The sequence below is a fragment of the Paracoccus sphaerophysae genome (genome assembly GCF_000763805.1).
GTDB classification, from domain to species: domain Bacteria; phylum Pseudomonadota; class Alphaproteobacteria; order Rhodobacterales; family Rhodobacteraceae; genus Paracoccus; species Paracoccus sphaerophysae.
Map to the genome: position 1 here is coordinate 1 of NZ_JRKS01000007.1, position 56,021 is coordinate 56,021.

Genomic DNA, 56,021 nt, shown 5'->3' on the forward strand with positions numbered 1-56,021 from the left:
GGCGGGGAGGCCGCGGGGCGTGACGGCGGCGCTGGCAGTGCAACCGGCCCGCATCAGACCGACGAAGCGTCCGGCGGGTATTCCCCGTCTGGCAGGGGTCGACCGCGTTCCTCTGCCAGAGCGGCCTTGGGCCACCCGGCTGGGTCGGCAGTCTCGCGTCCCGCCGCAAGCGCGAGGTCCATCGGATCCGCCCCGCCCGCTGCGAGCGGGCCGGAGGACGAGGCGCAACCCGGGCCCGCACCCGCCGGCCTCGCCCTGCCAGAGCGCCTCCTCCGCCTGATCGGTCCGTCGCCGACCGAGGAAGACAGCCTGATCCGCGATCTCGGCGTATCGCCCGCGCAACTCGCGCCCGTGATCCTCGACCTGGAACTCGCCGGGCGCATCCAGCGCCTGCCCGGAGGCCGCATCGCCCTGGCTGCGTAAGCAGGGCCAAGGGTTCGAGTTGTTTGGGCAGAGGGCGGCCCACGCCGTCCCGATATCGCGTCGACCAGGTTTCCGCTGCGGTGACCTCGACAGACGATTTATCGTAGCAGAGTGGGTCCCGATCGTTTCATTTCCGCAGCGCAACCGTGCGCGTGGTCAGCCGGGGCACAGCCTCTGGGTCGCCGCAGGCACCAAACCGTGCGGAACTGCTGTCTCCGTGCGTCGCGGAGGCGGATTCTCCGTCCCCTACCCGATGTTGATCTGCATCGGCGTCACCGCCTCGCCCTCCGCATCCTCCCAGGCCGACAGGTCGGTCGCGGGAAAGGCGAATTCCTGACCGTCATCCGCGAGGGGCTGGCTCGCGTCGCGGAAGGGGTCCGGCACGTTCAGATCGTCGATCGGTGGGTCGAACCCGGTGGCGGGCAGAGGGTCGAGCGCGGTCAGCGGGCCGGGGGCCTCGGACTCATCGGCCCCCCACGCGAGGGGTGCCATCCCTGCGAGATCGACCGCCGCGCCATCGATCCGTCCCGGACCGGCGTCGGACGCCGTCAGGTGTTCCGACACCGGCTCGGCCAGGTCGTGCATCCCTCGGGCCGACGCGGCCCGGTCGCGGAGCCCGCCGCCCTGCGATCCGGCGAGCCGCAGCGCATGGCGCCCGGCGACTTCGCCCAGCTTGCCGCGGAACAGGGGCTGGCCGGTCGCGGTCTCGAGCGTGGCCGAGGTGAGCGCGTCGGGCGGAAGGGTGATGGTGTCGCCAGCCGACAGCGCGCGCAGCTCGCCCAGGGAGATGCTGCGGCGGCACAGCACGCCGACCAGTTCGATCGGCAGCGTCCGGATCGCGTCCGCCAGCACCCCCTGATCCGGAGCCGCGGCGACCGCCGGGGTCTCGGACTCTGCCAGCGGCAGCGAGACACGGCGTGGCGCGGCGGCCGCGCCGGGCAGCAGGAGGACCAGCCGCCCGTCCCTCTGCCCGGCCGGCCCGGCGCGCAGAGACACGGCGATATGGCGATAGGTCACGTCCTCGAGCATCAGGTCCAGCAGCCGCGGATCCTCGACGAAGCTCGCATAGCGATAGCCGGCCATGCCCTCGAACCCCTCATGCGCGGCAAGGTCGGCGGCGATCTCGGCCAGGCAGCCATTGAGGAAATCGGCGCTGATGACGCCATCTGTCCGGGTCGGCCGGCGGGCGGGCGCGGGGCGCGCCGAGATCCGGCCCATCGCCTGCATCTCGATCAGCGAGGACAGCAGGCCCGGGCAGATCGCGGCCGTGCCCATCGCGCCCCCCGGCCCCTCGACGGCGAGGATCAGCGACTGTTCGGGCAGCAGTTCGGGCACCTCGGCCAGGACGGCGTGGCCGACGCTGACCCGGTCGAAGAAAAGCGGCATGCCATGCACCCGGTCCGCCGCACGGCCGATGGCGCTGGCGATGACCCGGTCAGGCCCGCGCGGCACCGGCACGGGCGGGACGACCGGATCGGGACGGCCGGCCGCGGCACGTTCGGCGGCGCGGCGGGCCGCCTGCGCCGTGATATGGCGCAGCAGCACCGATCCGCCAGCGCCCGTGTCGATGCTGTCGTCTGCCGCAGTCATGACCCGTCCGAATCGTTCGTTCCCTTGTCGGGACAGTCGCACGGAATTCTTGCCAACAGGTTAGCGGCCTCACAAAGCCAGCCCGTGCCGCCCCGCCAGATCGGTGAAGAACTGCCACGCCACGCGGCCCGAGCGGGCGCCGCGGGTGGCCTGCCACTCGATCGCCTCGGCGCGCAGCGTCTCGGGGTCGACCGACAGCCCGTAGGCCCCGCAATAGCCGTCGATCATCGCCAGGAACTCGTCCTGGCCGCAGGGGTGAAAGCCCAGCCACAGCCCGAACCGGTCGGACAGCGAGACCTTCTCCTCGACCGCCTCGCCGGGATGGATCGCCGAGGCGCGCTCGTTGTCGATCATGTCGCGCGGCATCAGGTGGCGGCGGTTCGAGGTCGCATACAGCACCACGTTCGGCGGCCGCCCGGCCAGCCCGCCATCCAGGACCGCCTTCAGCGACTTGTACTGCGCATCGTCATGCGAGAACGACAAATCGTCGGCGAAGAGCAGGAAACGCCGGTCCGACGCGCCCAGCAGCGCCAGCAGGCGGCCCACCGACTCAAGGTCGTCGCGGCTGATCTCGACCAGCACCAGGGGCAGGCCGCGTGCCACGGCCTCGGCGTGCACGGCCTTGACGAGGCTGGATTTTCCCATCCCCCGCGCGCCCCACAGGAGCGCATTGTTGGCAGCATGGCCGCGGGCGAATTGCAGCGTGTTGGCCAGCAGCGTGTCGCGTGAGCGGTCGATCCCGACCAGCTGGTCCAGCGGCACCCGGTTCACCCGCCGCACCGGGTCCAGCCGGTCGGGGGCGGTGTGCCAGACATAGGCCTCGGCCTCGGTGAAGCTGGGCGCCGGCGCGGGCGGCGGGGTCAGCCGGTCCAGCGCGTCGGCGATGCGCTCCAGCGGTTCAGTCGTCATCGACATCGACCCACAGGCCCTCGGCGCGCAGCTGGGCCTCGCGCTTGACCTCGATCCGCTTCACCAGCTGGATGGCGATTTCATAGAGGCCATAGATCACCGAGAACAGCACGATCTGGCTGATGATGTCGGGCGGCGTCACCATCGCCGACAGCACCAGGATCAGGACCACTGCATAGCGGCGCATCGACCCCAAACCCTTGGCCGACACCAGCCCCGCCTTGCCCATCAGCGTCAGCGCCACCGGCAACTGGAAGGACAGGCCGAAGGCGAGGATGAACTTGGTGGTCAGCGACAGATACTCGCTGATCGAGCCCTGGAACACGATCCCGGCCATCTTGGGGTCATTGGCGACCGGCGCCTTGGGGTCGTCGGGCAGCTGCAGCGGGCCGCTCTGGAAGCCGAGGAAGAAGTCGAAGGCCCAGGGCAGGATGACGAAATAGGCGAAGGCGGCGCCCAGCGCGAACATCACCGGCGAGGCGATCAGGAACGGCAGGAACGCCTGCTTTTCGGACCGATACAGCCCCGGCGCGATGAACCGCCACAGCTGATAGGCGATCACCGGGAACGCCAGGATGAAGCCGCCGAACATGGCGATCTGCATGGCCAGGAAGAAGCCTTCCTGCACCTTGAGCATGATCAGCCCGCATTCCTGCCCGCGCTTGGCCAGCGCGCCGCAGATCGGCTGGGTAAGGAAGTCGAAGACCGGCTGCCAGACGAAATAGCAGCAGATGGCGGCGATCACGAAGGCCAGCACCGACCAGATCAGGCGGTTGCGCAATTCGGCCAGGTGCTCGATCAGCGGGGCCGAGCTGTCGTCGATGTCGTCGGGGCGGTTGGGCAAGTCGTCAGCTCCGGTCGCTGCGCCGCACGGCGTGCAGCCGGCGGGCGCCGGGCTGGTGGACAGGGGGCTCGGGTTCCGCCACCGGGGTGCCGAGCCCGAGGCCGAGGCCGGTCGCCACGGCGCCGGGCTCGCGGACAGGGGCGGCAGCGGGGGCCGGGGCGGCGCCCGGCGTCGGAGGGGTCACGGCATCGGGCACCGTGGCGGCAGCCTGCGTTGCCGCCGCGGTGCCGGAGGACCGCATCGCCGGATCGCCCGAGGACACCACCGGCGTCGGCGCGGCGGGGTCCGGCACCGGGCCGGTCGCGTCGCGCACCGGCTCGAGCGGATCCCATTTCTCGAACTTGTCGGCGGCGCGGCTGAGCGCATCGAGCCCCAGCGAGCGGGCACTGGTCATCTTCTTCAGATCGGCCAGTTCCTTGGTCGCCTCGTGGACGCCGGACGCCTTGGCCGCATCTTCCATCGCCGAGGAAAACTCCCGCGCCATGCCGCGGGCACGGGCGGTGATCCGGCCCAGCGTGTGGAACATCACCGGCAGGTCCCTGGGACCGATCACGATCAGCGCCACGACGCCGATCAGCAGCAATTCCGTCCAGCCGACGTCGAACATGATCTGACCGCGGCCCCGAGGCGCTTACAGGCGGTCGGCGTCGCGCGGGGTCACGTCGCGCAGGCCGGCCTCGCGGCGGGCCCGGGCGGCATCGGCCTCGGCCTGGATGCGGTCGGCCTCGGCCCGCGCCTTGGCGGCGGCGGCCTCCAGGTCGTCGGCGCTGCGGTCGGCGCGGATCGCGGCCCGGTCGGTCGCGGTGTCTACGGTGCGCTCGACCTCGTCCGCGCCGTCCTTGACGCCGCGCTTGAAGGCGGTGATGCCCTTGCCGACCTCGCCCATCAGCGAGGAAACCTTGCCCCGGCCGAACAGGACCAGGACGACGATGGCGATCAGCAGAAGCGCCATTGGGGAAGGTGCGTGCATCGTCTCTCTCCGGTTGTCGGGCCGTCAGGGCCCGGCGGCAAGCAGCCGCCTCAACGCATATAGGACCATGGACGCGCATTCGAAAGCCCCTATCCGCCCGCACCCGGTCACCGGGCGCGAGCTGCGGCCATCGGGCGCAGCCGGATCGCTGCATTCGGCCGCAAGCGGTCGCCCCTGATGCCCCGGTATCGCGCCACGCCCACCGGTTCGATCGACGTCGATGACGATGGGGTGGCAGCCCGGATCTTTGGCCGCGGCACGGCGGACAACGACGTGCTGGACGGCGGCGCGGGCATCGACACGGCGATCTATTCCAGCGCCGTGCAGGTGGTCGTCACGCTGGGGTCGACGGCCCCGCAGGCGACGGGCCAGGGCGTGGACCGGCTGGTCGGGATCGAGAACCTGACCGGCAGCAGGGGCGCGGACGCCCTGACCGGCAACGCCGCCGTCAACGTGCTGAACGGCGGAGCGGGGGACGACGTGCTGAACGGCGCCGGCGGCAACGACATGCTGATCGGCAGCGCCGGCCGGGACCGGCTGATCGGCGGCGCCGACGTCTTCCTGTTCACCCAGCCGACCGATGCCGGCCTCGGCGCAGCGGCCGATATCGTGCGGGACTTCGCCCGCGGGCAGGACCGGCTATCGCTGGCGGGGCGGGACGCCGATCCCGGAACCGCAGGCGACAGGCCTTTGCCTAGGGCGGCACCGCCGCCCGCGCGCACGGCGCGTGGTTTTCCGTCGGCACGGCGGGGACCATGCTGTCGCTGGACCTTGGCGGCGATGCGAGGGCCGACCTGCAGGTCTATCTCGTCGGGCTGACCGGCCTGACCGCCGCGGACCTTTTCCTGTAACCTGCCCCGGCTCTGGCAAATCGCGCCCTCGTCCCTACATCTGGCGCGCCCCCCGGACCCGGGCCACGGAGACCCATGAGCAACGAATTCGCCCGCCTCGCCTATCTCCTGCTGCTGGCCATCGCGGTCGGCGGGTTCCTGGTGGTCGAGTTCCGCCGCGACGCCGGCCGCGCCTCGCGCGGGGTGCTTGCCTGGGTGCTGATCTTCATCGGGCTCGTCGCGGGCTTCGGCCTGTGGGAGGATGTTCGCCGCGACGTGCTGCCCCGGCAAGAGGTGCTGGGCGAGGGCCGCATCGAGGTCCCGATCGGCACCGACGGGCATTTCCACCTGACCGCCGAGATCAACGAGGTGCCGGTGCGCTTCGTGGTCGATACCGGCGCCTCGTCGCTGGCGCTGCGCCGGCGCGACGCGGAACGGGCGGGGATCGACCTCGATACGCTGGCCTATGCGGGACAGGCCCAGACCGCGAACGGGGTCGTGCCCACCGCCGCCGTGCGGCTGGACAGCGTGCAGATCGGCGACATCCGCGACGACGACGTCGCCGCCGTGGTCATCAACGGCGACATCGGCACCTCGCTGATGGGCATGGACTATCTGCGTCGCTTCGCTCGCGTTGGCTTCGAAGGCGACACGCTGGTCCTCGAACGCTGAGACCCCTCCACGGGCCAGGTATCTTCTGTCTGCAAATATCCCGCGGGGGTCCGGGGGCGCGAAGCCCCCGGTGCGGCCGGGCGCGCTAGCGCTTGCGTTCCCAGCGCCCGCCCTCTTCCGACCAGTATTCGGCCGCCACGCCCGCCCCCGTCAGGCTGCGCCACTGGCCCCGCGCCGTGTCCAGCGCGGTCGGGTCGTTGCCATCGAAGACGATGCAGACCCGCTGCGCCGGGGCACATTCGGCCGGATCGACCGCCGCGCCGTCCAGCGCGATCAGGCAGTCGGCGCCCGCGCCCTTCCCCGCGTCACCCGCACCGCCGACCGTCAGCAGCACCGGCTGCAGCGCGTCATGCGGCCCGCCGGCCAGCCCGTGCGGCAGGAAGCCGTCGCCCTGCCACAGCGCCTCGTCCAGCCGCGCCATGCGGGCGGCGTCGGTGCCGCGCAGCTCGACCCGCCAGCCGGCCTGGCGCGACTTGCCGATCAGCGTGGGCAGCAGCTGTTCGGCCGGGGATCGCGTCAGGTGATAGAACATCGCGTTGCCCACGCGACTACCTGTCCCCCGACGGCCGCGCCTCGAAGCGGTCCCGGATCAGCCGGTCCAGCGTCATCACCCCCCAGCCCGTCGCGCCTTTGGGCGCAAGCGTGGTTTCCCCCGGCGGCAGCGCCACCCCGGCGATGTCCAGATGCGCCCAGGGCGTGCCCTTGCGGATGAAGCGCTGCAGGAACTGCGCTGCGGTGATCGACCCCGCCGCGCGGCCGCCCGAGTTCTTCACGTCGGCCAGCCGCGACTTGATGATCTCGTCATAGGCCGGCGCCAGCGGCATCCGCCACAGCCCCTCGCCCTCGGCCGCGGCGGCCTTCAGCAGCCCCTCCGCCAGCGCGTCGTCGTTGGCAAACAGCCCGGCATTCTCGTGCCCCAGCGCCACGATGATGGCCCCGGTCAGCGTCGCCAGGTTCACCACCGCCGCGGGCTGGAAGCGGTCCTGCGCGTACCACAGCACGTCGGCCAGCACGAGCCGCCCTTCGGCGTCGGTGTTGATGACCTCGATCATGTCGCCCTTCATCGACCGCACGATGTCGCCCGGACGCTGGGCGCGGCCGTCGGGCATGTTCTCGACCAGCCCGACCAGCCCCACGACGTTGGCGCGCGCCCGGCGCAGCGCCAGCGTGCGCATGACGCCGGCGACGACGCCGGCGCCGCCCATGTCCATCGTCATCTCCTCCATCCCCTGCGCGGGCTTGATGGAAATGCCGCCGCTGTCGAAGACGACGCCCTTGCCGACCAGCGCCAGCGGCGGCTCGTCCCCGCCGCCGTTCCAGCGCATGACGACGACCTTGGAGGGGCTTTCCGACCCCTGCCCCACGGCCAGCAGCGCGCGCATGCCCAGCCGGGACAGCTCGTGCTCGTCCAGCACCTCGACCTCGAGCCCCAGCTCCTGCATCGCGAGCAGCCGGTCGGCGAAATCCGAGGTGGTCAGAACGTTGGCCGGTTCGTTGACCAGGTCGCGGGTGAAGAACACGCCCTCGGCCAGCGCCGCGCCGTCGCCGGCGGCGCGGGCCACGGCTTCGGGGTCGGGACACAGGATCGTGACGCTGGCCTTGTCGGGCTGCGGCGGTTCGGAGGGGGCGTCAGCGGCGGCTCTGTCGGGTTCGGGCACCGTCTCGGCGCCAGCGGAATCGACCAGCCGTGCGTCGGGCATGGCACCGCTGTGCGACACCGCCTGCGGGGCCGTCACCGGCAAGTCCTCGGCCGCCTCGCCTTCGGCGTGATCGCCGGGGCGGGACTTGTAGACCGAAAAGTCATACCCCTTCAGCGCGATGCCCAGCGCCACCTCGGCGATCCGGTCATGGGCGGGGGCCACCACGGTGACCTCGCCCTTGCCAATCCGCGCGCCGATCGCCGCCCCGGCCTTGCGGGCGGTGGCCGCGTCGGCCTTGCGCGGCAGGCGCACCAGCTGCACGGCGTCGGCGGCGATGCCCGCCGGGAAGGCCAGTTCCATCGCGGCGCCCGGCTTGACGTCGGCCCACGCCTTGGATTCCAGCGCCCGCGCCAGCCCGCGGCGCAGCGCCGGGGGAAGACCCCTGGGCGTCTGGCCCCGGTCCCCGATCAACAGCGCGAGGCGGCCCTTGCGCGCGGTGAGATCGGCGTCCGAGGCCGGCATGAAGCGGATTTCGACGGGGTGGGTCAGCGCGAGAAAAGCCCTGTGCTGATAACCGGGCGGAGCCTATCCCCGCCCCACCCGCTTGACCAGCCCGCCCCGCCGCCGGCGCCGGCCCTGGGCGGGCGACAGCCATGCGGGGCTTTCGCGACGGCGCCGGCGGGGCTAATCAGGGCGCGCCGGCGCCGGTTGCGCCAAGGAGGGGACATGCCCCGGATCGACCGCTACATGCTCACGCACTACCTGACGCAGTTCGGGTTCTTTGCGTTGGTGCTGGTGTCGGTCTACTGGATCAACCGCGCCGTCCAGCTGTTCGAGCAGCTGATCCAGGACGGCCAGACCGCGCTGGTGGTGCTGGAATTCACCGCGCTGACCCTGCCGCTGGTGATCTCGCTGGTGCTGCCGGTGGCGGCCTTCGCGGCGGCGGCCTACGGCACGTCGCGGCTGGCCTCGGAATCCGAGCAGACGGCGATGCAGGCGGCCGGGATGTCGCCCTGGCGGATGGCGCGGCCGGTGCTGGTCTTCGGCGTCATCGTCGGGGTGATGGTGGCGATCCTCGCGCACGGGCTGGTGCCGATGGCGCGCGCGCGGCTGGCCGACCGGCAGGCCGAGATCGCAGAAAACGTCACCGCCCAGTTCCTGCGCGCCGGGGTGTTCCAGTATCCCGCCGACGGCGTCACCCTGTTCATCGGCGAGATGGCCCCCGACGGCCGCCTGCGCGACCTGTTCCTGGAAGACGCCCGCAACCCCGCCGACCAGGCGATCCATACCGCCGAAGAGGCGCTGGTGCTGCGCACCGACGGCGGTCCGCGGCTGGTCATGCAGCGCGGCATGACCCAGAATCTGCGCGCCAAGGCCGGGGCCGAGCCGCGGCTGTCGGTCACCCGCTTCACCGACCTGACCTATGACATCGGCGGCATGTTCGCCGCGCAGGCGCGCAAGGACCGCGATCTGCGGACCTATTCGACGGCCCGCCTCCTCAGCCCCGATGCCGCGCTGCTCGAGGCCACCGGCGCCTCGCCCCCCCGCGCCCGGGCCGAGGCGCATGAGCGGATCGCCCAGCCCCTGATGGCGCCGATCGGCGCGCTGCTGGGTTTTGCGATGCTGCTGCTGGGCGGCTATTCGCGCTTTGGCGTCTGGCGGCAGGTGATCTGGGCGATCGTCGCGCTGGTCGTGGTGCACGGGCTGTCCACCGCCGCCGCCAGCCGCACCGCCCAGTCGCCCGAGGCGTGGCCGATCCTGTATCTGGCCCCGCTGATCGGCGCGCTGATCGCGGCCGCCGCGTTGTGGACGGCGGCGCGGCCGCGCCGGGTCCGGGCGCCCTCGGTGCCCGCGGAGGCGGCGGCATGATCCTGCAGCGCTATCTCGCCCGCCGCTTCCTGCGCCAGTTCCTGCTGGTCGCGGGGGCGTTCCTGGCCATCCTGTTCCTGATCGACCTCGTCGAACAGATCCGCCGCTTTGGCGGCGAGGGGGTGGGGCTGAGGCGCGTGGCGGGGCTGGCGGCGCTGAACATCGCCGGCAGCTTCTATGCGATCCTGCCGCTGATGACCCTGCTGGCCGCCATCGCGCTGTTCCTGGGGCTGTCGCGCAGTTCCGAGCTTGTGGCGATCCGCGCCGCCGGGCGGTCGGGCCTGCGCATCCTCGGCGCGCCGGCGTTCACCGCGGCGCTGATCGGGGCGCTGCTGGTCAGCGTGCTGAACCCCATCGTCGCGGGCACCTCGAAACGCTATGACGAGGCCGCTGCCCGGGTCGCCGGCCGCGCGCCGCAGGCGGTGTCGCTGGGCAAGGGCGCGGTCTGGCTGCGCCAGGGCGTGCCGGCGGCCACCGCGGGGACCGGGGCGGATGGCGGCCAGATCGTGATCCGCGCCACCCGCGCCAGCCCCGACGCCACGACGCTGTATGACGCGACCTTCCTGGTCTTCGACGCCACACGCGGCCCGGTGCGCCGCATCGCCGCCCAGTCGGCGCGGCTGAACGGATCGTCCTGGATGCTGAGCGGGGTCAAGGAATGGCCGCTGGCCGAGGCCAACCCCGAAGCCGGCGCCCTGACCCTACCGGGGCTGAGCCTGCCCACCGACCTGACCGCCGCGCGCATCCGCGACGGCTTCGGCGCCCCCGAGGCGGTGCCGGTCTGGCAGTTGCCGGCCTTCATCGCCGGGCTCGAACGGGCCGGGTTCTCGGCCCTGCGGCACCGGGTCTGGCTGGCGATGGAACTGGCCCGGCCGTTCCTGATGGCCGCGATGGTCATGGTCGCCGCGGTGTTCACCATGCGGCCGATGCGCGGGCGGCGGACGGGATTGCTGGTGCTCGCGGCCTTCGCCTCGGGCGTCGGGCTGTTCTTTCTGCGCAACCTGACGCAGGTTCTGGGCGAGGCCGGCGAGGTGCCCCCGGCCTTCGCCGCCTTCGCCCCGCCACTGGTGGCGGCGCTGCTGGCGATGGCGGCCCTGTTGAAACTGGAGGACGGATGACGCGCGGCACGGCACCAAGGGCGATCGGGCTTTTCGCGGCGCTGGCGGCCTGCGCCTGGGCGGGGCCGTCGCCCGCCCAGACCGACCTGCTGGTGCCCTCGATCGCCTCGTCGCGGGGCAAGGCGCCGGCGCTGGCCCCGACCTCGACCCCGGGGGACGAGGACACCCGCGCCGACGGCACCTCGGCCTCGGACGTGCCCACCGTGGTGATCGCCCCCACGCGGCCCGTCCCCTCTCGGATCGAGGCCGAGGCCGACGGCGCCGCGACGCTGCTGGCCGATCACGTGGACCTGACCGGCGACCGGGTGCTGACCGCCTCGGGCGGGGTGGTGATCTGGTTCGAGGGCGCGCGGCTGGTGGCCGAGCGGGTCATCTATGACGGCACTGCCGGCACGATGCGGATCGAGGGGCCGATCCACCTGACCGAGCCAGGCAAGGCCGGCACCGACGAGGAAACCGTGCTGATCGCCGATTCGGCGCAGCTGGACGAGGGCCTGCGCGACGGCATCCTGAAGGGCGCCCGGCTGGTCCTGGCGCGCGAGCTGCAATTCGCCGCGGCCCAGGTCCGGCGCACCGGCGGCGGGCGGATGACGACGCTGACCCACGTCGTCGCCTCGTCCTGCCATGTCTGCGCCAGCGACCCGACGCCGCTGTGGGAAATCCGCGCCCGCCGCATCACCCATGACGCCGCCACAAGGCGCATCCTGTTCGACCGGCCGCAGTTCCGCGCCTTCGGCCTGCCGGTGGCCACCCTGCCCGCGCTGTCGGCGCCGGATCCCACGGTCGACCGGATGACCGGCTTTCTGGCCCCGCGCTTCCGCACCACCTCGGGGCTGGGGGTGGGCGTCATGCTGCCCTATTTCATCACCCTCGGCGACAGCGCCGACCTGACCGTGACGCCCTATGTCTCGGCCAGCCGCACGGCGACGCTGGGGCTGCGCTATCGCCAGGCCTTCGCCAACGGCGCCACCGAATGGAACGGCGCGATCAGCCGCGACGACATCGAGGACGGCACCCGCGGCTATCTGTTCGGCGCCGCCAGGTTCCGCCTGCCCCGCGACTACCTGCTGGGGCTGCAGGTGCAGACCGCCTCGGACCGCGGCTATCTGCTGGATTACGACATCACCGACGCCGACCGGCTGTGGAGCGGGGTGACCCTGGACCGCGTCGCCCGCGATCGGCTGCTGACGGCGCGGATCGGCAACTACCAGACCTTTCGCGAAGGCGAGGACGCCGCCACCTCGCCGGGGCTGGTCGCCACCGCGCTGTGGGAACGCCGCTTTCATCCGCCAGCCCTGGGCGGCGAGGCCGGGCTGCAATTCTCGGTCAACGCGCATCGGCGCAGCTCGGGCGAGGACGTGCTGGGGCGCGACATGGCCCGGGCCTCGGCCCGGCTGGACTGGAACCGCAACTGGATCCTGCCGGGCGGGGTGGTCGCGGCGGCCAAGACCCAGCTCGACGCCGACCTTTATCGCATCCGCGACGACAGCCGCTTCGACAGCTCGGCCGCGCGTGCCGTTCCCACCGCGGCGGTCGAGTTCCGCTGGCCGCTGATCGCCCACGCGGGCGATGCGACGAACCTGCTGGAGCCCGTGGCGCAGATCGTCTGGTCGCCCGAGATCGACGACGAGGACACCGTCCCCAACGAGGATGCGCAGCTGGTCGAATTCGACGAGGGCAACCTGTTTGCGCTGACCCGGATGCCCGGCCGCGACGCGGTCGAGGGCGGCTTGCGCGCCAATCTGGGCGTGACGTGGACCCGCATCGACCCGACCGGCTGGTCGCTTGGGGTGACCGCCGGACGGGTCTTGCGCCGCGACCCCGACCCGGCCTTAGTCCGCTCGGGCGAGATCCTGTCGGGCAAGCGGTCGGACTGGCTGCTGGCCGCGACCTACAGCGGCACCCAGGGCCTCGCCATCGCCAACCGGGCGCTGTTCGACGACGATTTCGCCATCCACCGCAACGAGTTGCGGCTGGGCTGGCTGCGGCCGGGCTTTCAGCTGTCAGCGGGCTATCTGTGGATTGACGCCGAGACGCAGGAGGGCCAGCCGCGCGACGTCTCGGAGCTGACCGCCACCACCGGCTGGCAGATGGCCCCCGGCTGGTGGGCCAGCGCCGAGACCCGCTATGACTTCACCGCCAATCGGGCGCAAAAGGCAGAGCTGGGGCTTGTCTATCGCAACGAATGCGTGAACGTCGATCTTTCCGTCTCGCGCCGCTTCACGGCTTCGGACAATCTGCGGGCGAATACCGATGTGGGCCTGTCGGTGCGGCTGGGCGGATTTGGCCGGCAGCGCGACACCGGGCCGGGAACTGTGGCGCGGCGCAGCTGTCTGCGCTAGCGTGCCCGCGCGACCAGAACGAGGACGAAGATGCGGCGGATCATTCACGCGACCCTGATTGCGGCTTTCCTGGGCAGCGCGGCCTTGCCCGCTGCCGCCGGACCGTTCGCCCCGGTGGTGTATGTCAACAACAGCGCGGTCACGCAGTATGAACTGGACCAGCGGGTCCGCTTCATGCAGGTGCTGCGCGCCCCCGAACAGGGCCGCGAGACCGCGCTGAAGGCGCTGGTCGAGGATCGGCTCAAGCTGGAAGCCGCGCGCCAGATCGGCATCGCGGTCAGCGACCAGGGACTCGAGGAAGGGTTGGCCGAATTCGCCGGCCGCGCCAACATGGACGTGATGCAGTTCACCGAGGCGCTGGCCCGCGACGGTGTCGAACGCCAGGCCTATCGCGATTTCGTCAAGGCCGGCGTCGCCTGGCGCGAGGTCGTTCGCCAGCGCATCGTGCCGACCGTCAAGGTCAGCGACCGCGAGGTCGAACAGGCGATGAAGCGCGACATCGAGACCCCGATCACCACCGCCGTGCTGCTGTCCGAACTGGTGATGCCGGCCCCGCCCGGCCAGGAACAGGCGGTTCTGGCGCGCGGCCGGCAACTGGCCGAAACGGTGACATCCGAAGCCGCCTTCGCCGCCGCCGCGCGCCGCTATTCCGCCGTGCCGACCGCCGGCCGGGGCGGGCGGCTGGAGTGGGTCGAGATGGCGAACCTCGCCCCCGGACTGCGCGACATCGTCACCCAGATGCGCCCCGGCACGATCAGCCAGCCGCTGACCGTGCCCGGCGCCGTGGTGCTGTTCTTCCTGCGCGACACCCGCGGCAAGCTGCGCGCCGGGGCGACCGACCAGACCGTCGAATATGTCGAACTCGCGCTGCCCTCGGCGGCCGAGGGCGCCGGCATCCTGTCACGCGCCGACAGCTGCGACCAGGTATATGTCGAGGCCAACCGCTTCGCCGGCGACCCGATCCGGCGCGAGACCCTGCCCCTGTCCTCGGTGCCGCTGGACGTGGCGCAGCGGATCGCGTCGCTGGACGCGAACGAGGGCACGGTCATCGACTATGGCGCCGGCGCGCGGCTGATCATGCTGTGCCGCCGGGCGCCGGCGCTGATCGGCGATGCGGTCGGGGTCTCGACCTCGCTGCCCGGCCTGCCGCAGCCGATGCGGGCGCCAGAACCCGGGCGCAGCGCCGCCGGCCGGCCCGGCGCGGCGGGGGCCGCGGCCGCGGCCGGCACGCCCGAGGCCGCTGCGAACGCCGAGGAAGCCTCGACCCCCGCGGCGGCCGAGGCGCCCAATGCCGCCAACGCCGCCTCGGACGCGGCCGCGGCGGCCGGGATCGCGCTGCCCGACGAGCCGTTGCTGCGGACCCGCGACGAGGTGCGGGCCGAGATCTTCAACCGCAAGATCAACGCCGCCGCGGACGCTTATCTGGCCGAACTGCGCGCCGACGCCGTGATCCGCAAGCCGTGACCGGCGATCCGGCCCGGCCCCTGATCCTGACCTGCGGCGAACCGGCCGGCATCGGACCCGAGCTTGCGCCGCTGGCCCTTGCCGCGGGCGTGCCCTTCGTCTGGTTGGGCGACCCGCGCCACCTGCCCCCCGGCGCCCGGTGGGCGGAAATCCAGGCGGTGGGCGATCCGGTCGCGCCCGGCACCCTGCCGGTCCTGCGCCACGACTTTGCAGCCGCGGCGGTCCCGGGACGCCCCGATCCCGCCAACGCCCAAGGGGTGATCGACGTGATCGCCCGGGCGGTGGCGCTGGCGCTGGACGGCCGGGCGGCGGGCATCGTCACCCTGCCGATCAGCAAGCAGGCGCTGAAGGACGGTGCCGGCTTCGCCTTCCCGGGCCACACCGAATATCTCGCCCACCTGGCCGGGGGGGCCGAGGTGGCGATGATGCTCGCCTCGACCACCGTGGACCCGCCCTGCCGAGTGGTGCCCGCCACGATCCACATGGCGCTGGAGGACGTGCCCGCGGCGCTGACGCCCGACCTGCTCGACCGCACCATTCGCATCACCCGCGCCGGGCTGATCCGCGATTTCGGCATCGCCGATCCGCGCATCGCGGTGGCGGGGCTTAACCCCCATGCCGGCGAAGGCGGAGCAATGGGCCGGCAGGAGCTGGACTGGATCCGTCCGCTCTGCGACAGGCTGCGGGCCGAGGGGCTGGCGATCACCGGCCCCCACCCCGCCGACACCATGTTCCACGCCCCTGCCCGCGCCCGCTATGACGCGGCGGTGGCCTGCTATCACGACCAGGCGCTGATCCCGATCAAGACGCTGGACTTCGCCGGCGGGGTGAACGTGACGCTGGGCCTGCCGTTCATCCGCACCTCGCCCGATCACGGCACCGCCTTCGACATCGCCGGCCGTGGCATCGCCGACCCGGCCTCGACCCGCGCGGCGCTGCGGATGGCGTGGGACATGTCGCAGGCTCGGGCACGGGCGCAGGCAGGAGCTCGGGCCTGAATGCCTCTCCTGTCTGCAAATATCCCGCGGGGGTGTGGGGGCGCGAAGCCCCCACGGGCCGCATGAGCGCCATCGACGGCCTGCCCCCCCTGCGCGAGGTCATCGCGCGCCACGACCTGCGCGCCAAGAAGCAGCTGGGGCAGAATTTCCTGCTGGACCTGAACCTGACCGCCCGCATCGCCCGCGCCGCTGGCGACCTGACCGCCTGCGACGTGCTGGAAATCGGTCCCGGCCCCGGAGGCCTGACCCGCGGCCTGCTGGCCGAGGGCGCACGGCATGTGCTGGCGATCGAAAAGGACGCCCGCGCCATCCCCGCGCTGGACGAGATCGCGGCCCATTATCCCGGCCGGCTGACCGTGATCCACGGCGACGCGCTGACCGTCGATCCGCTGGCGCATCTGACCCCGCCGATCCGCATCGCCGCGAACCTGCCCTATAACATCGGGACCGAGTTGCTGGTCGGCTGGCTCACCCCGCCGGACTGGCCGCCGTTCTGGGACTCGCTCACCCTGATGTTCCAGCGCGAGGTCGCCCAGCGCATCGTGGCCCGGCCGGGCAGCAAGGATTACGGGCGGCTGGCGCTGCTGGCGCAGTGGCGCTGCGAAGCGAAGATCGTGCTGACCCTGCCGCCGCAGGCCTTCGTCCCGGCGCCCAAGGTCGAATCGGCGGTGGTCCACCTGACCGCCCTGCCCCGGCCGCGCTATCCGGCCGATCCGCAGGTGCTATCCGAGATCAGCTTTGCGGCCTTCAACCAGCGGCGAAAGATGCTGCGCGCGGCGCTGCGCGGGGTGCACCCGCAGATCGAGACGCTGCTGGCCGAGGTCGGGATCCCGCCCACCGCGCGGGCCGAGGAAATCGAGCTGGAGCGGTTCTGCGCGCTGGCGCGGGCGGTCCAGGCCGCCCGCGGCGCCTAGTTCACTCGTCCGAAGTCGCGTCGGCGGCGGACGCCTCGGCCTCGCCCTTGGACGTGCGCTTGCGCGCCGTCGTGCGGCGCGGCGTCGTGCTGCGGCGGCGAGGGGTGCGCGGGGTGTCGTCCCCGGCACCGGCGTCGGGCGCAGGCGCTTCGGTACGCGCCTCGGGCGTGTCGACCGGGCCGGCGGCGTCGTCATCGAGGCTCAGCGCCTCGGGGATGCCAAGGGGATCGGCGCGCAGGAAATCGGGCAGCGAGTCGCGGTCCACCGCCAAGTCCCGTTCGGCCGGTTGCGGTTCGCCCGGCTGGTTTTCGGCGGGCTGGGTGTCGCGCGGCCGATCACGACGGTCCGAGCGGTCGCCACGGTCGTCCCGGCGGTCCTGCCGGTCGCCCCGATCGCGGTCGTCGCGGCGGTCGTCCCGGCGGTCATCGCGGCGGTCGGGCCGGTCCTGCCGGTCGTCGCGGCGGTCGTCGCGGCGGTCGGCGTAATGGCCGTTGGCGTTACCGCCGCCATTGCTGCCGCCATTGCCGGCGTGGCCATTCGACCGCTCGTCACGGTCGTCGGACCCGCCCTGCCCCGGCTGCGGACCGCCGAACTGGGCCTGCCGTTCGGCCTGTTCGCGCTGCGCCTCGCCCAGCATCCGGGTGTAATGCTCGGCGTGCTGCAGGAAGCTTTGTTCCGCCACGCGGTCGTTCGACAGCTGCGCGTCCCGGGCCAAAGCGAGATATTTCTCGATGATCTGCTGAGGTGTGCCGCGGACCTTGCCCTCGGGGCCCGAGCTGTCGAAGACGCGGTTCACCACGTTGCCAAGCGAGCGCTGGTTGCGTGACTTGTTGCGCGAACGGGATTTGGAAGATCTCATCGTGCCAATATAGCTGGTCCGGCGGCATCGCGCCCGGACGGGGTTGGGGTCCTGATCCGGCGGATCGGCCGGGCAGCGGACCCGGCGCTTCGCGGAAATCTCCGGCAACTTTGAGGTATGCGGGATGACCCGTGCGGGGCATGATGCCCGCGTCACGCCGTCTGCTAAATCACGGCTTTCCGGTCATGGCAAGCGTCAATCGCCGAAAAACCGATCAAACTGCCGCGAACCGGGGCGGTCAGGCGGCGCTTTGCCCGATCACCACCCGGTCGCGCCCGTCCAGATCCGGGCGCACGGCAATCCGGCCCAGCCCCGCTGCGGCAAACAGTTCCGCCACCGCCGCCCCCTGCGTCGGCCCGATCTCGACCGCCAGCCAGCCGCCCGGTGCCAGATGGGCGGCGACGCCGGCGGCGATGGCGCGATAGGCCGCCAGCCCGTCGCCCTCGTCGGTCAGCGCCATGCGGGGTTCCCAGTCGCGCACATCAGGGGCCAGCGCGGGCATCTCGGCCGCGCCGATATAGGGCGGGTTCGAGACGATCAGATCGAAACGGCCCGTCACCGCCGAAAACCAGTCCGAGCGCGCGAACTCCGCCCTGACCCCCAGTGCCGCCGCATTGCGCCGCGCCACGGCAAGGGCGGCGTCGGACAGATCGACGCCCAGCCCGGTCACGCCGGGCCGGTCGGCAAGCAGCGAAATCAGGATCGCGCCGGTGCCGGTGCCCAGGTCGAGCACCGACCGCCAGGGCAGCTCCAGCGCCGCGGCGACCAGGGTTTCGGTTTCCGGCCGGGGGTCGAGCGTGTCGCGGGTGACGCGGAGGCGGTGTTTCCAGAAATCACGCCAGCCGGTGATCTGGCTGACCGGCTGGCGGGCCAGCCGGGCGGCGATGGCAGCCTCCAGCGTCGCCAACTGGTCCGCGCTCGCCATGCCTTGCCACAGCGAGACTGCGCCGGGCTCCACCCCCAGCGCGTGGGCGACCAGCCGCCGAGCGTCCGAGGCCGCGTCGGGGATGCCGCCCTGGGCCAGCCGCGCCGCGGTGTCGCGCAGCAGGGCAGCCCCGCTCACCCCTCGGCCTCGGCCAGCCGCGCGGCCTGGTCATGGGCGGTCAGCGCGTCGATGATCTCGGTCAGATCGCCGGTCATCACCCGGTCCAGCGCATAGAGCGTCAGGTTGATCCGGTGATCGGTGACCCGGCCCTGCGGGAAGTTGTAGGTGCGGATGCGTTCGCTGCGGTCGCCCGAACCGACCTGCGAGCGCCGGTCGGCGGCGCGTTCGGCATCGGCGCGGGTGCGTTCCAGGTCGTACAGCCGCGCCCGCAGCACCGCCATCGCGTTGGCGCGGTTCTGGTGCTGGGACTTCTCGCTGCTGGTGACCACGATCCCGGTCGGCAAATGGGTGATCCGCACCGCCGAATCGGTGGTGTTCACGTGCTGGCCACCGGCCCCCGAGGACCGCATCGTGTCGATGCGGATGTCGGCGGCGGGGATGTCGATGTCGACCTCCTCGGCCTCGGGCAGCACCGCCACTGTCGCGGCCGAGGTGTGGATGCGCCCACCGGATTCGGTTTCCGGCACCCGCTGCACCCGGTGCACGCCCGATTCGTACTTGAGCCGCGCGAACACGCCCTCGCCCGCGATCCGCGCCACCGCCTCGCGCACCCCGCCCAGTTCGGATTCGGCAAGCTCGAGCAGCTGAAAGCTCCACCCCTGGGCCTCGGCGTGGCGCTGATACATGCGCAGCAGGTCGCCGGCGAACAGGGCTGCCTCGTCGCCGCCGGTGCCGGGGCGGATTTCCAGGATTGCGGGCCGCGCATCGGCCGCGTCGCGGGGCAGCAGCGCCAGCCGCAACGCCTGTTCCAGTTCCGGCAGGCGCGCGCGCAGCCGAGCGATCTCGTCCTCGGCCAAGGCCCGCATGTCGGGGTCGGCCAGCATCGCCTGCGCTTCGGCCAGCTCGCGTCCCGCCGCGCGCCATTCGGCGATCTCGGCCACGACGGGCTTCAGCTCGGCATATTCGCGGCTGATCCGGGCGATCTCGTCGGCCGCCGGCCCGGCGTTCAGCCGCGCCTCGAGAAACTCGAAGCGGTTGACGATCTGGTCGAGGCGGTCGGCGGGCAGCATCCGGCGGCAATACCGACGCGCGGCCGCCGCGACAAGCGGACACAAGCCGAGGTTGATCTGTGTCAGGGAACCGAAAGGCTGGTCTGTTAACAATATCGGTGGATTTCAGCACCAGAGCGGAGGACAGCGTGACCATTCGCCAGCTTCTCTATCTTGGCACCGCCCTGATTGCCGTCGGACAGCCGGCCTTTGCCCAGACCGCGGTCCCCGCCGACGCCACCGCGGCCGAAGCCGCGGCGCCGGCCGCCCCGGCCCCCTCGGGCGAGGCCAATGCGGCCGCGGCGGCCACCAAGGTCGCCCCCGAACCCGATCCGCAGTCCGAGGCGCAGGCCGCCGCGCTGGCCGCCTCGCCCGATGCCCCGCTGCGCACCGCGGCCAGCGAGGTGTTCAAGGTCATCCCCCGCGCCGCCGAACCGCCGCATGGCGCCACGATGACGCGGGCCAAGATCGACCTCGGTTCGATGCTGTTCTTCGACCCGCGGATGTCGAAATCCGGCGTGTTCTCGTGCCAGTCCTGCCACAATATCGGCATGGGCGGGGTGGACGGCCGCGCCCCCGACCTTGCCGCGCAGGCGCAGGGCCCGGTGCAGGCCGGGGTCGAGATGAACAACACCCCCGAGCACCTGATCCAGACGGTGAAATCCATGCCGGGCTATGTGGACGCCTTCACCGCGTCCTTCCCCGGCGAGGCAGACCCGATCACCTTCGACAACTTCGCCCACGCCATCGAGGCGTTCGAGGCCACCCTGCTGACCCCAAACGCGCGGTTCGACCAGTGGCTGCAGGGCGTCGACGGCGCGATGAACGAGCAGGAAAAGCGCGGCCTGCAGGCGTTCATGGATACCGGCTGCATGACCTGCCACGCCGGCACCAACTTTGGGGGCGAGGGCTATTATCCCTTTGGTCTGGTCGAGGCGCCCGACGCCTCGGTCCGGCCAGAGCGCGACATGGGCCGCTTCAAGGTGACCAACACCACGGATGACGAATATGTCTTCCGCGCCGCGCCGCTGCGCAACGTGGCGATCACCGCACCGTATTTCCATTCCGGCAAGGTCTGGAACCTGGAAGACGCGGTCAGAATCATGTCGAACGCCCAGCTCGGCACCGAGCTGACCGCGGAACAGGCGCAGGACATCGTGGCGTTCCTGGGCACGCTGACCGGCGAACAGCCGCAGATCGTCCACCCGACCCTGCCGGTGCGGATGGCCGACACGCCCAAGCCTGCGCCGATCGACCTGCCGACCCAGGGGAACGCGGCCGCGCCGCAGGGTGCGGACGCTGCGGCTCCCGCCGCCGATGCTGGGGGTCCGGCGGATGCGGCGCCTGCGAACGCTGCGCCGGCGGACACCGCCGCGCCTGCTGCACCCGCCAGCAACTGACCCACACACCGCAACGACAAGGGCCGCCCCAGAAGGGCGGCCCTTCTTCATTCAGTCACCGGCAACGCCTACTTGCTGGCCTCGACGGCGATATCGATCTCGACCTCGTCCGAGACCGCGGGGGCAAACGCGCCGAGGTTGAAGTCCGAGCGCTTGATCTTGGTCTCGATGTCGAAGCCGACCGCGGGCTTGCCGGTGATCGGGTGCGCGCCCGCCTTCTTCAGCTCGACGTCCAGCGTCACCGGCTTGGTGACGCCGTTCAGGGTCAGGTCGCCGGTCACCTTGGCCTCGTCGTCGCCCTTCACCTTCACCGAGGTCGACTTGAAGGTCACCGCCGTGTCCGCGGCCGCGCCCTTGAAGAAGTCGTCGCCCATGATGTGCGTGTCCAGCGATGCCGCGATTGTCCGCAGCGAACCCAGCGGGAAGGACGCCTCGACCGACGATTTCGACGGATCGGCCTTGTCCAGCGTGACCGACCCGGTCACGCCGTTGACAAAGCCGTGGCTGGTCGAAAAGCCCATATGGTCATACGAGAACACGATCTGGCTGTGTTCGGGGTCGAAGGTATAGGTCCCTCCGATCTCGGGATCGGCGGGGGCAGCAGCAGCGCCGGCGGCAGGGGCCGCAGCGGCAGATGCAACAGGATCGGTAGCCGCAGGCGCGGCAGCGGCAGGCGCGGCAGCGGCAGGCGCAGCAGCCGCAGGGGCGGCGGTCCCGGGCGCCGGGGCCTCCGCGGCCGGCGCGGTCTGGGCCTGGATGGAACCGGCCAGAGCCAGTGAGAGGGCAAGGGCCGAGGCGGCGGGAATCAGGCGGGTCATGGCAATCCTCGTGTTGATCGGGCCGCAGGCGCGCGCAGGTCGCACGAAACAGCGGTTCGGCGTCACGCGCCAGGCGGGCCGTGATGGCAGGGCCAGACCCAACCGGCCAACGCCCGTCCCGGTTCCCCCGCGCCCCCGGCACGCCGCGGCTTGCATCGGCGCCCGCGATCTGTATAAGGCCGCATCCTTTCCGCAATTTGCGAAACCGGCGCAGCCTCTCGTGGCGGGGCGCGGAGAGGTCTTTCCCGCCTATGAAGCGCGCCCGAGACGAAAAGGGATTGCCATGCCGCTTTACGAGCATGTGCTGATCGCCCGCCAGGACCTGTCGAACACGCAGGCCGAAGGGCTGGTCGAACATTTCTCGACCGTGCTCGCCGACAATGGCGGGACGGTCAAGGACAGCGAATACTGGGGTGTCCGCACCCTTGCCTACAAGATCAACAAGAACCGCAAGGGGCACTATGCCTTCCTCCGCACCGACGCGCCTTCGGCCGCGGTGCAGGAAATGGAACGCCTCGCCCGCCTGCATGACGACGTGATGCGCGTGCTGACCGTCCGCGTGGACGAGCACGGCGAAGGCCCGTCGATCCAGATGCAGCGCCGCGACGACCGCGACCGCGGTGATCGGGGTGATCGGGGCGACCGCGGTGGTGACCGTGGCGAGCGCCGCAGCTTTGGCGACCGCGACCGCGGCGGCGACCGGGGTGACCGGGCCGAGCGTGGGGACCGCGCCGACCGTGGCGACCGTCCCGAGCGCGGCGACCGCGTCGAACGCAACTGATCCGAGGAGCGACCACAATGGCGACCAAACCGTTTTTCCGCCGCCGGAAAGTCTGCCCCTTCTCGGGCGACAACGCGCCGGCCATCGACTACAAGGACACCCGTCTGCTGCAGCGCTACATCAGCGAACGCGGCAAGATCGTGCCCTCGCGCATCACCGCCGTCTCGGCGAAAAAGCAGCGTGAGCTGGCCCGCGCCATCAAGCGCGCCCGCTTCCTCGCCCTGCTGCCCTACGCCGTGAAGTGAGGACCTGACCCATGCAAGTCATTCTTCTGGAACGCGTGGCCAAGCTTGGCCAGATGGGCGAGGTGGTGAAGGTCAAGGAAGGCTTCGCCCGCAACTACCTGCTGCCGCAGGGCAAGGCGATGCGCGCCAACGACGCCAACATCGCGGCGTTCGAGGCCAAGAAGGCCGACCTCGCCGCCCGCAACGACGAGACCCGCGCCGATGCCGAAAAGATCGCCGCCGACCTGGACGGCAAGTCCTTCGTCATCATCCGCTCGGCGTCCGACGCCGGGGCTCTGTATGGCTCGGTCACCCCGCGTGACGTGGCCGATGCAGCCGGGGCCGAGGGCTTCAAGGTCGAACGCCGCCACGTCGTGCTGACCGGCCCGATCAAGGAACTGGGCCTCCACGTCGTCAAGGTGCACCTGCACCCCGAGGTCGATGCGGAAGTGACCGTCAACGTCGCCCGCTCGGCCGAAGAGGCCGAGCTGCAGGCGTCGGGCAAGTCGATCCAGGACCGCGCCGCCGAGGAAGACGCCGCCGCCGAGTTCGAGATCGCCGAGCTGTTCGACGATATCGGCTCTGCCGGCCGCGACGACGACGACGCGCCTCGCCCGACCGCCAACGAGGCCTGAGCCTCACCGGGGCCGCAAGCCCTGACGCCACTTCAAGGGGGATCGCGCTGCGGCGCGGTCCCTTTTTCCGTTTCGGCCCCCGCAGTCCGGAACGATCGGCGTCACCGCGGGTTAGGGACGCAAATGGCCGCCCCGTCGCGGCAGCAGCAAGGACGATGCCCATGACCGATGCCTTTGACGCCGGGCGGATGCCCGAGAACAGCTACATCCCCGACGAGGACCGCCGCGCGGATCGCGGCTTGGGCCGCCGGGTCGACCGCCGCCAGGAAGCCTATGCGCCCTCCCCCTATGCGGCGCAGAAGGTGCTGCCGCATGGCAGCGTGAACCGCGAAGGCGACCGGGCGGTGCCTGAACATTCGATGACCTCGCGCGTGCTGGTCTATGGCGGCGCCGCAATCGCCGCGGCCGCGGCCACGGCCGGGGTCGTTCTGGCCGTGCGCAAGGTCGCCGACCTGGTCAGCGGCAATGACGAGCTGGACCGCGATGCCGACCGCGATGCCGACCGCGCCGCCGACAAGGCCCGCCAGCGAGTCTATGACGCCGGCCGCGGCGTGCCGCCGCGCTTCGCCGGCATGACCGAGCGGGAACGCGAGGCGATGCGCGCCCGGGCCCGCGCCCGGTTCGAACAGGACGACCGGGAGCGGGCCCGCACCCGTGCGGATGCTCGCGCGCGCGCCGACCGCCACCAGGATCACGCCCCGCGCCGCCCCCGTCCGGCGCCTCGGCCTGCCCGCTCGTCCCTGGGCTTCCTCGGCGACATCGAGCGGTCCGCCGCGAGCCTGTCGAGGAACCTCAACGGCATCGTCGGCACGGTCGTTGCCGCGATGGCCGCATTCCGCCAGGTCGCCGACCAGGCTGAGGGCGTGGTGCGAGAATTCCACGGCACCGCGGATCAGATCCGCAACTTCCTCGGCACTGGGGGCACCGACGCCCCGCGCGGCACGCGTCCGGCGCCCGGGCGCGATCCCTATCGCCGCCCTGCCCGCCGCGACGTGGTCGACCTGCGCGAGACCGGCCCGGCCGGGGTCGAAGGGGGACGCACCCACCGGCTGTGAGCGGCACCCCGTGGCCCGATGCTGGCCGCGCTTCTGGCGCGGCCTTTCCACACCAACATTGCGGCTTTTGATAACCAAGGGAATTGCATGAACCGGCGCACCGAACCTGACGTCTACGAAGCTCTTTTCGGGCCGCTTCCCGAAGGTTGGCGCGAACGCAAGGGCCTGCCGCCGGCCCAAACCGCCGGCCGAGCGGCGCGTGCTGCGTCCAGCGCACCGGCAGACGCCGCCCCGCCCCCCCGCATTCCCGGCGCGCCGGAAACGCCCTGGCAACTCAGCCGGTCCAACTGGATCGCGGTCTTCAAGCGCACCATCAAGGAATTCAGCAAGGACCGCGTCACCTCGGTGGCGGGCGGCGTCACCTTCTTTGCGCTGCTGGCGCTGTTTCCAGCCATCACCGCGCTGGTGTCGATCTATGGCCGTGTCGCCGACCCGGCAACAATCGCCGACAACCTGGCGATGCTGAACCGCTTCCTGCCGGCCAGCGCCATCGACCTGATCGCGGGGCAGGTCACCGCCATCGCCTCGGCCCCCAAGACGGCGCTGTCAATCGCCGGGGTAGTCTCGCTTCTCGCTGCGCTGTGGTCGGCCAATGGCGGCATGAAGGCGCTGATCGAGGCGCTGAACGTCGCCTGGTTCGAAACCGAGAAGCGCGGCTTCATCAAGCTGAACCTCGTCTCGCTGGCGATGACGCTGGGCGCGATCGTGGGCATCATCGTGCTGCTGGCAGTGATCGCCGTGCTGCCCGCGGTGCTCAAGGCGCTATTCCTCGGCAGCGGCGCGGAGACGCTGATGAACCTGCTGCGCTGGCCGCTGATGGTGGTCGTGCTGATTCTGGGGCTGGCCGTGATCTATCGGTTCGGGCCGAGCAAGGAAGATGCCTCGTGGCAGTGGATCTCGCCCGGCGCTCTGCTGGCGACGGCGGGGCTGCTCGTCGCCTCGATCGGGTTTTCGTGGTATACGGCGAACTTCGCCAACTACAACGAGACCTACGGCTCGCTGGGCGCGGCGATTGCCATGATGATGTGGCTGTGGATCGCCGCGATCGTCGTGATGACCGGCGCCGAGCTGAATTCCGAGGTCGAGCGCCAGCTCAAGATCGAAAACGGGCTGGAAGACCCGGCGCAGGACAAGGCCGAGGACGACAAGGCCAAGGTCACCTCGGACAAGCGCCAGGCCGCCGCCTGAAGACCTGCGCCGTTCCAAATCAAAGAGCCGCCTGACAGACCAGGCGGCTCTTTCTTCTTTGTCCAAATATCCCGGGGTCCGGGGCAGAGCCCCGGATTTGCTCAGGCTTCGTCCAGCGCCTCCAGCGCCTTTTCCAGCTCGTCCTTGCTGACCGACTTCTCGGTGACCTTTGCGCCCGAGATGATGTGGTCGACGACCTTGTCCTCGAAGATCGGGGCGCGCAGCTGCTGCTGGGCGGCCTCGTTCTGCTGGATGAACTCGAAGAAGGCGCGTTCTTGGCCCGGGAAGTTGCGGGCCTGGCGCATCACCGCCTGCGTCATTTCCTGGTCGGTGACGGTGATCTCGGCCTTCTGGCCAACATCGGCCAGCAGCAGGCCCAGGCGCACGCGGCGCTCGGCCAGCTTCTTGTGCTCGTCGGTCGGTTCGATCGAGCCGTGGTTGTGGCCGTGCTCTTCGGGGTGTTCCTCGTGCCACAGCTGGTGGGCGATCTGCGCGGCCTCGGCCTCGACCAGCGATTCCGGTAGCTCGAAGCTGACCAGCTCGTCCAGCCGGTCCAGCAGCGCCCGTTTCATCAGTGCGCGGCTGGCGCCCTGGTATTCGGCGCCCAGCCGTTCGGTGATCTGGGTTTTCAGCTCGTCGAGGCTGTCGGCGCCAAAGCGCTTGGCCATCTCGTCGTTTATCTCGGCCGCCTTCGGCGCCTTGACCGAATGCACGGTGGTTTCAAAGACGGCGTCCTTGCCCTTGAGCGTCGGGTGCCCGTAATCGTCCGGGAACTTGACGTTCACCGTCACCGCGTCGCCGGCCTTGGCGCCGACCAGCTGATCCTCGAAGCCCGGAATGAACGAGTTCGAGCCGAGCACAAGCGGATAGCCCTCGGCCGAGCCGCCCTCGAAAGCCTCGCCGTCGACCATGCCCTTGAAGTCGATGGTCACCTGGTCGCCCGACTGGGCGGCCTCTCCGGCGGCGCGGTCGTCGAAGGACTGGGCGTTCTTGGCGAGGTTCTCAAGGGCCTCGGTCACCGCCGACTCCTCGGGGGTGACGGTCAGGCGCTCGAGCTCGATCGCCGACAGGTCGGCCTCGGGGATCTCGGGCAGCAGCTCGTACGAGACGTTGACGACCACGTCGTCGCCTTCCTTCCACGCCTCGCCGTTTTCCATCTCGACCTTGGGCTGCATGGCCGGGCGGGCCTTGGCTTCGGTCATGTGGGCGGTCAGCGCGTCGTCGATCGACTTCTGCATGGCGTCGCCCATGACGCGGGGGCCATAGGTCTTCTTCAGCAGCGCCATCGGCACCTTGCCCTTGCGGAAGCCCTTCATCTCGATCTGGGGCTGGGCCTCGGCCAGCTGGCGATCCACCTCGGCGGCCAGATCGGCGGCGGGAAGGGTGAAGCGGTAGCCGCGCTTGAGACCTTGGTTCAGGGTTTCCGTGACCTGCATTGTGCGTCCTTTGTTACCTCGTGGTGCGGGTGGAGGGACTTGAACCCCCACGCCTTGCGGCGCCAGAACCTAAATCTGGTGCGTCTGCCAATTTCGCCACACCCGCAATGTCCGACCGGGGCACTTGCTGGCGGCACCCCGGAAATCCGGGGCGTTCTAGCAAAGCCGCGCAGGGGGCGCGAGGGGATTCTTTGGCTGGTCCCCGGGGGCTTCGCGCCCCCGGACCCCCGCGGGATATTTCCGGACAGAAGATCAGAGGCCCAGGTCGCGGAAGACGCCCGGCAGTTGGTCGGGCAGGTCGTCGGCAATCAGGCCGGGGCCGAAGCGGCGCGCGGCCTGCGCGTGCAGGAACGCGCCGGTCGCGGCGGCGTCGAGCGGCGGCAGGCCGCGGGCGAGAAGCCCGGTGATGATCCCGGCCAGCACGTCGCCCGATCCGGCGGTGGCGAGCCACGGGACGTAGTATGCCGAATGGATGCGCGCCTGCCCGTCCGGGGCGGCGATGACGGTGTCGGGGCCCTTCAGGAGCACGACAGCGCCGCAGCGAGCGGCGGCGTCGCGGGCGGCGTCGAGTTTCGAGTAGAGGGGGCCGCGCTGGTCTGCGAGGGCGCGGTGATAATCGGCCAAGGCCTGCCACTGGGCGGCTATGTTGTCGACCGGCGTGCCCTCGGCACCGCGCCGCCCGTAGTCGGCAACGATCATCATCCGGGGCGGGCGCGGTCCGGCCAGCCGTTCGGCAAGGTCGGGGAACAGGCGCGCGAACTCGCCTTCGTGCGGGGTCAGGACGCATCCCTCATGAAGTCCCTCGAGCCCTCGGGCCGCCAGCGCCGTCAGGGCATCGGCGTCCAGCACGCAAGGGCGTTTGGAGGCAAGCAGGGGGTCGAGCATGGCGCCTGCCCGATCCACACCGCAGCCGGGGCCGAGTGCCACCGCCGTGATGCGGCTGTCCGCGAGCAACGTGGCGAGCCCTTCCGCGCCGTCGACGCCCCGTCGCATCAGGGCGTCGGGCGGGCCGGCGTGTTCGATCAGCGCGGACTTCGGCGGCCCGAGCGTGACCAGCCCGGCGCCGGTGCGCAGGGCGGCGCGCGCGGTCAGGCGGGCGGCGCCGCCATGTCCGAAGCCTCCGGCGACAATCAGGGCGTGGCCGTGGGTGAACTTGTGGCCGGCATGTTTCGCGAGGCAGGCCGCAGAGAGGCGCGACCGGTTCGCCCGCTCGTCCGCGACATCATGGGCAGGCCAGACGGCAACGGTGCGGGCGGGTCGCACTGCCCGGCCATTCTCATATCGCTCTCGCCACTGGCGCAGCCCGATATCCGCCACCACCAGTTCGCCGCAGACCTCGGGACCGCGTTCCAGCAGATGGCCGGGCTTGGGGCTGTCGAAGGCCACCGTCATCCGCGCATGCGGTACGAACTCGCCCGGCTGACGCGGTGCGCCGAGGAAGGCGCCGCTGTCGAGGCACAGGCCCGAGGGGCAATCGACTGCGACCACCCGTTCGCGGAAAAAATGCCCGTCCCCGCCCGATCCGCCCATGTAAGCCAGCATTTTCGCTATTTCGCCCTGGGGCGCGCGGGTCAGCCCCGTCCCGAAGATCGCATCCACATAGACGTCACAGCTGGCCCCGGCGCGAAAAACGCCGCAGGTCAGCGGCGCGATCTCGCCCATCTCGGCCCAGCGCCGTTTCATCTCGGCCGCATCAGGTCCGGGCGTGTTGTCCATCCCCAGCACCCGCACCCGCCAGCCCGCCTGATGCAGATGCCGCGCCACCACGTAACCGTCGCCGCCGTTATTGCCGGGCCCGCACAGCACCGTGGCACGCCCGGCCTTGGGCCAGCGCAGGCGGATATGGCCGGCCACCGCAGCCCCAGCCCGCTCCATCAGCTCAAGCCCGGTCACCGCCCCGCTGGCCATCGCGGCGGATTCGAGGGCGCGCATCTCGGCGGTGGTCAGGACTTCGGTCCCGCCGATCCATTGCCTGCTCAAATCTTGTGCACCCTGCCCGTTCACGCGGCGCTCCGCCCCGATTGCCGGCGGCGCTGCCGGCCTTGCCCCGCCGCCGCATTGCCCGCGCCGATCAAACCCGCCACCTCATCCCCAACGCAACCCTCACCGGAGCCGCAGCCATGAAAAAGGTCGAAGCGATCATCAAGCCGTTCAAGCTGGACGACGTGAAGGAAGCGCTGCAGGACGCCGGCGTCCAGGGCATGACCGTCACCGAGATCAAGGGCTTCGGCCGCCAGAAGGGTCACACCGAGCTGTATCGCGGCGCCGAATACGTCGTCGACTTCCTGCCCAAGGTGAAGATCGAGATGGTGCTGGCCGACGACCTGGTCGACGCCGCCATCGAGGCGATCATCGGCGCCGCCCGCACCGACAAGATCGGCGACGGCAAGATCTTCGTGTCGCCGGTCGAGCAGGCGATCCGTATCCGCACGGGCGAGACCGGCGAAGACGCCGTCTGAGCCGCCCGCAAACCTCAACGCCAGCCAGGAGCCATCATGGCCAGATCCGTCGCCGAGGTCCTCGACCTCATCCAGTCCGAGGAGGTCGCCTATGTCGACGTCCGCTTCACCGACCCCAAGGGCAAGCTGCAGCACGTCACGCTGGACGTGGACCTGATCGACGAGGACTTCTTCGAAGAAGGCTTCATGTTCGACGGCTCGTCCATCGCCGGGTGGAAGTCGATCGACCAGTCCGACATGAAGCTGATGCCGGACGCGTCGTCGGCCTATCTGGACCCGTTCTACGCCGAAAAGACGCTGTGCGTGCATTGCAACGTGGTCGAGCCCGACACCGGCGAAGCCTATGACCGCGACCCGCGCGGCACCGCCGTCAAGGCCGAGGCGTATCTCAAGGCCTCGGGCGTGGGCGACGCGTTCTACTGCGGCCCCGAGGCCGAGTTCTTCATCTTCGACGACGTGCGCTATTCGGTGACGCCGCAGAAGGTCAGCTTCCAGATCGACGCCCATGCCGCGGCGTGGAACACCGACACGGAATACGAGATGGGCAACCAGGCCCACCGCGCCGGCCACAAAGGCGGGTATTTCCCGGTCAACCCGATCGACGAGGCGCAGGACATGCGCGGCGAGATGCTGTCCACCATGAAGCGGATGGGCATCAAGGTCGACAAGCACCACCATGAGGTCGCCACCTGCCAGCACGAGCTGGGGATGGTCTTTGGCGGGCTTGTCGAGCAGGCCGACAACATCCAGAAATACAAATACGTGATCCACAACGTGGCCCACGCCTATGGCAAGAGCGTGACCTTCATGCCCAAGCCCATGAAGGGCGACAACGGGTCGGGGATGCACGTCAACATGTCGATCTGGAAGGACGGCAGGCCGCTGTTCGCCGGCGACAAATATGCCGACCTGTCGCAGGAGGCGCTGTGGTTCATCGGCGGCATCCTCAAGCACGCCAAGGCGCTGAACGCGCTCACGAACCCCTCGACCAACAGCTACAAGCGGCTGATCCCGGGGTTCGAGGCGCCGGTGCTGCGGGCCTATTCGGCGCGCAACCGCTCGGGCTGCGTCCGTATTCCGTGGACCGAATCGCCCAAGGCAAAGCGCGTCGAGGCGCGCTTCCCCGATCCCTCGGCCAACCCTTACCTGTGCTTTGCGGCGCTGCTGATGGCGGGCCTGGACGGCATCCGCAACAAGATCGACCCCGGCCCGGCGTCCGACAAGGACCTCTACGACCTTCCGCCGGAGGAACTGGCCGAGATCCCGACCGTCTGCGGGTCCCTGCGCGAGGCGCTGGAGGAGCTGGAGAAGGACATGGACTTCCTGCTGCAGGGCGACGTGTTCACCCGCGACCAGCTGGACAGCTACATCCGGCTGAAGTGGGAGGAGGTCTATGCCTTCGAGCACACCCCCCACCCGATCGAATACGCGATGTATTACAGCTGCTGATCGGCAGCGGCGGGGCGCCTTTCGGGGCGCCCCGCCAGCTTCATGCGTCCTCGAGCGTGGCCGAGGCCTCGTCCGCGGTGGGATAGTCGGTATAGCCCCGTGCGCCGCCGACATAGAAGGTCGAGGGGTCCGGGGCGTTCAGCGCCAGCCCGCCCCGCACCCGCGCCACCAGGTCCGGCGTCGCGATGAAGTCGCGGCCGAAGGCCACGGCGTCAGCCTCGCCCCGCTCGACCAGCCCGGCCGCGGTCTGCGGCGTCAGCCCCTCATTGGCGATGACCACGCCGCCGAACGCCTCGCGGATCGCCGGCAGCAGGCTGTCGGGGCCCGGATATTCGCGCAGGCACAGGAAGGCCACGCCGCGCTGGCGCATCGACCGGGCGACATGCGTGAACAGCGCGCGCGCGTGCTGTCGCCCATGTCGTGCGAATCGCCGCGCGGGGCCAGGTGCACGCCAACCCGGTCGGCGCCCCAGACGCCGATCACCGCGTCGGCGATCTCCTCCAGCAGCCCGACCCGGTTCTCGATCGAGCCGCCATAGCGGTCATCGCGCTGGTTGCTGCGGTCCTGCAGGAACTGGTCGATCAGATAGCCGTTGGCGGCATGGATCTCGACGCCGTCAAAGCCCGCGCGGCGGGCGTTCTCGGCCCCCTGGCGATAGGCCTCGACCAGCGCCGGGATCTCGTCCAGCGCCAGCGCGCGCGGCGTCACATAGGGCCGCTTGGGGCGCAGCAGGCTGACGTGGCCCTCGGGCTGGACCGCGCTGGGCGCGACCGGCAGGGCGCCGTCCAGCAACTCGGGGTCCGAGATGCGGCCGACGTGCCAAAGCTGCAGCATCACCAAGCCGCCGCGGTCGTGCACCGCACGGGTGGTCTCGCGCCAGCCCTCGACCTGCGCCTCGCTCCAGATGCCGGGCGTGCCGGTATAGCCCACGCCCATCGGCGTGACGCTGGTCGCCTCGGTCAGGATCAGCCCGGCCTCGGCCCGCTGGGCGTAGTATTCGGCCATCAGCGCGTTGGGCTGGCGGTCGGCGCCGGCCCGGCTGCGGGTCAGGGGGGCCATGACGATGCGGTTGCGTAGATGCAGCGCGCCGATGGTGAGGGGGTCGAACAGGGTCGGCACGTTCTTCTCCTTGGTTGTGGACAGGTTTACTTGTGACCGCGACGGGCAGCCGACAATGGCGCGCGGCGCAAGGCCGTCGCCCGCCGGGCGCAAGGCTCGGGGTTGCGCAGGCGCCCCCTCTTGCTGGCCAGCGTTGCCCCGACCGGCCCGTCCGGCTATGCCGCACTGGTTCCCAAGGAGGCCGCCATGATCCCCCGCTATGCCCGCCCCGAGATGACCGCGATCTGGTCGCCCGAGACGAAATTCCGCATCTGGTACGAGATCGAGGCCCATGCCTGCGACGCCCAGGCCGATCTGGGCGTGATCCCGCGCGAAAACGCCGCCGCCGTCTGGCGCGCCAAGGACGTCGAATTCGACGTCGCCCGCATCGACGAGATCGAGGCGGTGACCAAGCACGACGTCATCGCTTTCCTCACCCACCTCGCCGAACATATCGGCGCCGAGGATGCGCGCTTCGTTCACCAGGGCATGACCTCGTCGGACGTGCTGGACACCACGCTGAACGTCCAGCTTGTCCGCGCCGCCGACATCCTGCTGGCCGATATGGACAAGGTGCTGGCCGCCCTGAAACGCCGAGCCTTCGAGCACAAGGACAGCGTCCGCATCGGCCGCAGCCACGGCATCCACGCCGAGCCGACGACGATGGGCCTGACCTTCGCCCGCTTCTACGCCGAGATGGCGCGCGGCCGGGAACGTCTGGAACGCGCCCGCGACGAGGTCGCCACCGGCGCGATCTCGGGCGCCGTGGGCACTTTCGCCAACATCGACCCGGCGGTCGAGGAGCATGTCTGCGCGCAGATGGGCCTGCGGCCCGAGCCGATCTCGACCCAGGTCATCCCGCGCGACCGCCACGCGATGTTCTTCGCCACGCTGGGCGTCATCGCCAGTTCCATCGAGAATATCGCCATCGAGATCAGGCACATGCAGCGGACCGAGGTGCTCGAGGCGGAGGAATATTTCTCGCCCGGGCAGAAGGGCTCGTCGGCGATGCCCCACAAGCGCAACCCGGTGCTGACGGAAAACCTGACCGGGCTGGCGCGGCTGGTGCGGATGGCGGTCATCCCGGCGATGGAGAACGTGGCGCTGTGGCATGAGCGCGACATCAGCCATTCCTCGGTCGAACGCGGCATCGCGCCGGATGCGACGATCACGCTGGACTTCGCCCTGAACCGGCTGGCCGGGGTGATCGACAAGCTGGTCGTCTACCCCGAGAACATGCTGAAGAACCTCAACAAGTTCAAAGGACTGGTGATGAGCCAGCGGGTGTTGCTGGCGCTGACCCAGGCCGGTGTCTCGCGCGAGGATGCCTATCGGCTGGTCCAGCGCAACGCGATGAAGGTCTGGGAGAAGGGCGCCGATTTCCGCGAAGAGCTGCTGGCCGACCCCGAGGTGACCGCGGCGCTGTCGCCCGACGAGATCGAGGAGAAATTCGACCTCGGCTATCACACCAAGCATGTCGACACGATTTTCCGGCGTGTTTTCGGAGAAAGCTGAGCCGGCGTTCACCAGCTGTTAGGACCCCTCTGCCAGTCTGGGCGCGGACGAATCGACTGGCGGGGGCGTGCATGTTCGTGGCGACACCGGGGCTGTCACCCCGGCAAAAGGCGGCTGTGGTCGTGCGGATGATGCTGGCCGACGGCGCCGAACTGGAACTGGCGCAGCTTCCGGCCGAAATCCAGGCGCTGCTGGCGCAGGAAATGGCGGGGATGGACCTCGTCGATCGCGCCACCTGCAACGAGATCCTCACCGAATTCTGCGACCAGCTGGAACAGATCGGGGTGGCTTTTCCCGGCTCGATCGACGGCACGCTCGATTTCCTGGGCGACCGGCTGTCATCGGACACCGCGAACCGGCTGCGGCGGCTCGCGGCGTTGAACGGCTCGGCGGACCCGTGGGACCGGGTGTCGGCGCTGACCTCGCCGCAGCTGGCCGACCTCGCGCGCGGCGAGGCGGTCGAGGTTGCCGCGGTCATGTTCTCGCGCCTGCCGGTGGCCCGCGCGTCCCAGGTCTTCGGGCTGCTCGACCCCGCGCATGCCCGCCAGATCGCCTATGCGATGTCGCTGACCGGCGGGATCGAGGCGCCGGCGCTGCGGCGCATCGGCATGGCGCTGATGCGCGCCATCGACGCCCTGCCGCAGCCCGCCATCGACACGAGGCCGGTGGAAAAGGTCGGCGCGATCCTGAACTTCGCGCCCGCCACGACCCGCGACACGGTGCTCGCGGGGCTGGATCAGGACGATGCCGAATTCGCCGGCCGGGTCCGCAAGGCGATCTTCACCTGGGCCAACATTGCCCGCCGGATCGACCTGCGCGACATCCCCCGCATCGTGCGCGAGGTGGACGCGGTCACGCTTTCGAAGGCGATGGCGGGCGCCACGGGCGACAACGCGGCGACGGCGGAATTCATCCTGTCGGGTCTCAGTTCCCGCCTCGCGGAAACCATGCGCGAGGATATCGAGGCGCTGGGCCGCGTCACCGCCAAGGACGCCGAAGAGGCGATGACCGCGGTGGTGACGGTGATCCGGCGGATGGAGCAGGCGGGCGAGTTGTTCCTAATCGTGGAAAGCGAAGATGACGAGGTGACGATCCGCAGCGCCGAGACGGGATGACCGCGGCACTTCGCCGCGGCGGCAGCGGCCGGCCGTGTCCTGCCGGGCGGAGCCGGTGAAGCCGGGCAGCGTCGAGGTTGCAGCGCGGCGGGCAACGGCATGGTGTGACCCGACGGGCGGAGAAGGTGAGGTCGGGCAGGCGCCGAGGCTGCGGCGCAGTTGGCAGCGGCATGTTGCGAACCGCCGGGGCAGAGCAGGTGAGGTGGGACAGGTGCCGAGCTTGCGGCGCGGTGGCAGCAGCATGCTGTGTGGCGCTTGGGCAGAGCACGTTGGGGTAGGCCAGCCCCGAGATTGCGGCGCGGTGGGCCGCGGCCTGCGCTATCCTGCAAGGGCGGAAGCCTCACAGGTGGGGAATTGGCGACGTGGCGCAGCGCCGAGTCTGTGCCTCCCGCCGGTCGGCGGTGGGAATCGCCAAGAGGGCAAAACCGCGCGCCTGGCCGAGCGGGCGGAGATGGCCCAGGGCGACATCCCGGCGGGGCGACGTGCTTCGCAAAGCTTGCGCCCAGCTGCGCAACCCGGGGCACTGCGGGCCGGGACGCGTCGCCTTCGCTCACTTGCTCATAACCCGCGGATCGGCGGGCGACCCGGCAACCGTGCGCAGGGACCAAGACAGGCCCTCGACCGTCCGGCGGCCCGCGCCGGCTTGCGCCCGCCTTCCCCGGCTGGGTAACAAGAGCGCACCGATCCAGGGGACCTCCATGACCAACAGTATCGCCTTTGTGCTGGCTGCGCTGATCGTCGCCCTCCTGGTGTTGGACGCGACGGTGCTGCATTGGGACATCCCGATCATGGTCGGGCGCGAGATGCTGCACCTGATCGAATGGGTGAGCTTCTGGCGCTAGCCGGGCGGGCGGCGCGACTTGTCTCGCGCAGAGCGCAGCCAGCGACGCAGTCTCGCTGGCGGGTGCCGGCTCTCCGCTCAACCCCAAGCGGGCATCGCAGCACTTCCCGTCGAGCCGCCGCTGCCCCCCCACCCGGTGGCCCCCGCGAGCTCCCGCGCGGACCATCACCGACCGGCCTGACGGGTTCAGGCAGCGGCCGCCAGCCCGAACCGGCCGAAGGCCGCATTGCATTTCCCGCCCCGTTTCGGCAGGAGAGCCCCGGGCACGACCAATGGCTGGAGGATTTCATGGCTGTGAAGGTAGCGATCAACGGTTTCGGCCGAATCGGACGGAACGTCCTGCGCGCGATCATCGAATCGGGGCGCACCGACATCGAGGTGGTGGCGATCAACGACCTCGGCCCCGTGGAAACCAACGCGCATCTGCTGCGCTATGATTCGGTGCATGGCCGCTTTCCGGCCGAGGTGAAGGTCTCGGGCGACTCGATCGACGTGGGCCGCGGCCCTATCCGGGTCTCGGCCGAGCGCAACCCGGCCGACCTGCCGTGGTCGGACGTCGACGTGGTGATGGAATGCACCGGCATCTTCACCAGCAAGGAAAAATGCCAGGCGCACCTGGAAAACGGCTCCAAGCGGGTGCTGATCTCGGCGCCGGGCGACAATGCCGACAAGACCATCGTCTATGGCGTCAACCATGAGACGTTGACCAAGGACGACCTGGTCGTGTCGAACGCGTCCTGCACCACCAACTGCCTGTCGCCGGTGGCCAAAGTGCTGAACGACACCGTGGGCATCACCCGTGGCTTCATGACGACCATACACAGCTACACCGGCGACCAGCCGACGCTGGACACGATGCACAAGGACCTGTACCGCGCCCGCGCCGCGGCGCTGTCGATGATCCCGACCTCGACCGGCGCCGCCAAGGCGGTGGGCCTGGTGCTGCCGGAACTCAAGGGCAAGCTGGACGGCGTGGCGATCCGGGTTCCGACGCCGAACGTCTCGGTCGTCGACCTGGTGTTCGAGGCCGGCCGCGACACCTCGGTCGAGGGAATCAACGCTGCCATCAAGGCCGCCGCCGACGGTCCGATGAAGGGCATCCTGGGTTACACCGAGGAAAAGCTGGTCTCGTCGGACTTCAACCACGACCCCCATTCCTCGGTCTTCCATATGGACCAGACCAAGGTGATGGAGGGCCGGATGGTCCGCATCCTGACCTGGTACGACAACGAGTGGGGCTTCTCGAACCGGATGAGCGACACCGCCGTGGCAATGGGCAAGCTGATCTGAGCCGGCCGAGCGGCCGTGCGACCGATGCGAAAAGGGCGGCCCCCCAGGGCCGCCCTTTTTCACCTGCCCGCAGCGATCCGCGGGCCTTGCGCCTCGTCGCTGACGCGCCCGGCGTTCAGTGGCGGCTCAGCCGGCGCGCATTGACCCGCGTGCGGCGGCCATAAGGCTTCATCGCTGCGGCGAGGATCTCGTCCGCCCGCGCCCCGCTGGCCGCCGACCGGAAGGCCGCGCCCATCGCCTCGCGCGCGGCATCGCCCTTTTCGGCCACCATGCGATAGTTTTCGCCCTTGTGCTGGGGCATCACGCCCATCAGGCCCGCCATGCGCATGGTCATGACATACTGAGCCTCGGCCCCCATGCGCATCATGTCGGTCCACAGCCGCATGCAGCTGAACGGGTCCACCATCATCGTATTCATCTCACATTCCTTTCCGAGAATGCTGCGACGCAGAAACTCGGTGTGCACCCGGACAGTTTCAATGCCAACCCCGACTTTTCGACAGATCGGCGTATCGGAAGGCAGCGGCTGGATAACGCCGCCCGGATCGTTATAGACGCAAGTCATGAAGAATTCGCTGACGCTCCGCCGGCCCGACGACTGGCACCTGCACCTGCGCGACCAGCAAATGCTGGCCTCGGTGGCCCCGCATTCGGCCCGTCTGGGCCGCGCGATCATCATGCCGAACCTGGTCCCGCCGGTGGTCACCGGGGCCCAGGCTGCCGCCTATCGGGCGCGGATCGCGACCGCCCTGCCCCCCGACGCGACGTTGCGTCCGTTGATGACGCTGTATCTGACCGAAGCCACCGATCCCGCCGACGTGGTTGCCGCGCATCGCGACGGGATCATCGCCGCGGTCAAGCTGTATCCGGCCGGCGCCACCACCAACTCCGATTCGGGCGTGCGCGATTTCGACCGCGTCCGCGGCGTGCTCGAGGCGATGGCCGAGGCCGGCATCCCGCTGTGCGTGCATGGCGAGGTCACCGATCCCGCCGTGGACATCTTCGACCGCGAGGCGGTGTTCATCGACCGGGTGCTGGACCCCGTCCGCCGGGCCACCCCCGGCCTGCGCGTGGTGATGGAACACATCACTACCCGCGACGGCGTGGACTATGTCCGGCACGGCGGCGACGACATCGGCGGCACGATCACCACCCACCACCTGGTCATCAACCGCAACCACATCCTCGCCGGCGGCATCCGCCCGCATTACTACTGCCTGCCCGTCGCAAAGCGCGAGACGCACCGGCTGGCGCTGGTCGAGGCCGCGACCTCCGGCGAGGCGCGGTTCTTTGCCGGCACCGACAGCGCGCCGCATCCCGACCACGCCAAGGAATCCGCCTGCGGCTGCGCGGGATGCTTCACCGCGCCGAACTGGCTGCAGATCACCGCGCAGCTCTTCGACGACGCGGGCGCCCTGTCGCGGCTGGAAGGCTTCGTCAGCCGCAACGGCGCCGCCTTCTACGGCCTGGCGCCGAACGAGGACCGCATCCGCCTGGTGCGCCGCGACGCCCCGGCCCGCTGGCCGGCCCGGATCGCCGCCGGGGACGAGACGGTCACGGTCTTCGATCCCGGCTTTCCGATTCACTGGCACATCGACGAGTACGCCGCATGACCCTGCCCTTTCCCCCCGCCGACGAGATCCCCCGCCTGACCGCCCGGATGCTGCTGGAAATCCAGGCGGTGCATTTCAATGCCGCCGAGCCCTACACCTATGCCTCGGGGCTGAAGGGGCCGACCTACATCGACTGCCGCAAGCTGATTTCCTATCCGCGCATCCGCGGCACGCTGATGGATTTCCTGGCCGCGACGGTCTGCCGGAACGCCGGGTTCGAGGCCTTCGACAACGTCGCCGGCGGCGAGACCGCGGGCATCCCCTTCGCTGCCTTCATGGCCGAGCGGCTGGGGCTTCCGATGACCTATGTCCGCAAGAAACCCAAGGGCTATGGCCGCAACGCCCGCATCGAGGGCGCCATGACCGAGGGCCAGCGGGTGCTGCTGGTCGAGGACCTGACCACCGATGGCGGCTCGAAACTGTCCTTCGTCGATGCGATCCGCGAGACGGGGGCCAGCTGCGCCCACACCGCGGTCGTGTTCTATTACGGCATCTTCCCGGAAACCACGCAGCGGCTGGCCGATCACGGCGTCACCCTGCACCACCTGTGCACCTGGTGGGACGTCCTGGCCGAGGCCCGCGCGCAGGGCAGCTTTGACGCTGCGACCCTCGCCGAGGTCGAGGCGTTCCTGGGCGATCCGCGCGGCTGGCAGGCCGCTCATCCCTAGGCTGCTCACAGGTTTTCCACAAAGCCGCCCCCCGCTAATTCACGGCCCCCTCGTTCGCGGCCGTGGACCCCTGCCCCGGGGCGTGAGATAACCTTGCGACCCGACTCGAAGGACCACGCAATGACCGAGCTTCGCGCGCTCGAGCCGCGGCTTCCCGCTGCGGCAGCGGATACCGATTCCCTGTCCGTTCCGTTCTCGATCGAGGCCGAACAGCAGTTGCTGGGCGCGCTGCTGACCAACAACGACGTGTTCGATTCGGTGACCCGGCTGGTCCGGGGCGAACATTTCTATGACCCCGTGCATCGCCGCATCTTCGATCTGTGCGCGGAACGGATCACCCGCAACGCGCTCGCGTCCCCGGTGACGATCAAGGCGTTCATGGAACATGACGCCGGGCTCAAGGAACTGGGCGGGCCGGCCTATCTGGCGCGGCTGGCCGGGGCGGCGGTGTCGTCCTATGCGGCGCGGGACTATGCGCGGATGATCCGCGAATTTGCGCTGCGCCGGGAACTGATCACGCTGGGCCAGGACATCGCCGGGCGCGCCTCGACCGTGGCCATCGACGACGATGCCGAGGAACAGATCAAGGCCGCCGAACAGACGCTGTACAAGCTGGGCGAACAGGGCGTCGCCGAACGCGGCTTCCAGTCCTTCCTGCAGGCGGTGACCGGCGCCGTGCAGGCCGCCAACGCCGCCTATGCGCGCGATGGCGGGCTGTCGGGGATTTCCACCGGGCTGGTCGATCTGGACGGCAAGCTGGGCGGGCTGAACAAGTCCGATCTCATCATCCTCGCTGGCCGGCCCTCGATGGGCAAGACGTCTCTGGCGACCAACATCGCCTTCAACGTCGCCAAGGCGCACCGGATGGGCGATCTGCCCGACGGCACCCGCGGCACCGTGGATGGCGGCGTCGTGGGGTTCTTTTCGCTGGAAATGTCGGCCGAGCAGCTGGCTGCCCGGATCCTGTCCGAAGCCTCGGAGGTGCCCAGCGAACTGATCCGCCGCGGCGACATGAGCGAGGACGAATTCCGCCGCTTCGTAGATGCCGCGCACGACCTGCAGAACTGCCCGCTCTATATCGACGACACCCCGGCGCTGCCGATCAACCAGCTGGCCGCGCGGGCCCGCAAGCTCAAGCGCACGATGGGGCTGGACCTGCTGATCGTGGACTATCTGCAGCTGCTGCGTGCGGCATCTGCCAAGGACAGCCGGGTGAACGAGGTCAGCGAGATCACCCAGGGCCTCAAGGCCGTCGCCAAGGAACTGAACATCCCCGTCATCGCCCTGTCGCAGCTGTCGCGTCAGGTCGAGAACCGCGAGGACAAGCGCCCGCAGCTGTCCGACCTGCGCGAATCCGGCTCGATCGAGCAGGACGCCGACATCGTGATGTTCGTCTTCCGCGAGGAATACTACAAGGAACGCGAGAAGCCCGCCGACCATGAGCTCGACAAGATGGCCACCTGGCAGCAGACGATGGAGCAGGTCCACGGCAAGGCCGAGGTCATCATCGGCAAGCAGCGGCACGGCCCCATCGGCACCGTCGAGCTGAGCTTCGAGGGGCGCTTCACCCGCTTTGGCAACCTCGTCCGGCACCAGATCCAGCAATGGGGCTGAACCTGCCGGTCCCGGCCCTGACCATCGGCCTGCTGATCGCGTCCAACGTCTTCATGACGGTGGCGTGGTACGGGCACCTGAAATTCAAGTCGGCGCCGCTGCTGACGGTGATCCTGGTCAGCTGGGCGATCGCCTTCTTCGAATACGTGCTGCAGGTGCCCGCCAACCGCATCGGCCACGGGCATTTCAGCGCCGCCCAGTTGAAGACCATCCAGGAGGTCATCAGCCTGACCGTATTCGCCGGGTTTTCCTGGCTGTATCTGGGCGAGCGACTGGGCTGGCAGCACGCGGTCGGGTTCGGGCTGATCTGCGCGGGGGCATGGTTTGTCTTTCACGACTGGGGCTAGGACCGCGCCCCATATCCTGACGCTGGTCGTGCTGTCGGGGCTGGGCGCGCTGTCGATGAACGTGTTCCTGCCTTCGCTGCCCGGCATGGCCCGGGATTTCGGCGTTGATTACGCGCTGATGCAGCTGTCGGTGACCAGCTACCTCGCGGCTTCGGCGCTGGTGCAGCTGGCCGCGGGGCCGATTTCGGACCGCTATGGCCGCCGGCCGGTCATGCTCGCCGGGCTGGGGCTGTTTCTGGCAGCGACCTTGGGGACCCTGCTCGCGCCGACCGCGCAGTGGTTCCTCGCCTTCCGCATGGCGCAGGCGGCGGTGGCCACCTGCCTCGTGCTGTCGCGTGCGGTGGTGCGCGACACGGTCGAGGGGCCCGCCGCTGCAAGCCGCATCGGCTATGTCACGATGGGCATGTCGGTGATCCCGATGATGGCCCCGGTGCTGGGCGGCATTCTGGACGAGACCTTCGGCTGGCGGGCCAACTTCTCGCTGCTGCTGATCGCCGGCGCGGCCGCATTTGTGCTTGCCTGGGTCGACCTGGGCGAGACCGGCAAGGGAGGCCTGCCGATGCGCGCGCAGCTGCGCGGCTATCCGGTGCTGGCGCGGTCGCTGCCCTTCTGGGGCTATGCGCTGTCGGCGACCTTCACCTCGGGGACGTTCTTCGCCTATCTCGGCGGCGCGCCCTTCGTGGGCGAGACGGTGTTCGGGCTGGGGCCGGTCGAGGTCGGCTACTGGTTCATGGCGCCCTCGATCGGCTATCTGGCCGGCAATTTCCTGTCCGGCCGCTATGCCGCGCGGATCGGCATGGACCGGATGATCGTCGCCGGGTCGATCCTGTCGCTGGTGGCCCTCGGCGTCGCGGTGCTGGCCGACCTGGCCGGCGCGATCCGCCCGGCGGTGTTCTTTGGCGCCGTCGCCCTGACCGGGGCGGGCAACGGGATCGTGCTGCCCAGCGCCAATGCCGGGATGATGAGCGTCCGGCCGGAACTCGCCGGCACCGCCTCGGGCCTTGGCGGCGCGATGGCGGTGGCGGGCGGGGCGGCGCTGGCGGCGCTGGCCGGGGTGTTCCTCGTGCCCGGCGCCGGCGCCCTGCCGCTGCTGCTGATCATGGCGCTGTCGGCGGCGGTGGCGCTGGCCGCCGCGATTGCCCTGCGCACCGCCCCCGCGCGCTGAGGTCCCTTGCATCTTGCGACATTGCTTGCTGCAATTTGCAAAGTTAGCAGCAGCGGGAAGAGACGCGCGTGGCCAGCCAGAAGATCTATGCCGGGGCGGCCCTGCGCGAGACGCGCAACCGCCACGGGCTGACGCAACGGATCTTTGCCGACCGGCTGGGCGTGTCGCTGCCCTATCTCAGCCAGATGGAGAACAACCACCGCCCGATCTCGGCCGGGGTGCTGCTGCGGCTGGCATCCGAGTTCCACGTCGATGTCGGCGCGATGGCGGCGGGCGATGCGGACCGGATGGTCGTGGACATGGCCGAGGCGCTGGCCGATCCGCTGTTCGATTCCGCCCCCTCGCTGACCGACCTGCGGCTGGCGGCGTCGAACACGCCGGGGCTGGTGCGATCGTTTCTGGACCTCTACCGCGCCCATCGCGAGGGCCAGGATCGGCTCGCCGCGCTGGACGAGGCGCTGGGGGCGACCGGCCAGAACGCGCTCACCTCGCCGTGGGAGGAGGTGCGCGACTTCTTCCACTACTGCGACAACTACATCGACGCCGTGGACCGCGCGGCCGAGCGTTTCGCCTGCCCCGACGGCCAGCGCGCCCCGCCGATGGACCGCGCCATCGCGGCGCTGAGCGACCGCGGCTTCTCGATCCGGTGCAAGGAGCTGCCCGCCGGTTCCGTCTTTCGCCGCGACGGCCGGGTGCTGACCCTGAACCAGTCCGCCGAGCCTGCGACCCAGGTCTTTCAGCTGCTGAACCTCGTCGCCCGCGAGACCCGGGGCGAACTGCTGGACACGACGCTCGATCTGGGCCGCTTCCGCAGCCCGGCGGCGCGCGACATCGCCCGGCTGGGGCTTGCCAACTATTTCGCCGGCGCAGCGCTGATGCCCTATCGCGCCTTCCTCGCCGCCGCCCGCGCCGAACGGCACGACCTGGAACGGCTGGCGCATCTGTTCGGCGCCTCGCTTGAACAGGTGGCGCATCGGCTCTCGACGCTGCAGCGGGCGGGGGAACGCGGCATCCCGTTCTTCTTCGTCCGCGTCGATCAGGCCGGGACGATCACCAAGCGCCACTCGGCCACCCGTCTGCAATTCGCCCGCTTCGGCGGCGCCTGCCCGCTGTGGAACGTCCACCGCGCCTTTGAAACCCCGGGGCAGTTCCTGCGCCAGCTCGCCCAGACCCCGGACGGGGTGCGCTATCTGTGCCTGTCGCGCGAGGTCGCCAAGCCCGGCGGCAGCTTCCGCGCCCCGGTCCGGCGCTTTGCGATCTGCCTTGGCTGCGAGATCAGCCATGCCAGCGACCTGATCTATGCCGACGACCTGGATATGGCCAACCCGGCAGGATACGAACAGATCGGCATCAGCTGCCGGATCTGCCCGCGGACCGACTGTCACCAGCGCTCGGTCCCGCCGATCGACCGCGAATTGCTGATCCCGGCGGATCGCGGCGGGCCGCTGCCCTATACCTTCGCCTGAACCGCCGGGCGCTGTCCCGGAACCCGCGAAATGCGCCACCCCTGGGCTGGTTCCCCCGGTCATGCCGATTTGGGCGAGTCTCCGCCGACTTTGCTGCCGCGGCTTTCTGGATCGTTGCACGGATGCCACGCCTTCTTTAACGAAGCGGCAACTTCGAGGCGAACGCTCTCGACGGATCGCAGATGGGAAATGAACATGTTGCACTCGACCCGTTCCGCATCGGCTGAAACCCTTTCCGTTCAGGCCCCTGCCGCCAAGCGCGGCCCGGGCCGGGTGATCCGGACGGTGGGCATCGCGGCGGTGACGGGCTGGGCTGCGGTGGCGACCTCGATCCTGGCGCTGGACCATCTGGGCGGCACCGGCTCGGCCGCGCAGCCCGACGCGGCCGCCGTGGAACGCCAGCTGACCGACCTCGCCGCCGAACGCGACGCACGCGCCGCCGAGGCCGCCGCCGCGCGGAAACGCTTCACCGCCGCGCTGGACCAGGTGTCGGCGATGCAGACCCAGCTGCTGGCCGCCGAAGAGCGCCGGCGCGAGCTGGAAAGCGGCATCGGCGCGATGCAGGCCTCGCTGCATGACGCGCTGGCCGAAACCGAAACCACCCGCCGCCAGCTGGCCGACGCCACCGCGGCCGCCAGCGGGGCCGGCCCCCGCGCCGAGCGCGCCGAGGAGATGTCCGTCGCCCTCGACATCCTGTCGGGCGAACTGGAAACCGCCGCCGCCGACCGCGCCGCCGCCACCAAGCGCGCCGAAGAGGCGACCCGCACCGCCCAGGCGCTGAGCGTCGAACGCGACGCGATGGTCAAGCGCAACGAGGAAATCTTTGCCCAGCTGGAAGAGGCGGTCGAGATGTCCGTCAAGCCGCTGGACGATATGTTCGCCAAGGTCGGCGTTGACGGCGACAAGCTGCTGGAAACTGTGCGCGAAGGCTATGCCGGCACCGGCGGCCCGCTGACCCCGATGGGCTATTCGTCGCGCGGCAACGCCGCGATCAGCGAATCCGAGGCTCGCGCCAACGAGGTCGTCGTCTCGCTGGGCAAGATCAACAACTACCGCATCGCGGTCAGCAAGCTGCCGCTGGCGATGCCGGTCAAGTCGGCCTTCCGCTTCACCTCGCCCTTCGGCCAGCGCTGGGGCCGCGCCCATCAGGGCATCGACCTGGCCGGCCCGGTCGGCACCCCGGTCTATGCGACCGGCGACGGGGTCGTGATCTTTGCCGGCTGGCAGCGCGGCTATGGCAACGTCATCAAGCTCCAGCACGCCATGGGCACCGAGACGCGCTATGGCCACCTGTCGAAAATCCGCGTCAAGGCCGGCCAGAAGGTCTCGCGCAACAGCCTGATCGGTGATATGGGCAACACCGGCCGCTCGACCGGGCCGCATCTGCACTATGAGGTGCGTGTGGACGGTAAGGCCGTGAACCCCATGAGCTTCATCAAGGCCGCACAGAATGTTTTCTAAGACCCGCGTCACCGAACCCGGACCTCGCCACTCGACCCCCGAAACCGAACCGACACGGGCCCCGATCATGGACAGCTACGACCTTCCGCCCCAGCAGGGCATGCGCACGCGTTCCGGGCCGTCGGTCCTGTCGTCGGACCTGACCGTCAAGGGCAACATCACCACCCAGGGCGACGTCCAGATCGAGGGCAGCGTGGAAGGCGACATCCGCGCCCACCAGCTGACCGTCGGCGAAAGCGCCATCATCCGCGGCGAGATCGTGGCCGAGGAAGTGATCGTCAACGGCCGCGTCGTCGGCCGGGTCCGCGGGCTCAAGGTACGCCTGTCGGCCACCGCGCGGGTCGAGGGCGACATCGTCCACAAGACCATCGCGATCGAATCCGGCGCCCATTTCGAGGGCTCGGTCCAGCGCCAGGAAGACCCGCTGGGCAACGGCGTGACCCCCAAGCTGGCCCCGCCGATGGCCGCCAAGCCGGCGCTGGACGACGATCTGGACAGCTGATCCGGCGTTACGCTGACACGATGCCAAGGGCGCCCCGGTGGCGCCCTTTTTCGTGCCCGCGCCCGTCAGTCGTCGTCTCAATCCTCGTCGGGGAACAGGCGGCGATACATGTGCCAGCTGGCGTGGCCCAGGATCGGCAACGCCACGAACAGCCCCAGGAACAGCGGCAGGATCCCCAGGAACAGGATCACCGCGATCACCAGGGCCCAGGCCAGCATCACCGCCGGGTTGGCCAGCACCGCGCCGAAGCTCGCGATGATGGCGCTGATGAAATCCACCTCGCGGTCGAGGATCAGCGGCAGGCCCGCGGCGGTGATCGCGAACAGGACGGCCGCGAAGCCGCCGCCGATCAGCGTGCCTACGACCAGCATGGTCAGGCCGCGACCCTGCAGCAGGATTTCCGGCGAGGAGGTGACGTTGGTCAGCGCCTGCACCCCCATGAACAGGGCAAAGATGGTATGGGCGACGAAGACCCAGAACATGAACATCAGCAGGATCACCATCGCCATCGACGGCACCTGCCGGTCCTTCTGGGCAAAGACCACGCCCAGCACGCTGCGCCAGTCCAGCGGCAGCCCGGCCTCGATTCGGCGGCTGACCTCGTAGAGCCCCACGGCGGCGAAAGGGGCGATCAGCGGAAAGCCCACGACGAAGGGGATCAGCCACCATTCCTGCCCCGAAGCCGCGGCGACCGCCGCCAGCATCAGCCCGCCGGCGACATAGAAGGCCGAAAAGAACAGCCCGAAGCCCGGCGCGCGGCGAAAGTCGCGCCATCCCGCCCGCAGCGATTCGCCGATCGCGCCGAACTCGATCAGCACCGGGTCGGGGATAGTGTCGGCCGCGCGGGGGCCGCCTGAGGCGGAGTCGCCGCCTTCGTCCGGCAACGGCTCGGGGCCGCGGTCGGGCGCCGGGTCTGGCATCGGCGGGCGCGTCGGATCAGGAACCGGGCGCGGATGGGGCATGTCGCTGTGGGTCATCGGGGGCTCCTTCGCCAGGGGTCCTGTCGCTGACGCTAGGGCAGCCGGCGGGGTCCGATCAAGCGGGGCGTCGGCGCCGCCCTAGCCAAACCGTTCCCGCAGCGCCACATTCACGGCCGGGGTGACGAATTTCGACACGTCTCCGCCCAGTCGGGCAATCTCCTTGACCAGCTTGGAGGCGATCGCCTGCCGCCGCGCATCGGCCATCAGGAAAACGGTTTCCACGCTGGCATCCAGTGCCCGGTTCATCCCGACCATCTGGAATTCGTATTCGAAATCGGCCACCGCCCGCAGGCCCCGGACGATGACGCTGGCCCCCACGTCGCGGGCGGCGTCGATCAGCAGGTTGTCGAAGGGATGGGCGACGATCTCGACCCCGCTGCGCTGCGCGATGTCGCGGCATTCCGCCTCGACCATCGCCACCCGTTCCTCGAGCGTGAACAGCGGCCCCTTGTCGCCGTTGATCGCCACGCCGATCACCAGCCGGTCGACCAGCGGTGCGGCGCGCTGGATGATGTCGATATGCCCCAGCGTGAGCGGGTCGAAGGTGCCCGGATAAAGACCGATCCGCATCTGCGCGTCCCCCCAGTCGCGTTTGCCCCGTTCACGGGTTCGTCAGAAGCAAACGCAAAACCGCCGCGGATGCAAGCGCTGCGCCGCGGCAACGCGGTGGTCAGTTCCCCATGATCATGCCGGTCAGCGCGTCCCGGTCCGCCTTCAGCTGCGTCAGCCGCGCTGCCACCGCGTCGCCGATCGAGACCACCCCCAGCATGTTCCCGTCGGCGTCGACGACCGGCAGGTGGCGGAACCGGCCCTCGGTCATCTGCGACAGCACATCGCGGACGTGATCGCCGCACTGGCAGGTGACGACGCGCGAGGTCATCAACTCGCGGACCTTGCGGTCCAGCACCGAGGCCCCGGTCCTGCCCAGTTCCCGCACGATGTCGCGTTCCGACAGGATCCCGTCCGGCCGCTTGCCGTCCTCGGACACCACCACCGCGCCGATCCGCTTTTCCGACAGCAGCCGCGCTGCGTCGGCGACCGTCATCTCGGGCTTGATGGTGATCAGCCCCTCGGGCAGGGCTTTCGCGGCGAGGATCTGTTTCACGATCATGGGGGCGCGTCCTCTGTCATGGGCTGTGTTCATCCCAGCGTTGCGCCGGGCGGGCATTGCGTCAAGTCCCCGTCGCAACAAGTCCTTCCAAGCGCTGAACTTCGCGGCGGATGCCGGCCGCCACCGCCTCGGCCAGCCGGGTGAGGCGGTCGGAGCGGCGGTCCTCGGCCGGGCGCAGCAGCCAGAAGCTGCGGGTCAGCGAGATCCGGTCGGTCAGCACCCGCCGCACGCCGGGCGCGAAGGGAATCGCGAAGTCGTGGACGATCCCCAGCCCTGCCCCGGCCTGGATCGCCTGCATCTGCACGCTGACCGAATTAGAACTGAGCGCCGCGCGATCGGCGCCGGTTTCGGCCAGGTAGTCCAGTTCCGGGTCAAAGATCATGTCGGGGATATAGCCGATCATCCGGTGCCCCTGCAGATCGGCCAGCGTACGGATCGGCGGGTGCCGGTCCAGGTAGTCGCCGTGGCCGGCCAGGTGCAGCCGGTAATCGGCGATCTTCTGGACCGACGCGCGGCCGGTCTGCGGCCGGCTGACGGCGATGGCCATGTCGGCCTCGCGCCGGGACAGGTTGAAGACCCGGGGCAGCGCCACGATCTGGACGTCCAGCCCCGGGTGATCCTCGATCAGCCGCGCGGCGATCTGCGGCAGCAGGTAGTTCGCGCAGCCATCCGGGGCGCCGATGCGCAGCTGGCCCGTCAGCCCGCCCTGCCCGGCCAGCACCTCGTTGGCGGCCAGCGCTGCGGCCTCGGCCGCCTCGGCATGGGGGATCAGCGCCGCGCCTTCGGGCGTCGCGGCATAGCCCTGCGGCGTCTTGGCGAACAGCACGCGGCCCAGCGCGGTTTCCAGCCGGGCGATGCGCCGGCCCACGGTCGAGGCGTCCATTCCCAGCCGTCGCCCCGCCCGCGACAGCGATTCCGCCCGCGCCACGGCCAGAAAGACGCGCAGATCGTCCCAGTCCATGCCGGCCCTTCCTTTGCAGAAACGCAAAACGCTTTTGCCCTATCGTCGCTTTATCGGGCGATTTCGCAAGCTATGATGCGCCCAACCTGAACCCCCGGAGGAAATGATGCGCGCCATTCATCACTGGATCGACGGCAAGGAAGCAGCGGGCACGTCCGGCCGCACCGCCGATGTCTACAACCCCGCCACCGGCGAGGTGCAGGGCAAGGTCGATCTCGCCAGCAAGGCCGAGATGGACGCGGCCATCGCCGCTGCTGCCGAGGCGCAGGTCGCCTGGGGCGCCACCAACCCGCAGCGCCGGGCGCGGGTCATGATGAAGATGGTCGATCTGCTGAACCGCGACATGGACAAGATGGCCGAGGTGCTGTCGTCCGAACACGGCAAGACTTTCCCAGACGCCAAGGGCGACATCCAGCGCGGGCTGGAAGTGATCGAATATTCAATCGGCGCCCCGCAGCTGCTGAAGGGCGAATTCATCGACGGCGCCGGCCCCGGCATCGACATGTATTCGATGCGCCAGCCGCTGGGCGTGGTGGCGGCGATCACGCCGTTCAACTTCCCGGCCATGATTCCGCTGTGGAAGCTCGGGCCCGCGCTCGCCTCGGGCAACGCGGTGATCCTGAAGCCGTCCGAGCGGGACCCCTCGGTGCCGAACATGATCGCCGCCCTCTTCAAGGAAGCCGGGCTGCCGGACGGCGTGCTGCAGGTCATCCACGGCGACAAGGAGGCGGTGGACGCCATCCTCGACAGCGAGGTGATCCAGGCGGTGGGCTTCGTGGGTTCCACCCCGATCGCGCAGTACATCTATGAGCGCGCCGCCCAGACCGGCAAGCGCGCCCAGTGCTTCGGCGGCGCCAAGAACCACATGATCATCATGCCGGACGCCGATCTGGACCAGGCGGCGGACGCTCTGGTCGGAGCCGGCTATGGCGCGGCGGGCGAACGCTGCATGGCAATCTCGGTCGCCGTGCCGGTGGGCGAGGAAACCGCCGACAAGCTGATCGAAAAGCTGGTGCCGCGGATCGAGAAGCTGAAGGTCGGCCCCTACACCGCCGGCAACGACGTGGATTACGGCCCGGTCGTCACCGACGCCGCCAAGAAGAACATCGAGCGCCTGGTGCAGACCGGCGTCGATCAGGGCGCGGAACTGGTCGTGGACGGCCGTGACTTCAGCCTGCAGGGCTATGAGAACGGGTTCTTCGTCGGCCCCTCGCTGTTCGACAAGGTTACGCCGGACATGGACATCTACAAGACCGAGATTTTCGGCCCGGTCCTGTCCACCGTCCGCGCCGCCTCCTACGAAGAGGCGCTGAAGCTGGTAATGGACCACGAATACGGCAACGGCACGGCGATCTTCACCCGCGACGGCGACACCGCCCGCGACTTCGCCAGCCGCTGCAATATCGGGATGGTCGGGATCAACGTGCCGATCCCGGTGCCGCTGGCCTACTTCACCTTTGGCGGCTGGAAGAAGTCGGGCTTTGGCGACCTGAACCAGCACGGGCCGGACGCCTTCCGCTTCTACACCCGGACCAAGACGGTGACCTCGCGCTGGCCCTCGGGGATCAAGGAAGGCGCCGCGTTCAACTTCAAGGCGATGGACTGAGGGCGCTGCCGGACGCGGGGGTTTTCCACCCCCGCACCCCCGGAGGATATTTTCGCAAAGAAGAACGGGGCGGGTCGCGCCGCCCCGTCTCGTGGTCAGACGCGGTCGCCCTGCCGCAGGGCGAAATAGGTCGCGCCCCCGATCAGCACGCCGAAGAACCACCCGTAGGTGCCCCACCACGCCGGCAGGATGCTGGTGAAGGTCGGCAGGATGGACGAGAACACCATGCCCACGAACAGCGCCACGAACGCCTTGCCGTGGAAGCCGCCGTTGAAGCGGAACTCGCCATGTTCGCGGTAGAGGTCGGGCACGTTCAGCTGCGCGCGGCGGATCAGGTAATAATCCACCATCATGATCCCGAAGATCGGGCCCATCGTCGAGCCGATGAAGTTCACGAACCTGGCCGCTCCCGTGTCCCAGGGCGCCCAGGGATACAGGACCAGCGCGATCGCCGCGGCGATCAGCCCGCCGCGCTTGAAGTCGATCGCCCGCGGGGCGGCGTTCGAGAAGTCGAAGGCGGCCGAGACGAAGTTCGCCACCACGTTGATCCCCAGCGTCGCCACCACGAAGGTCAGCGCCGCCAGCAGCGCGAGGAACCAGCTGTCGAACTTGGCGCTGATCTGGTCGGGATGCAGCAGCACCTCGCCATAGACGTGGAAGGCCGCGGTGGTGGTGATGCCGGCCACCAGGCAGAAGGCCAGCAGGTTCACCGGCAGTCCCCAGATGTTGCCCAGCCGCAGCGCCCGTTCCGACGTCGCATAGCGCGAGAAATCGCAGAAGTTCAGGTACAGCGCCGCGAAATAGGTGATCCAGGTCGCCGCCACCGCCATCAGCGTGAGCAGGCTGCCGGGCGGCGTGGTGATGCCCGCATCGCGGGTCGCCGCGATCAGCACGTCCTGCGGGATTTCCGAGCCGAAGCTGAACTTGCCCGACTTGACGATCAGATAGACCGCCAGCACCAGCATCATCAGCCAGACCGCCGGTCCGGCCCAGTCCTGGAACCGGCGCACCGTCTCCATCCCCCGCTGGATGATCAGCAGCTGCGCGGCCCAGACCAGCACGTAGCAGATCACCTCGAGCGTCGAGTGCCCCAGCATGTGGCTGGTCTGGTGGAATTCGAGCATCCCCGGCGAGCGGATCAGCAGCGCGACCAGCGCCCCCGAGGCCGCGGCGGTCTGGGCACCATACCAGAAGCACGCTACCAGTCCCCGGATCAGCGCCGGGATGTTGGCGCCGAAGGTGCCGAAGGACGACCGCGCCAGCACCGGGAACGGCACGCCGGTCCGGACCCCCGCGACGCCCACCAGCGTCATCAGCCAGTAGATCACCAGCGACCCCGCGCCGATCGCCAGCACGAAGTTCAGGAAGTTCCCGCACAGCAGGAACAGGCTGGCCGCGAGGTAGTAGCCCCACAGCGAGTGGACGTCCGAGGTCCACACGTTGAAGATCGAGAACGCGCCCCAGCGGCGGTCCTGCGCAGGTGCGAGATCTTCGTTGTAAAGCGCCGGAGAGGCGCCGTCGATTTGCATGATGGGTCCCCATTGGGATTGTTTTCAATACGGAAATACTGCGCCCGGGCACCCCGCCCGTCCATTCCTTGGCGGCGGCTCTGGCGAAGGGGCTCGGGCATCTGCAATAGTTGTGCAACACTGCGGCACTAGCGCCAAAGCGCAGTCAGCAGCCGAAACGAGGGGGAACGCCGGTGGATTTCGCATTGTCCGAGGAACAGGAGGCCATCTTCGACATGGCCCGCGATTTCGGCCAGTCCGAGATCGCGCCCCACGCCCGCGCCTGGGAAGAGGCCGGGACGATCCCGAAAGAGCTGTGGCGCAAGGTCGCCGAGCTGGGCTTCGGCGGGCTTTACGTGTCCGAGGAGTACGGCGGCTCGGGGCTGACGCGGCTGGACGCGACGCTGGTCTTCGAGGCGCTGGCGATGGCCTGCCCCGCCGTGGGGTCGTTCCTGTCCATCCACAACATGTGCGGCGGCATGATCGACAAGTTCGGCAAGCCCGAGGACAAGGACCGCTGGCTGCCCGCCCTGTGCAGCATGGAGAAGGTGTTCTCCTACTGCCTGACCGAGCCCGGCAGCGGCTCGGACGCCGCCGCCTTGCGCACCCGCGCCGACCGCACCAACGAGGGCTGGGTCCTGAACGGCACCAAGGCCTTCATCTCGGGCGGCAGCTATTCGGACGCCTATGTCACGATGGTGCGCACCGGCGAGGACGGGCCGAAGGGCATCTCGACGGTGGTGGTCGAGGACGGCACCCCCGGCCTGTCCTTCGGCGCGCTGGAAAAGAAGATGGGCTGGCTGGCGCAGCCGACCAGCCAGGTGCAGTTCGACGACTGCGCGATCCCGGCCGAGAACCTGCTGGGCGAGGAAGGCCGCGGGTTTGCCTATGCGATGGCGGGGCTGGATGGCGGGCGGCTGAACATCGCCGCCGGCGCCCTGGGTGGCGCGCAGGCGGCGCTGGACCAGACGCTGCGCTACATGGCCGAGCGCCGGGCCTTCGGCAAGACGCTCGACCAGTTCCAGGCGCTGCAGTTCCGGCTGGCCGAGATGGAGGTCGCGCTGCAATCCGCCCGCACCTTCCTGCGGCAGGCGGCGTGGAAGCTGGACAGCAAGGCCCCCGACGCGACCAAGTTCTGCGCGATGGCCAAGCTGTATGTCACCGACCGCGCCTTCGAGGTCGCGAACCAGTGCCTGCAGCTGCATGGCGGCTATGGCTACCTGGCCGATTACGGGATCGAGAAGATCGTGCGCGACCTGCGCGTGCACCAGATCCTGGAAGGCACCAACGAGATCATGCGGCTGATCGTCGGCCGCGCGATGCTGGCCGAAAGGGGCTGAGATGGACGACCTGCACATCCGCCGCGACCGCAAGGCCGGTCGCATCACCTTTACCCGCCCGCAGACGCTGAACGCCTTGTCCCACGACATGGCGCTGGCGATCCACGCGGCGCTGGACGGCTGGCGCGACGATGCCGCGGTCGCGCTGGTCATCATCGATGCCGAGGGCGACCGCGCCTTCTGCGCCGGCGGCGACATCGCCGCGGTCTATCACGGCGGCAAGGCCGGCGATCACGGCATCGGCCAGCGCTTCTTCGCGGACGAATACCGGATGAACGCCGCGATCCGCGACTATCGCAAGCCCATCGCGGCCTTCATGCAGGGCTTCGTGATGGGCGGCGGGGTCGGGGTCGGCGGCCATGCCGGGCATCGCGTGGTCGGCGACACCACCCAGATCGCCATGCCGGAATCGGGCATCGGGCTGATCCCGGACGTCGGTGGGACGTGGCTTCTGGCCCACGCGCCGGGGCGGATCGGGGAATATCTCGGCCTCACCGGCGCCCGGATGGGTGCGGGCGATGCGATCCATGCCGGGTTCGCCGACCTGTACCTGCCCGAATCGGAATGGGAGGGCGCCAAGGACCGGCTCGCCGAGACCGGCGACATCTCGGGCCTGAAAGGCCAGACCCCGCCGCCGGCGCCGCTGGCCGCCAGCGATCTGTCGGCCTTTGGCGCGCGCAGCGTGGCCGACATCCGGGCGGCGTTGGAAAAGGCCGGCGACGCGGCCTCGCTGAAGGCCATCGCCCGCAACTCGCCGCTGTCTATGGCTGCCACGCTGGCGATGGTGCGGGCGGCGCGCGGCGACCGGCGGATGCAGGAATCGCTGTCGCGCGAGTATCGCTTCACCCACCGCGCCACCGCCGAGGGTGACTTCATCGAGGGCGTGCGCGCCCAGATCATCGACAAGGACCGCACCCCGAACTGGAGCCAGCCCGGCGACGCCGCCAAGGTGGACGCCATGCTGGCCGATCTGGGCGCAGAGGAACTGACGTGGGAGGAACAGGCATGAAGATCGGGTTCATCGGACTGGGCAACATGGGCGGGCCGATGGCCCGCAACCTCGCCGCGGCGGGGCACCAGGTCTCGGGCTTCGACCCGGTCGCCGCCGACATGGACGGCATCCGCCCCGTGACCAGCGCCGCCGACGCGGCCGAGGGTGCCGATGTCGTCATCACCATGCTGCCGAACGGCCAGATCCTGCGCTCGGTCGCCGCGCAGGTCATCCCGGCGATGCGGCCCGGCGCGGTGCTGTGCGACTGCTCGACGGTGGACGTGGACAGCGCCCGCGCGGTCGCGGCCGACGCCGCGGCGGCGGGGCTGGGGGCGCTGGACGCGCCGGTCTCGGGCGGGACCGGCGGGGCCGCGGCCGGGACGCTGACCTTCATGGTCGGCGGCACCCCCGAGGCCTTCGCGCAGGTGCAGCCGCTGTTCGACATCATGGGCCAGAAGGCCGTTCATTGCGGCGCGGCGGGGGCCGGCCAGGCCGCCAAGATCTGCAACAACATGATCCTGGGCGTGACCATGATCGCCACCTGCGAGGCCTTCGCCCTGGCCGACAAGCTGGGGCTGGACCGGCAGAAGATGTTCGACGTAGTGTCGACCTCGTCGGGCTACAGCTGGTCGATGAACGCCTATTGCCCGGCGCCCGGCGTGGGCCCGCAATCGCCGGCCGACAACGGCTACAAGCCCGGCTTCGCGGCCGAGCTGATGCTCAAGGACCTGCGGCTGTCGCAGCAGGCCGCCGACGGTGCCGACGCCGACACCCCGATGGGCGAGCTGGCGACCCGGCTTTACGGCCGCTTCGTCGAGAACGAGGACGGCCGCGGCCGCGACTTTTCCGCGATGCTGCCGCGGCTCGCCGCGCGCGGGCGGGGCGAGGGCTGAGCTCACGCGTTCTTCACTGCCAGGGCGGAACCGCAGCCGCCCCGAGCGCCTTGACTATCACGTTAACCAAGGACGAAACCCATGTTACGCTTTCTCAGCGCGATGGCGGCAGGCGTGATGATCGTCGCCCTTCCTGTGGTGGCGATGGCCGAAAAGCCCCCCCATGCGGGGCAGAACGGCAAGGCCGCCGCCAAGGTCGAACGCAAGCTGCTGCACAAGCCGAACCCGGGCCAGACCCGCGCCGCCCGCGATGCAGGCCGCCAGGACACCCGCGGCGGCCAGACCCCGGTCGTGATCGACGGCCGCAACCCCGGCGGCGTGCGGTCGCTGAGCCTGGTGCAGAGCTGCCCGCCGGGCCTCGCCAAGAAGGACCCGGCCTGCATGCCCCCGGGGCAGGCGAAAAAGGCGCTGGGCGCCGGGTCGGTGATCGATTGGGACGACGTTCATGTGGTCACCCGCCCGGGCCTTTACGGTCTCAGCGAGCCGCCGGCCGGCCAGCGCTTTGCCATCGTCGACGGGCGGCTGGTCCGCGTCGACAGCCAGACCAGCAAGATCCTGTCAATCATCCGGCTGGTCGACGCGATCGTCGACTGATCGGGGGCGGCCCGTGGGCCGTCAGGACAACAGCGCCTCGGCCGCCGCACGGGCCGCCGGGGTGATCTGTTCCCCGGCCAGCATCCGGGCGATTTCCTCGGTCCGCTCACCCTGATCCAGTGGCATCACGCGCGAGGTCGTCATACCGTCCTCGACCGCCTTGGCGACGCGGAAATGCCGCTGCCCCAGCGCCGCAACCTGCGGCGAATGGGTCACCACCAGCACCTGCGCCCCCTCGGCGAGACGAGCGAGCCGCCGGCCCACCGCATCGGCGGTGGCCCCGCCCACGCCGCGGTCGATCTCGTCGAAGATCATCACCAGCGGGTCGGCGCCCTGCACGAGGCACACCTTGAGCGCCAGC

The 56,021-nt window shown here is 69.9% G+C and carries 54 protein-coding genes, 1 tRNA gene and 2 pseudogenes (1 of these 57 running past the window's edge); 34 read left to right on the forward strand and 23 right to left on the reverse strand.

Annotated elements, in window-relative coordinates; genetic code table 11:
- A partial coding sequence (locus IC63_RS18385) for a DprA-like winged helix domain-containing protein (protein WP_456299420.1) occupies nt 1–423 on the forward strand: 423 nt, incomplete at its 5' end.
- 246 nt (nt 424–669) lie between these two features.
- Here the strand turns inward: IC63_RS18385 and IC63_RS16850 are convergent.
- The 5 genes and pseudogenes from IC63_RS16850 to IC63_RS18675 form a co-directional block, all read right to left on the reverse strand.
- Entirely contained in the window at nt 670–2,013 is a 1,344-nt protein-coding gene (locus IC63_RS16850; protein ID WP_052041854.1) for a FliM/FliN family flagellar motor switch protein, read from the reverse strand.
- A 69-nt stretch (nt 2,014–2,082) separates the two neighbouring features.
- A complete protein-coding gene (locus IC63_RS03765; protein WP_036717057.1) occupies nt 2,083–2,922 on the reverse strand; it encodes an ATP-binding protein in 840 nt (279 codons plus the stop codon).
- Complete coding sequence (gene tatC / locus IC63_RS03770) at nt 2,912–3,766, reverse strand: twin-arginine translocase subunit TatC (protein ID WP_036717059.1); 855 nt, start codon at nt 3,764–3,766, stop codon at nt 2,912–2,914. Before tatC ends, IC63_RS03765 begins: the two co-directional genes overlap by 11 nt.
- Nucleotides 3,767–3,770: 4 nt before the next feature.
- Nucleotides 3,771–4,373 (reverse strand): Sec-independent protein translocase protein TatB, encoded by a 603-nt coding sequence (tatB, locus tag IC63_RS03775; RefSeq protein ID WP_084115459.1) that lies wholly within the window; start codon nt 4,371–4,373, stop codon nt 3,771–3,773.
- 201 nt (nt 4,374–4,574) lie between these two features.
- A pseudogene (locus IC63_RS18675) lies at nt 4,575–4,736 on the reverse strand (twin-arginine translocase TatA/TatE family subunit); the annotation flags it as partial.
- A gap of 177 nt (nt 4,737–4,913) precedes the next feature.
- Here IC63_RS18675 and IC63_RS03785 point away from each other — a divergent pair.
- Entirely contained in the window at nt 4,914–5,555 is a 642-nt protein-coding gene (locus IC63_RS03785; protein ID WP_036717063.1) for a calcium-binding protein, read from the forward strand.
- Between the two features lie 107 nt (nt 5,556–5,662).
- Nucleotides 5,663–6,238, forward strand: a complete 576-nt coding sequence (locus IC63_RS03790) for a retropepsin-like aspartic protease family protein (protein ID WP_036717065.1) — start codon at nt 5,663–5,665, stop codon at nt 6,236–6,238.
- 85 nt (nt 6,239–6,323) lie between these two features.
- Here the strand turns inward: IC63_RS03790 and IC63_RS03795 are convergent, their stop codons facing one another.
- Nucleotides 6,324–6,782 (reverse strand): DNA polymerase III subunit chi, encoded by a 459-nt coding sequence (locus tag IC63_RS03795; protein ID WP_036717067.1) that lies wholly within the window; start codon nt 6,780–6,782, stop codon nt 6,324–6,326.
- Between the two features lie 4 nt (nt 6,783–6,786).
- Complete coding sequence (locus tag IC63_RS03800; RefSeq protein ID WP_232222498.1) at nt 6,787–8,400, reverse strand: leucyl aminopeptidase; 1,614 nt, start codon at nt 8,398–8,400, stop codon at nt 6,787–6,789.
- Between the two features lie 204 nt (nt 8,401–8,604).
- Between IC63_RS03800 and lptF the strand changes: the two genes are divergently transcribed.
- From lptF to rsmA, 6 genes are all read left to right on the forward strand, one after another.
- Nucleotides 8,605–9,747 (forward strand): LPS export ABC transporter permease LptF, encoded by a 1,143-nt coding sequence (gene lptF / locus IC63_RS03805; protein ID WP_036717071.1) that lies wholly within the window; start codon nt 8,605–8,607, stop codon nt 9,745–9,747.
- Entirely contained in the window at nt 9,744–10,865 is a 1,122-nt protein-coding gene (lptG, locus tag IC63_RS03810; protein WP_036717145.1) for an LPS export ABC transporter permease LptG, read from the forward strand. The genes lptF and lptG overlap by 4 nt, the downstream gene beginning before the upstream one ends.
- On the forward strand, nt 10,862–13,207 hold the full coding sequence (locus tag IC63_RS03815) for an LPS-assembly protein LptD (RefSeq protein WP_052041855.1): 2,346 nt from the start codon (nt 10,862–10,864) through the stop codon (nt 13,205–13,207). Before lptG ends, IC63_RS03815 begins: the two co-directional genes overlap by 4 nt.
- A 30-nt stretch (nt 13,208–13,237) precedes the next feature.
- Complete coding sequence (locus IC63_RS03820) at nt 13,238–14,671, forward strand: peptidylprolyl isomerase (RefSeq protein ID WP_036717073.1); 1,434 nt, start codon at nt 13,238–13,240, stop codon at nt 14,669–14,671.
- Nucleotides 14,668–15,669, forward strand: a complete 1,002-nt coding sequence (pdxA, locus tag IC63_RS03825) for a 4-hydroxythreonine-4-phosphate dehydrogenase PdxA (RefSeq protein ID WP_036717075.1) — start codon at nt 14,668–14,670, stop codon at nt 15,667–15,669. Before IC63_RS03820 ends, pdxA begins: the two co-directional genes overlap by 4 nt.
- 62 nt (nt 15,670–15,731) lie before the next feature.
- A complete protein-coding gene (gene rsmA / locus IC63_RS03830; RefSeq protein WP_036717076.1) occupies nt 15,732–16,583 on the forward strand; it encodes a 16S rRNA (adenine(1518)-N(6)/adenine(1519)-N(6))-dimethyltransferase RsmA in 852 nt (283 codons plus the stop codon).
- Between the two features lies 1 nt (nt 16,584).
- Here rsmA and IC63_RS17290 read toward each other — a convergent pair whose 3' ends face one another.
- The 3 genes from IC63_RS17290 to prfA all read right to left on the reverse strand — a co-directional run bounded on the left by IC63_RS17290 (nt 16,585) and on the right by prfA (nt 19,557).
- Nucleotides 16,585–17,442 (reverse strand): DUF4167 domain-containing protein, encoded by an 858-nt coding sequence (locus IC63_RS17290; RefSeq protein WP_084115460.1) that lies wholly within the window; start codon nt 17,440–17,442, stop codon nt 16,585–16,587.
- A gap of 238 nt (nt 17,443–17,680) precedes the next feature.
- Nucleotides 17,681–18,505 (reverse strand): peptide chain release factor N(5)-glutamine methyltransferase, encoded by an 825-nt coding sequence (prmC, locus tag IC63_RS03840; protein ID WP_052041856.1) that lies wholly within the window; start codon nt 18,503–18,505, stop codon nt 17,681–17,683.
- Nucleotides 18,502–19,557 (reverse strand): peptide chain release factor 1, encoded by a 1,056-nt coding sequence (gene prfA / locus IC63_RS03845; protein ID WP_036717078.1) that lies wholly within the window; start codon nt 19,555–19,557, stop codon nt 18,502–18,504. The genes prmC and prfA overlap by 4 nt, the downstream gene beginning before the upstream one ends.
- A gap of 128 nt (nt 19,558–19,685) precedes the next feature.
- Here prfA and IC63_RS03850 point away from each other — a divergent pair, with 128 nt between their 5' ends.
- Nucleotides 19,686–20,936: a cytochrome-c peroxidase gene (locus IC63_RS03850; RefSeq protein WP_232222499.1), complete on the forward strand. Its 1,251-nt coding sequence runs from the start codon at nt 19,686–19,688 to the stop codon at nt 20,934–20,936.
- A gap of 68 nt (nt 20,937–21,004) precedes the next feature.
- Here the strand turns inward: IC63_RS03850 and IC63_RS03855 are convergent, their stop codons facing one another.
- On the reverse strand, nt 21,005–21,754 hold the full coding sequence (locus tag IC63_RS03855; protein WP_084115461.1) for a YceI family protein: 750 nt from the start codon (nt 21,752–21,754) through the stop codon (nt 21,005–21,007).
- 283 nt (nt 21,755–22,037) lie between these two features.
- On the opposite strand from IC63_RS03855, the pseudogene rpsF reads away from it, so the two are divergent.
- The 5 genes and pseudogenes from rpsF to IC63_RS03880 all read left to right on the forward strand — a co-directional run.
- Nucleotides 22,038–22,430: pseudogene (gene rpsF / locus IC63_RS03860) on the forward strand (30S ribosomal protein S6); the annotation flags it as partial.
- Nucleotides 22,431–22,552: 122 nt separating this feature from the next.
- Nucleotides 22,553–22,780, forward strand: a complete 228-nt coding sequence (rpsR, locus tag IC63_RS03865) for a 30S ribosomal protein S18 (protein WP_025061827.1) — start codon at nt 22,553–22,555, stop codon at nt 22,778–22,780.
- Between the two features lie 11 nt (nt 22,781–22,791).
- Entirely contained in the window at nt 22,792–23,394 is a 603-nt protein-coding gene (gene rplI, locus IC63_RS03870) for a 50S ribosomal protein L9 (protein WP_036717084.1), read from the forward strand.
- Nucleotides 23,395–23,555: 161 nt separating this feature from the next.
- Nucleotides 23,556–24,449: a hypothetical protein gene (locus IC63_RS03875; protein WP_036717085.1), complete on the forward strand. Its 894-nt coding sequence runs from the start codon at nt 23,556–23,558 to the stop codon at nt 24,447–24,449.
- Between the two features lie 87 nt (nt 24,450–24,536).
- Entirely contained in the window at nt 24,537–25,637 is a 1,101-nt protein-coding gene (locus IC63_RS03880; protein WP_052041857.1) for a YihY/virulence factor BrkB family protein, read from the forward strand.
- A 101-nt stretch (nt 25,638–25,738) separates the two neighbouring features.
- Here IC63_RS03880 and tig read toward each other — a convergent pair whose 3' ends face one another.
- The 3 genes from tig to IC63_RS03895 form a co-directional block, all read right to left on the reverse strand.
- Nucleotides 25,739–27,073, reverse strand: coding sequence for a trigger factor (tig, locus tag IC63_RS03885; protein ID WP_036717087.1), 1,335 nt, complete (start codon nt 27,071–27,073; stop codon nt 25,739–25,741).
- Between the two features lie 21 nt (nt 27,074–27,094).
- Nucleotides 27,095–27,179 (reverse strand) — tRNA-Leu (locus IC63_RS03890).
- Between the two features lie 146 nt (nt 27,180–27,325).
- On the reverse strand, nt 27,326–29,053 hold the full coding sequence (locus IC63_RS03895) for an NAD(P)H-hydrate epimerase (protein WP_269634658.1): 1,728 nt from the start codon (nt 29,051–29,053) through the stop codon (nt 27,326–27,328).
- 140 nt (nt 29,054–29,193) lie between these two features.
- Here IC63_RS03895 and IC63_RS03900 point away from each other — a divergent pair, with 140 nt between their 5' ends.
- Together IC63_RS03900 and glnA are read left to right on the forward strand one after the other, a co-directional pair.
- Complete coding sequence (locus tag IC63_RS03900; protein ID WP_036717089.1) at nt 29,194–29,532, forward strand: P-II family nitrogen regulator; 339 nt, start codon at nt 29,194–29,196, stop codon at nt 29,530–29,532.
- 36 nt (nt 29,533–29,568) lie between these two features.
- The gene (glnA, locus tag IC63_RS03905) at nt 29,569–30,981 is read left to right on the forward strand and encodes a type I glutamate--ammonia ligase (RefSeq protein WP_036717091.1); all 1,413 of its coding nucleotides are present in this window, start codon (nt 29,569–29,571) and stop codon (nt 30,979–30,981) included.
- 40 nt (nt 30,982–31,021) lie between these two features.
- Here glnA and IC63_RS18680 read toward each other — a convergent pair whose 3' ends face one another.
- Nucleotides 31,022–31,261 (reverse strand): hypothetical protein, encoded by a 240-nt coding sequence (locus IC63_RS18680; protein WP_232222500.1) that lies wholly within the window; start codon nt 31,259–31,261, stop codon nt 31,022–31,024.
- On the reverse strand, nt 31,237–32,100 hold the full coding sequence (locus IC63_RS03910; protein ID WP_232222501.1) for an alkene reductase: 864 nt from the start codon (nt 32,098–32,100) through the stop codon (nt 31,237–31,239). The genes IC63_RS18680 and IC63_RS03910 overlap by 25 nt, the downstream gene beginning before the upstream one ends.
- A 186-nt stretch (nt 32,101–32,286) precedes the next feature.
- Here IC63_RS03910 and purB point away from each other — a divergent pair, with 186 nt between their 5' ends.
- The 4 genes from purB to gap all read left to right on the forward strand — a co-directional run bounded on the left by purB (nt 32,287) and on the right by gap (nt 36,840).
- A complete protein-coding gene (gene purB, locus IC63_RS03915) occupies nt 32,287–33,594 on the forward strand; it encodes an adenylosuccinate lyase (RefSeq protein ID WP_036717157.1) in 1,308 nt (435 codons plus the stop codon).
- Nucleotides 33,595–33,665: 71 nt separating this feature from the next.
- A complete protein-coding gene (locus IC63_RS03920) occupies nt 33,666–34,709 on the forward strand; it encodes a flagellar motor switch protein FliG (protein ID WP_036717093.1) in 1,044 nt (347 codons plus the stop codon).
- A gap of 698 nt (nt 34,710–35,407) precedes the next feature.
- Nucleotides 35,408–35,551 (forward strand): hypothetical protein, encoded by a 144-nt coding sequence (locus tag IC63_RS18390; RefSeq protein WP_036717094.1) that lies wholly within the window; start codon nt 35,408–35,410, stop codon nt 35,549–35,551.
- 287 nt (nt 35,552–35,838) lie between these two features.
- On the forward strand, nt 35,839–36,840 hold the full coding sequence (gene gap, locus IC63_RS03930) for a type I glyceraldehyde-3-phosphate dehydrogenase (protein WP_036717096.1): 1,002 nt from the start codon (nt 35,839–35,841) through the stop codon (nt 36,838–36,840).
- A 115-nt stretch (nt 36,841–36,955) separates the two neighbouring features.
- On the opposite strand, the gene IC63_RS03935 is transcribed toward gap, so the two are convergent.
- Complete coding sequence (locus tag IC63_RS03935; RefSeq protein ID WP_052041858.1) at nt 36,956–37,258, reverse strand: hypothetical protein; 303 nt, start codon at nt 37,256–37,258, stop codon at nt 36,956–36,958.
- A gap of 145 nt (nt 37,259–37,403) precedes the next feature.
- Between IC63_RS03935 and pyrC the strand changes: the two genes are divergently transcribed.
- The 8 genes from pyrC to IC63_RS03975 all read left to right on the forward strand — a co-directional run bounded on the left by pyrC (nt 37,404) and on the right by IC63_RS03975 (nt 45,676).
- Complete coding sequence (pyrC, locus tag IC63_RS03940) at nt 37,404–38,453, forward strand: dihydroorotase (protein ID WP_036717098.1); 1,050 nt, start codon at nt 37,404–37,406, stop codon at nt 38,451–38,453.
- Entirely contained in the window at nt 38,450–39,121 is a 672-nt protein-coding gene (locus tag IC63_RS03945; RefSeq protein WP_036717101.1) for an orotate phosphoribosyltransferase, read from the forward strand. Before pyrC ends, IC63_RS03945 begins: the two co-directional genes overlap by 4 nt.
- A 120-nt stretch (nt 39,122–39,241) precedes the next feature.
- Nucleotides 39,242–40,735 (forward strand): replicative DNA helicase, encoded by a 1,494-nt coding sequence (locus IC63_RS03950; protein ID WP_036717103.1) that lies wholly within the window; start codon nt 39,242–39,244, stop codon nt 40,733–40,735.
- On the forward strand, nt 40,726–41,082 hold the full coding sequence (locus IC63_RS03955) for a DMT family protein (protein ID WP_036717105.1): 357 nt from the start codon (nt 40,726–40,728) through the stop codon (nt 41,080–41,082). Before IC63_RS03950 ends, IC63_RS03955 begins: the two co-directional genes overlap by 10 nt.
- On the forward strand, nt 41,060–42,247 hold the full coding sequence (locus IC63_RS03960; RefSeq protein ID WP_036717107.1) for a multidrug effflux MFS transporter: 1,188 nt from the start codon (nt 41,060–41,062) through the stop codon (nt 42,245–42,247). The genes IC63_RS03955 and IC63_RS03960 overlap by 23 nt, the downstream gene beginning before the upstream one ends.
- 68 nt (nt 42,248–42,315) lie before the next feature.
- Nucleotides 42,316–43,713, forward strand: coding sequence for a helix-turn-helix domain-containing protein (locus IC63_RS03965; protein ID WP_036717109.1), 1,398 nt, complete (start codon nt 42,316–42,318; stop codon nt 43,711–43,713).
- 195 nt (nt 43,714–43,908) lie between these two features.
- Complete coding sequence (locus tag IC63_RS03970; RefSeq protein ID WP_232222502.1) at nt 43,909–45,174, forward strand: DUF5930 domain-containing protein; 1,266 nt, start codon at nt 43,909–43,911, stop codon at nt 45,172–45,174.
- The gene (locus tag IC63_RS03975; protein WP_036717112.1) at nt 45,164–45,676 is read left to right on the forward strand and encodes a bactofilin family protein; all 513 of its coding nucleotides are present in this window, start codon (nt 45,164–45,166) and stop codon (nt 45,674–45,676) included. The genes IC63_RS03970 and IC63_RS03975 overlap by 11 nt, the downstream gene beginning before the upstream one ends.
- Before the next feature lie 77 nt (nt 45,677–45,753).
- Here the strand turns inward: IC63_RS03975 and IC63_RS03980 are convergent, their stop codons facing one another.
- The 4 genes from IC63_RS03980 to IC63_RS03995 all read right to left on the reverse strand — a co-directional run bounded on the left by IC63_RS03980 (nt 45,754) and on the right by IC63_RS03995 (nt 48,728).
- On the reverse strand, nt 45,754–46,653 hold the full coding sequence (locus tag IC63_RS03980) for a DUF2189 domain-containing protein (protein WP_232222503.1): 900 nt from the start codon (nt 46,651–46,653) through the stop codon (nt 45,754–45,756).
- Between the two features lie 81 nt (nt 46,654–46,734).
- Nucleotides 46,735–47,226, reverse strand: a complete 492-nt coding sequence (gene coaD, locus IC63_RS03985; RefSeq protein WP_036717114.1) for a pantetheine-phosphate adenylyltransferase — start codon at nt 47,224–47,226, stop codon at nt 46,735–46,737.
- 100 nt (nt 47,227–47,326) lie between these two features.
- Entirely contained in the window at nt 47,327–47,767 is a 441-nt protein-coding gene (locus tag IC63_RS03990; RefSeq protein WP_036717115.1) for a CBS domain-containing protein, read from the reverse strand.
- 61 nt (nt 47,768–47,828) lie between these two features.
- Nucleotides 47,829–48,728 carry a LysR family transcriptional regulator gene (locus tag IC63_RS03995; protein WP_036717117.1) on the reverse strand — a complete coding sequence of 300 codons (900 nt, stop codon included), beginning with the start codon at nt 48,726–48,728 and terminating at the stop codon, nt 47,829–47,831.
- Between the two features lie 106 nt (nt 48,729–48,834).
- On the opposite strand from IC63_RS03995, the gene IC63_RS04000 reads away from it, so the two are divergent.
- Nucleotides 48,835–50,334, forward strand: a complete 1,500-nt coding sequence (locus tag IC63_RS04000; RefSeq protein ID WP_036717164.1) for a CoA-acylating methylmalonate-semialdehyde dehydrogenase — start codon at nt 48,835–48,837, stop codon at nt 50,332–50,334.
- A gap of 95 nt (nt 50,335–50,429) precedes the next feature.
- Here the strand turns inward: IC63_RS04000 and IC63_RS04005 are convergent, their stop codons facing one another.
- Nucleotides 50,430–51,863 carry an NCS1 family nucleobase:cation symporter-1 gene (locus IC63_RS04005; protein WP_036717119.1) on the reverse strand — a complete coding sequence of 478 codons (1,434 nt, stop codon included), beginning with the start codon at nt 51,861–51,863 and terminating at the stop codon, nt 50,430–50,432.
- 173 nt (nt 51,864–52,036) lie between these two features.
- On the opposite strand from IC63_RS04005, the gene IC63_RS04010 reads away from it, so the two are divergent.
- From IC63_RS04010 to IC63_RS04025, 4 genes are all read left to right on the forward strand, one after another.
- Complete coding sequence (locus IC63_RS04010; RefSeq protein ID WP_036717121.1) at nt 52,037–53,182, forward strand: acyl-CoA dehydrogenase family protein; 1,146 nt, start codon at nt 52,037–52,039, stop codon at nt 53,180–53,182.
- Between the two features lies 1 nt (nt 53,183).
- Entirely contained in the window at nt 53,184–54,191 is a 1,008-nt protein-coding gene (locus IC63_RS04015; protein ID WP_036717123.1) for an enoyl-CoA hydratase/isomerase family protein, read from the forward strand.
- On the forward strand, nt 54,188–55,066 hold the full coding sequence (mmsB, locus tag IC63_RS04020) for a 3-hydroxyisobutyrate dehydrogenase (protein ID WP_036717125.1): 879 nt from the start codon (nt 54,188–54,190) through the stop codon (nt 55,064–55,066). The genes IC63_RS04015 and mmsB overlap by 4 nt, the downstream gene beginning before the upstream one ends.
- Nucleotides 55,067–55,147: 81 nt before the next feature.
- Entirely contained in the window at nt 55,148–55,660 is a 513-nt protein-coding gene (locus tag IC63_RS04025; RefSeq protein ID WP_156965341.1) for a hypothetical protein, read from the forward strand.
- Nucleotides 55,661–55,681: 21 nt separating this feature from the next.
- On the opposite strand, the gene recN is transcribed toward IC63_RS04025, so the two are convergent.
- Nucleotides 55,682–56,021, reverse strand: partial view of a DNA repair protein RecN gene (recN, locus tag IC63_RS04030; RefSeq protein ID WP_036717128.1) — the 3' portion only. 1,316 nt of this gene lie beyond the right edge of the window; 340 of the gene's 1,656 nt are visible here — the last part of the coding sequence; the start codon falls outside the window, past its right edge; its stop codon occupies nt 55,682–55,684.

Bases quoted from the DNA above. Each gene is read 5' to 3' on its own strand.
- IC63_RS03990 (WP_036717115.1), bottom strand. From the start codon at position 47,767: ATGATCGTGAAACAGATCCTCGCCGCGAAAGCCCTGCCCGAGGGGCTG.
- pyrC (WP_036717098.1), top strand. From the start codon at position 37,404: ATGAAGAATTCGCTGACGCTCCGCCGGCCCGACGACTGGCACCTGCAC.
- IC63_RS03950 (WP_036717103.1), top strand. From the start codon at position 39,242: ATGACCGAGCTTCGCGCGCTCGAGCCGCGGCTTCCCGCTGCGGCAGCG.
- IC63_RS03815 (WP_052041855.1), top strand. From the start codon at position 10,862: ATGACGCGCGGCACGGCACCAAGGGCGATCGGGCTTTTCGCGGCGCTG.
- IC63_RS03955 (WP_036717105.1), top strand. From the start codon at position 40,726: ATGGGGCTGAACCTGCCGGTCCCGGCCCTGACCATCGGCCTGCTGATC.
- tatB (WP_084115459.1), bottom strand. From the start codon at position 4,373: ATGTTCGACGTCGGCTGGACGGAATTGCTGCTGATCGGCGTCGTGGCG.
- IC63_RS04000 (WP_036717164.1), top strand. From the start codon at position 48,835: ATGCGCGCCATTCATCACTGGATCGACGGCAAGGAAGCAGCGGGCACG.
- IC63_RS03920 (WP_036717093.1), top strand. From the start codon at position 33,666: ATGTTCGTGGCGACACCGGGGCTGTCACCCCGGCAAAAGGCGGCTGTG.
- gap (WP_036717096.1), top strand. From the start codon at position 35,839: ATGGCTGTGAAGGTAGCGATCAACGGTTTCGGCCGAATCGGACGGAAC.
- IC63_RS03970 (WP_232222502.1), top strand. From the start codon at position 43,909: ATGTTGCACTCGACCCGTTCCGCATCGGCTGAAACCCTTTCCGTTCAG.
- IC63_RS03975 (WP_036717112.1), top strand. From the start codon at position 45,164: ATGTTTTCTAAGACCCGCGTCACCGAACCCGGACCTCGCCACTCGACC.
- rplI (WP_036717084.1), top strand. From the start codon at position 22,792: ATGCAAGTCATTCTTCTGGAACGCGTGGCCAAGCTTGGCCAGATGGGC.
- IC63_RS03765 (WP_036717057.1), bottom strand. From the start codon at position 2,922: ATGACGACTGAACCGCTGGAGCGCATCGCCGACGCGCTGGACCGGCTG.
- lptG (WP_036717145.1), top strand. From the start codon at position 9,744: ATGATCCTGCAGCGCTATCTCGCCCGCCGCTTCCTGCGCCAGTTCCTG.
- tig (WP_036717087.1), bottom strand. From the start codon at position 27,073: ATGCAGGTCACGGAAACCCTGAACCAAGGTCTCAAGCGCGGCTACCGC.
- IC63_RS03790 (WP_036717065.1), top strand. From the start codon at position 5,663: ATGAGCAACGAATTCGCCCGCCTCGCCTATCTCCTGCTGCTGGCCATC.
- IC63_RS18390 (WP_036717094.1), top strand. From the start codon at position 35,408: ATGACCAACAGTATCGCCTTTGTGCTGGCTGCGCTGATCGTCGCCCTC.
- IC63_RS03820 (WP_036717073.1), top strand. From the start codon at position 13,238: ATGCGGCGGATCATTCACGCGACCCTGATTGCGGCTTTCCTGGGCAGC.
- purB (WP_036717157.1), top strand. From the start codon at position 32,287: ATGATCCCCCGCTATGCCCGCCCCGAGATGACCGCGATCTGGTCGCCC.
- IC63_RS04015 (WP_036717123.1), top strand. From the start codon at position 53,184: ATGGACGACCTGCACATCCGCCGCGACCGCAAGGCCGGTCGCATCACC.
- glnA (WP_036717091.1), top strand. From the start codon at position 29,569: ATGGCCAGATCCGTCGCCGAGGTCCTCGACCTCATCCAGTCCGAGGAG.
- IC63_RS03995 (WP_036717117.1), bottom strand. From the start codon at position 48,728: ATGGACTGGGACGATCTGCGCGTCTTTCTGGCCGTGGCGCGGGCGGAA.
- IC63_RS03785 (WP_036717063.1), top strand. From the start codon at position 4,914: ATGCCCCGGTATCGCGCCACGCCCACCGGTTCGATCGACGTCGATGAC.
- rsmA (WP_036717076.1), top strand. From the start codon at position 15,732: ATGAGCGCCATCGACGGCCTGCCCCCCCTGCGCGAGGTCATCGCGCGC.
- mmsB (WP_036717125.1), top strand. From the start codon at position 54,188: ATGAAGATCGGGTTCATCGGACTGGGCAACATGGGCGGGCCGATGGCC.
- IC63_RS03880 (WP_052041857.1), top strand. From the start codon at position 24,537: ATGAACCGGCGCACCGAACCTGACGTCTACGAAGCTCTTTTCGGGCCG.
- IC63_RS03900 (WP_036717089.1), top strand. From the start codon at position 29,194: ATGAAAAAGGTCGAAGCGATCATCAAGCCGTTCAAGCTGGACGACGTG.
- IC63_RS17290 (WP_084115460.1), bottom strand. From the start codon at position 17,442: ATGAGATCTTCCAAATCCCGTTCGCGCAACAAGTCACGCAACCAGCGC.
- IC63_RS04025 (WP_156965341.1), top strand. From the start codon at position 55,148: ATGTTACGCTTTCTCAGCGCGATGGCGGCAGGCGTGATGATCGTCGCC.
- IC63_RS03945 (WP_036717101.1), top strand. From the start codon at position 38,450: ATGACCCTGCCCTTTCCCCCCGCCGACGAGATCCCCCGCCTGACCGCC.
- IC63_RS03980 (WP_232222503.1), bottom strand. From the start codon at position 46,653: ATGACCCACAGCGACATGCCCCATCCGCGCCCGGTTCCTGATCCGACG.
- IC63_RS03855 (WP_084115461.1), bottom strand. From the start codon at position 21,754: ATGACCCGCCTGATTCCCGCCGCCTCGGCCCTTGCCCTCTCACTGGCT.
- lptF (WP_036717071.1), top strand. From the start codon at position 8,605: ATGCCCCGGATCGACCGCTACATGCTCACGCACTACCTGACGCAGTTC.
- IC63_RS16850 (WP_052041854.1), bottom strand. From the start codon at position 2,013: ATGACTGCGGCAGACGACAGCATCGACACGGGCGCTGGCGGATCGGTG.
- coaD (WP_036717114.1), bottom strand. From the start codon at position 47,226: ATGCGGATCGGTCTTTATCCGGGCACCTTCGACCCGCTCACGCTGGGG.
- IC63_RS04005 (WP_036717119.1), bottom strand. From the start codon at position 51,863: ATGCAAATCGACGGCGCCTCTCCGGCGCTTTACAACGAAGATCTCGCA.
- rpsR (WP_025061827.1), top strand. From the start codon at position 22,553: ATGGCGACCAAACCGTTTTTCCGCCGCCGGAAAGTCTGCCCCTTCTCG.
- IC63_RS03935 (WP_052041858.1), bottom strand. From the start codon at position 37,258: ATGAATACGATGATGGTGGACCCGTTCAGCTGCATGCGGCTGTGGACC.
- IC63_RS03875 (WP_036717085.1), top strand. From the start codon at position 23,556: ATGACCGATGCCTTTGACGCCGGGCGGATGCCCGAGAACAGCTACATC.
- prfA (WP_036717078.1), bottom strand. From the start codon at position 19,557: ATGCTGCCCGCCGACCGCCTCGACCAGATCGTCAACCGCTTCGAGTTT.
- IC63_RS03800 (WP_232222498.1), bottom strand. From the start codon at position 8,400: ATGCCGGCCTCGGACGCCGATCTCACCGCGCGCAAGGGCCGCCTCGCG.